A 57501-nucleotide genomic window follows, 5' to 3' on the forward strand; every position below is an offset into this window, starting at 1 on the left:
CGGACCTCCCGATGTATCCCCGCCTGACTTAACGCCAGTGTGACCGTGTTTATCCATCACGACCCCGTTAGAACTCATTGCGCCGCCGCCCTGGGTGACGCCGCCGTTGATCACCACCTCGCTGTTAATGCGTGTTGTGTCAGCCTCCACCACAAACTCACCGGTTTTTAGGGTGATATTGTCCGCAGCCTCGATCACCATGGATTTGATACCCCGGACATGCCACCGCCCGGTGGCGGGTTCGTACTCAAACCAGCCCCCGTCCGGGTACTCCGTCACGCAGCCATCCACAGAATCCGACGGCGGCGCAAACTGATTGGAGTAGATAGCGGGCAGCACAAAAGCGGTTTCCAGATTGCCGCCCATGCTCAGCACCACCACCTGCTCATCCGGCGACGGGCACCACCATGTACGGGCACCACCGGCACGCAGCGTCAGCCAGTTAATCCAGTTAGTTTCAAGCTCGCCCGTTTTCACCCGGCAAAGCCAGTTCTCCCGGTCCACTTCGGTGACTACCCCAGTGCGGATCAGATTGGTGATAAGGCGCATGATTTCGGTTAATTGTGCGTTCATAATTTAATCATGCTGATTTAAGATTGATAAAAAAACTCTTTAGTTTTGTGCCAGTTATGATACAAAGTTCATTTACTCATGGGCTAAATAAAGGATTCCTATGTTTAGATTATCTAGTGTCAAGATTGAAGGTTTTTGGGGAAGACTAAATGCATCATGTTCATTTAATGAAGATGTAAATATTATTATTGGTCGAAATGGGACCGGTAAAACAACCTTTATGAATATTCTTCACTCAGTTCTGGCATTAGAACTTGAATCGTTAAATGAGAATAGTTTTGATAATGTAACAATAAAAATAAAAGAAGGAAGCAAAACTAAAACAATAAAAGTTGTGAGTAAATTTGACATAACTAAGGCTTTGCCTACGTTTGAATATACAATTTCTAGAAAGAAATATATTATCAGATCCTTTGAAGATCGTAGACTTCCTATATATATGAGGAGAAAATATCAGGAAGACGTTGAAAAACTTAAGTTAGAGCTAGATAAATTAGTTGCTTTATCTTCTCTATCAGTTTACCGACTTAGAAGCGGTGAAGATTTTGAAATCAGAGACAAATATGGCTCAAAATTAATCAACCCTGTTGATTACCGATTAGAACAATTATTGCAGAATCTAACAAAATATCAGCTTTACTTATCACAAAGAGCTCGTGATGTTTCTGCAAAATTACAGAAAGAGGTTCTTGCTTCTATTCTTTATAGTAAAGAAGATGGTATCGATGACACATTTAACTTTTCTTTTGATAAAGAAAAAGAACGTAGAAATTTAATAACTGCATATTCTCAACTTGGAGCTTTTGATAGTGATGTCAGAAAGAAGATTAACTTTCACGTTGAATCTATTGCCAATACATTTGAAGAACTACGACTTGCAGAAAAAAACAACAGAAATATTTTAAATGTAGATTACAGATCATTTGAGGCATTACGAAAGACGCAAAGAATTATAAAGATGTCTTTAAAATCCGAGGATGAAATAAAAAACATATTTCTTCCTATAAATCTATTTTTAGAAACATTACATGAGTTTATAACCGATAAAACATTTAATTTTATCTCCGGTGAGCTAGTAATAGAAAACGAGCATGGGCCGATTAGCCATAGTAATTTATCGTCTGGTGAAAAACAGCTATTAATTCTTTTTATTGAAACTTTGCTACAGCAAAACAAACCTTTCATCTATCTTACTGATGAACCAGAATTATCACTACATATTGCATGGCAACGAAAAATAATACCTGCAATCAAACAACTTAACCCTAATGCACAAATTATCGCCGCTACGCATTCACCAGAAGTGGCCTCTAAATATCGAAATGCAATCTTTGATATGGAGAAATTGGTTCATGGATGATTTCCATTATTCTGCCGAAGCAGAAAATGTAATGAATTTATTTTACCAAGCTGAAGCCATGGTTTATGTTGAAGGCCCAGATGATATTTGCTTTTGGGAAATCATCTTTAATAAAGCTAGCTCATTAAAGGTTGAAATCAAAGATGTTGGTGGCTGTGAAGAATTAAAAAAATATATTGATAGAGTTACTGATGAAGATCTTCAAATTATAATTGCATGTGATGCAGACTTCACTACATTTGAAAATGAAGAAAATGCTGATAGTCGTATTGTAAAAACTTATGGTCACTCCATCGAAAACACATTTATTGAGAAAACAGGCATATATAAAGCAATAAAAACTCTCGGAAAATTACCGCAAAAGATAATGAACGATGTCAACGTCGATTCTTGGACAGAAGATTTTTATACCAAAATGGAGCCCCTAATAAAGCTTGATATATACAATCATATTTATAGAAAAGGCATTTCAGTTATTGGTGACAGTGCAGATCGCTTCATGAAATCTAGAAAGTCAAATGAAATTTGCGAGCAAAAAATCACGGATTACAAAAACACCATCATTGAAAAGTTAGGTGTAAAACCAGATAACATCGATTCATCTTTCAAATCAAAATCGATAGAATACAGAAAGTGGCTTAGAGGTCATTTTCTTTTTTCTGCAGTACATAGGTACATTAGCACAACTGCAGAAAAAAATGGAAAAAAAGTATCCTTATCATATGAATCACTATATTCTAATTTAATGAATACATTTGAATCTAATTTTACCAATACCCATATTGAGTTTAATCATTACCACGAAAAAATTAAAGCCATAAATATGCCACACGAAATGAAATAAGAAAAAAATACAGATGTATTTTTATATTATTCAGATAACCATTCAAGTAGGGTATCCTTGATTTGATAATATTCTTTATCATGGATACCCAATAGCTTACGCTCTGCGTAACGTACCTCCGGACCTTTGCGACTGACGCGATCACGCAGGCCGTAATGGTGAACGCGGGCAATGCGCTGCACCTTACCTTCAAACTGCACACAGGCAGAATCAGCGCTGGCGGCAGCTTTCAGGTATTTTGTGGTGCGCAGCTTTGTAAACATCTGACGTTTGATGCGGCCTTTTTTACTGCGTGCTGTTACCCGTCGAGGTTCATAGCTGCTGCCATCTGGATTGCGCTGCATCCTGATATTTTGCTGCTGTGTCCGGCGCAGCTCCTGCGCCAGTTGCCGCATCATACGGTTGCGCGCGGCAGGCTCCAGATTCGCCAGCAAGGCACTCAGCCAGTCGTCCACTTTCTGCAGTTCAGCCACGTTTCACCGTCCACATTTCTTCAGGTTCATCGGGTTCCGTTACAGCTTCAACGCTCGACACACTGCCGTCAGTGCTGACCAGCACACGCTCCGTCAGTTGCAGGTTAAGACTGATATCACAGACATCGTTGCGCAAAATATCCACCTCAAAGGTGAATAGCTTTTCCCGTAACGCCAGGTTATTGATGGCATCGGGCTGGTTATCCCGCAGCCACAGCAAAACCGGGGCCATCAGCAGATTCTGGTCGCCGCTGAAATCCTCAATCACCACGTTCAGGGTGTAGCGGTACTCCCATGACATGGATCTGGCCCCCGTGGCAACCAGTGAACCGTTATCCACAAACAGATGCAGTTTGTCCGGGTTATTACGGACATAAGGCACTGCTTTATTGAGGGCGTGGCGCAGGGATTGTGGTTTGTTCACTGTTTCGCTCCTGACATGCAATAATCATGTCCACTTTGTCTGCACAGACCGCCCAGGCGGCCTCCGTTTCATCCAGCAACGCGTTCAGATCACCGTTAGTGCGCGGCGCTGCCTGATCCAGCCGACACGGCGTCACCCGCGGACAACCACTGACGGTAAGCTGCACCTCCGGTGAATGCCGGACGTTTCCGCAGCCGGATAATGTCAGTAGGCAAAGGAGTATCAGACCAGCGGCGTAAATCCTCGTTCTCACGTTTCAGTTCCTCAATCCGGCGTTGTCGTTGTCTCAGCAGTGCACTGGTCTGTTCTGCTTCGGCATAGAGCCGCGCCTGCTCCCGGTTATTGGTTTCAGTCAGAATGGACAGGCTGATAAGCTGGCTGTTGCTCTTTGCCAGCGCCTGGCTTTTGCTCTGCAGTTCGTCTGCCTGCGTGCTGATGGTCTGGCTGGCATCAGCCAGCCGCCACGTCTGCCAGCCCAGCGTCGCCAGTAATAACGCCAGCACAACCAGCAGCAACCGGTTCATGCGGCTACCTGTTGCGCCATCTGGTTACGTGTGATCCAGAAGGCAATAATGGTCAGCAGATAAAAGACCAGGGTAATGGCCCACCCCGTCCAGGCGAGACTTACGACAATCAGCAATCGCATCACCCAGCTGATAAATACGTTTTCTTTTCGGGTAATGCTCTTCAGCAAAGATGCCGTCAACTCCTGCCAGAGCGGGCCGTTCTTAATTAACGCAGCCAGTGCTACCGGAATTACTGCCCATGTCAGCAGACAGGCTACCCAAACGCCGGATGCTGCCAGTGCCGGAAAAATTCCCTGCGGATACATCATTGTTGCTATTAACAGCGCCATCCATAACATCAGAAACAGCCCGCTGATTAATTTCTTTTTCATTTCAGTTTGCTCCCTGTAAGCACCAGGCCATCTCCCGCGCACGGCGGTTATCCAGCCCCTGATTAAAAACACCTTTCACATAAACCCAGCGCGGCAACTGTCGGCACGCATCCGCCCAGCGCCGCTGATTGAGCAATTTCACCAGCGTGGAACTGCAGGCATTACCCGTCCCCACGTTGAAGGCAAACGATACCACCGAGTCATACACCTTCTGCGGCGGCTGTTGCTTCACACACCTTTCCAGCGCCCGCTCCACACGTAGCACGTTGGAGATCAGCCCTTCCGCTGCCTGTCGTTCCGTAATGGTTTTGCCTGGAATGACGCCGGATGTATTACCAATGCCGTCGGTCCAGACAGCCGCGCTGCACTGATACGGCTGCAGACGACAGCCTTCGTAATCGGCAATCAGTTTCAGCCCCTCCACGGAGGTGTGAAGCTGCTGAAAACCCGGCAGCGTGGCAGCAATAGCCAGCACGGTCCCGACAAGGCAGCGTTTAACGATTGATGGATTCATAGTCCTCCCGCGAGATCTGCCCGTCGCGCAGAAGCTGGTAGGCTTTGTGTTTGTAGTACCAGTTGATAGCCAGCATCAGCACACCAATCATCAGACCGCCCAACGTTGAGGCATCTTTGATGGACAAATCGCCCAGCCAGGCCAGCACAACGGCGATGCAGTACGTGATAAAGGCGCTGATTCGCTCAAGCGTCATAATTCAGTCCCATAGCTGGACGGTCTGCACGGTGGTGGTGGTCGGAATGTCCGGCAGCTCCACCTGCAGCCCGTGAGGTAAAAAGGGGCCGTATTCGGCAAGCCCCGGATTTGCCTTCAGTACCTGCTCCGTGCCCCCCTGCGTGCGCCCGTAATGACGCCAGCAAAGTGCATCCACCGTGTCATACTGATGCGCTCGCACTTTCATCAGATAAGCTCCACTGTGCAGTGCGGCGCGTCCTGCACCCGGCTGATGGCCCAGCGGGCGTCACGCCACAAATCACCGCTGGCTTCCGCCAGTTCCTCGCCTCGCTTCACACCGGATGCCGTGGCGTCATAGTCCTGGTAACGTTCGTTGAGCATGGCGCGTGCCCAGCAGTAAACTGCGTTGAAATAGTGCTGAATGCGCTCACTTTTCCCGTCCAGCTGTTCTGCCGGAACCTCTGCCAGCGAGGCATACCCCAGCATCTGCTGGCGTCTGCGAAACTCATACAGCTCTGCGTTGACCTCCGAAATTGCCGACAGCGCAACCTGCTTTAAACGCGGCTGCGTCACCGTGCCGTCAGTGCGCATGACACTGCGAAACTCCGACAAGTCCACATCAGGCCAGAACGGCGTATTCCTGATGATTTCCGCCTGTTCCGGTGCCTGTTCTGGCGCAACAAACTTCATGCTGCTTTCTCCTGAAATAGAGGGCGGTGGACGGGGTTTTGATGTGGCAGTGCCTTTCGCCACCCCGTGCCGCCCGTGCGCGGGGGCACGTTCTGTCAGCGGCTGTCATTGCGCAGTCTGCGCTCCAGCTGCTGTTTGTCTTTTTTCACGCCACAGCGGGGATCGAGCTGTAACGCATGGTTGAGATGATTAAGGGCGGAAGCCGGATTACTTTCACTCAGGACAGCGCCAATCGCTTTATGCAAACGCGCCCGTGACTGGTCCGGCATATCCAGACCGTCTGTCAGCTCCAGCGTCTGCAGCAATAGATCGACGTCAAAGCCGGTAGTGGCAAGCATCGCGCTCTGTGCCGCGTCTGCCATTTCCTCTGCCAGCACGGTCTGCACATTGCGGTTACCCAGCGGCATCACCCAGCCATGACGCAATGCATGACGCCCAATCTCCAGCGCCCCGGCATAATCTCCGGCATCAATGCGCCACAGCATCACGTACATAAGCACGTCATCCTGTTGAGCGCCTCCGGCAGCCAGGACGCCCTCCGCCCAGGCGGCATATTTCGGCAGCAGCTCCACCTTGATTTCCGCTTTTTTCACCATGGACTGAACGCCCTTGAGACGGCGGCGGTCTTCCGCCAGTTGCAGCAGCATCAGGTCATAGCCCGACGCGTGACGAACGCTGCCGCCCTCGCGGGCGGCCTGTTCAGCCTGAACGCGCAGGCGATGCTGCCGTGCGGGACTCAGGCTCATGAATTACGCTCCGGTTTCTGCTGCGGCGGCGCTGAAATCGCCAATCTGGATGTTTTCCACCAGTGCGGCGCAGCGGTAGTCCTCAACCACATAGGCTTCGTTAACGGATTCAAAGTTTTCAATCCGGTCACGTTTCGGGTTGTCGATAACTGAACGGCGGCGGGTGTCTTCCTGCCAGTAGATGGACAGGTTATCCAGACGGGTGATCAGCAGTGCATTTGGCGGGAAGAACGGCGCACGCACGGCCTGCAGGCCACCCATGCGTTTCTGACTGATGATCATATCGGCAGCCAGTTTTTCACTGTTTTCCTGCTCTTTGTTGACCAGCGGGAAATACTTGTCAGACAGCAGTTCACGACCGCAAATCACCACCAGATCGTCATCGTCCTGATACTCCACATCGATCAGCTCGTTGACGGTATCCATCACCACCGCGTCAAGATTTACATACTTACCACCCGGACCTACTTTTACCGGTTCCGCAGTAGTGGTGCCGTCTTCTGTGGTTTTGCTGCCCATGACGTGATCCGGCGCGTCTTCGCGGATTTTCTGCAGCCAGCCTTTATTGACGTCCTGCAGCAGCGGGTTTTCAGCACGATTGGAGGTTTTGGCGCGCTTCACGCCGTTAAAGCCAATCATGATGCGGTCCAGCGCCTGACGTTTGACGATAGCGTTGCGGATACGCACCTGGAAGTCCTGGAATTTCGCCCACAGGTCCAGTTTTGCGTAGGTCAGCACCGTATCAAAGTTGGTCTGCTCGCATTTGTATTCCACGTCTTCCATCAGCGTCGGATCGGTAGGCTCGCGCTCTTTGGTGGTGGTATCGGTGGTTCCGGCAATGGTGCTGCCAACGCCCAGCCCCAGCAACTGCCCTGACTGCTCAGTGACCGGCGTGATGTTAATCAGCGTCAGGAAAGCGGCGGACTGCTGGATCTGGTCTTCCAGCGTCTGCTGCACGGACGGCTCCACGGTAAACTTGCTGGACAGTTCTTCAACCTCCACACTGTTCAGGCGCGCCAACTGCTGCAGGTAAGCGTTAAAGGCAAAGCGGGTTTTCTTTTTCATCGGGTTTTATGCTCCATCAGCAATTGGTCAGGGTGCCTGTCGGTGCGTCACCGCCCGGCGCGCGCTGGCGGTAGTCTTTACGGCTGTCTTCGCTGCTAAGCTTCTGCTCAAGCTCGGCAAAGGCGGCCAGCTGTTCTTGCAGGGAGGACTCCAGCTCAGAAAGGCGCTTGTCCTGTTCGGACAGGGATTTATCAGTGCGCTCGCTCAGGATCTGCTGCTCAGTAGCGACCAGCTCCACGGCTTTATGCACATCAGAAAATCTCGCATCGTCGGTCTGCTCTTTTTTGGTGAACAGCGCGGTGACGCGGGCAAAGAGGGACGGCTTTTCGTCCTGGACCTCTTCCAGTTCGATCAGCGTTTCGACAGCTTCCGAAAACAGGTTTTCGGGATTCTGCTTACGGTTCGCCAGCGGGTTATGCTCGGCGCTGGCGCTGAATGTCAGCATTTCAGTGCCCAGACTGGCGGGATCATCAGTGGCAGCCAGGCCGACCAGGTAGGCTTTGCCAGTGTCGGCAAACTTAGGGCTGACTTCCATAGATGTGAATAATTTCTGGCCTTTTTTCACCAGTTCCACCAAGGACTCCGTTGGCTCAACGTCGGCATACAGCGCCATCTTGCCTGCCAGTGGACCTTCCGTGATTTCTTCAGCAAACAGCGCCGTCACCTTGCCGTAGCGGTTAAAGGTGCTGTCCGGCAGATAAGACTTGATGTGCTCAAGGTTAATCAGCGCGGTATACACCGCCGGGTTGTAGCTAGCTGCCATCTGTTCCAGCCATTCACGCTGGATTTCGCGCCCGTCGGTGGTGGCACCCTCCACACCGATGCGGAAACGCTTTGCTTTCACTGTCATGAGCCGTGCTCCGTTAGAAAAAACTTACTGGAGCCTTATGTTTGCGGTGATGGGGGGCGTGAAACAACGCGCGTAGCTTGTACGGTAGACCACACAAACCCCAGCCGGGGAAAGCCGTCAGGCAAGGCCGTATGTTTGGGCCATGAACACGACACTGACCCCCGCAGACCTCGATCCCCGTCGGCAGGCCATGCTGCTGTACTTTCAGGGATACCGCGTCGCCCGCATTGCTGAAATGCTGGGCGAGAAAGTTGCAACCGTTCACAGCTGGAAGAAACGCGACAAGTGGGGTGACTATGGGCCGCTGGATCAGATGCAGCTCACCACCGCCGCGCGTTACTGCCAGCTCATTATGAAGGAGCACAAAGAAGGGAAAGATTTCAAAGAGATTGACCTGCTGGCGCGCCAGTCTGAACGCCACGCGCGGATCGGCAAGTTTAACAATGGCGGCAACGAAGCCGACTTAAACCCTAACGTCGCCAACCGCAACAAAGGCCCACGCCGTCAGCCGGAAAAGAATGTCTTCACCGATGAACAAATTGAGAAGCTGGAAGAAATCTTCCATTCCTCCATGTTCAACTACCAGCGCCACTGGTGGGAAGCCGGAAAAATCAACCGCATCCGCAACCTGCTGAAGTCACGCCAGATCGGCGCGACCTTTTACTTTGCCCGTGAAGCCCTGATTGACGCCCTGCTTACCGGACGTAACCAGATTTTCCTTTCCGCCAGTAAGGCACAGGCTCACGTCTTTAAGCAGTACATCATCGACTTCGCCAAAGAAGTCGAGGTGGAGCTGAAAGGCGATCCGATGGTGCTTCCTAACGGGGCCACGCTTTACTTCCTCGGCACCAATGCCCGCACAGCCCAGAGTTACCACGGCAACCTGTATCTGGATGAATATTTCTGGATACCGAAATTCCAGGAGCTGCGCAAAGTGGCTTCCGGTATGGCTATTCACAAAAAATGGCGACAAACCTATTTTTCCACGCCATCCAGCCTGACACACAGTGCTTATCCGTTCTGGTCCGGTGCGCTGTTCAACCGTGGGCGCAGCAAAGCCGACAAGGTGGACATCGACCTGTCCCACAGCAATCTGGCCCCCGGCCTGCTGTGCGCAGACGGGCAATACCGCCAGATAGTCACCGTGGAAGATGCGGTGCGCGGCGGCTGTAACCTGTTCGACCTTGACCAGTTGCGCATGGAGTACAGCCCGGACGAATACCAGAACCTGCTGATGTGCGAGTTTGTGGACGATCTCGCGTCCGTGTTTCCGCTCAGCGAGCTGCAGGCGTGCATGGTGGACAGCTGGGAAGTCTGGACCGACTTTCATGCTCTGGCCCTGCGCCCGTTTGGCTGGCGCGAAGTGTGGATCGGTTATGATCCAGCAAAAGGTACGCAGAACGGCGACAGCGCCGGATGCGTGGTGGTGGCACCGCCAGCCGTGCCAGGCGGTAAGTTTCGCATTCTTGAGCGTCACCAGTGGCGCGGGATGGACTTCCGCGCCCAGGCTGACGCCATCAAAAAACTGACTGAACAGTACAACGTGACATACATAGGTATCGACTCGACCGGCGTTGGTCACGGGGTTTACGAGAATGTGAAAGCGTTCTTTCCTGCCGTCCGGGAGTTTGTCTACAACCCCAACGTTAAAAACGCCCTGGTACTCAAGGCCTACGACATTATCAGCCACCGCCGTCTGGAGTTTGACGCCGGGCACACCGACATTGCGCAATCATTTATGGCAATCCGTCGCGCCACCACCGCCAGCGGCAACCGCCCGACCTATGAAGCCAGCCGCAGCGAAGAAGCCAGCCACGCCGATCTGGCCTGGGCAACAATGCACGCACTGTTTAACGAACCACTGCAGGGCGAGTCCGCCAATACCAGTAATATTGTGGAGATTTTTTGATGGGAAAGAGTAAGAAAAACCGCGCTGCGGCGACGAATCAGCTCAAGCATAAAAGCCAAACTTCAGCCGAAGCATTCAGCTTCGGTGATCCCGTTCCTGTTCTGGACCGCCGCGAATTACTGGACTATGTGGAATGCGTACAGATGGACCGCTGGTATGAGCCACCAGTGAGTTTCGACGGGCTGGCGCGCACCTTCCGCGCAGCCATACATCACAGCTCACCAATTGCGGTGAAATGCAACATTCTGACCAGCACTTACATCCCTCACCCGCTGCTCAGCCAGCAGGCTTTTTCACGTTTTGTGCAGGACTATCTGGTTTTTGGTAACGCCTACCTGGAGAAACGCACGAACCGGCTCGGCGGCGTTCTCTCACTTGAGCCAGCACTGGCGAAGTACACACGGCGAGGCGTTGACCTCAACACCTACTGGTTTGTGCAGTATGGCCTGACCACACAGCCCTATGAATTTACGCAGGGCAACATCTTTCATCTGCTGGAGCCGGATATTAACCAGGAGATTTACGGGCTGCCCGGCTATCTCTCCGCCATCCCGTCAACCCTGCTCAACGAGTCCGCAACGCTGTTTCGCCGGAAGTATTACATCAACGGCAGCCATGCAGGCTTCATCATGTACATGACCGACGCAGCACAGAACCAGGAGGACGTGAACAATATCCGCCAGGCAATGAAAAGCGCCAAAGGGCCGGGCAACTTCCGCAATCTGTTTATGTATTCGCCCAACGGCAAAAAGGACGGCATCCAGATCATCCCGTTATCAGAGGTTGCGGCGAAAGATGAGTTTCTGAATATCAAGAATGTGAGCCGCGACGACATGATGGCAGCACACCGCGTTCCGCCGCAGATGATGGGGATTATGCCTAGCAATGTTGGAGGGTTTGGGGATGTGGAGAAGGCCAGCCACGTATTTGTGCGTAATGAACTAATCCCCTTACAAGTGAGGATAAAAGAGATCAACGGCTGGATAGGAGAAGAAATTATAAGTTTTGAGGAATACTCATTATATTAATAACATAAGCCGCTTATGCGGCTTATGTTAAGCATCTATTTCATAAATACCTTTCTTGGCATCACAAAGAATTTCATTTTTTATTTTTCGGACATTACCAATCAACCATATATAATAGCCCGGCTTCCACGCTCGGCCTATTGTAACTGTTTCCGGCTGATTTAAATAATCCTCATAGGTCCATTCTCTAACACTCAAAATATCTACCATCGCACGGGCATGGGCATGAGTATCAATTTCACCGTCGTTTAGATAACGACGATTTTCAACCAATATGAGATCCTTCATAGGGAGGGATGAGGGCATCCAAGACCGAATCTCCACATCCTTCGTACCATTAAGGATATTTTCGACTGCAGGATAAACGATTGAAAGCGCCTTATATTTCATAACATTAAGAATCTGAGTGGTTGCCTTATGAACTAGAGATATGATACTACTACAGGCACAAGTTTGCCACCAAAAGGAATTTTTGATGATATTTTTTATTGCAGGTGCCCATGCAGTAGGTAAAAGTACATTATGTAACGCCTATGTTGCAGATAACGATTGTATACATCGAAGCGCAAGCCAATTAATTTCAGAAGGAAAGGCACAAAACTGGGGGGGAGATAAAAAAACTGCATCTCCCATTGATAACCAAATCATTTTGCTGCAGCAATTAGATAAAATTAGAAACTTAAACGTTGACTTATTGCTTGATGGTCATTTTGTTTTAATTGACAAACAAAACAAACTCATTGATCTATCCGAAGAAGTTTTCTCAGAGATGAAACTCAATGCCGTTATTCTAATTGAATGTGATGACTCGAAGATAGAGGATCGCTTCAAATCACGAGGTGCTGAACTTACTTATTCGCCTGAAAAACTACGGTCATTTGAGAATGCAAACGCACAAAAAATTTGCACATCATTAAATATACCTTTATGCATTTTGAAAGAACCTAGTGCTGATGAATTTAAGCTCTCCATTCAAAAATTCAAAGCAGGTGTTTAGCACCTGCCTTTCTTTTAGATATATCTAAAGGACTGCGGTGGCACCGCACCAGGAAGCAATTCTGAAAGATGCAGTGGTTTATCATAACGCTTCGGATCTTTAACCACTATCGCGAATGCCTTATTTTTTTCCGCGAAATACTCGTCAAAAAAACAGCGTGTTATGCCCGCATATTTCTTAGTAGCTTTCCACAAATCGGAAGGCTCAGATGATAAAATGTCAGCGATATCAAACTCACCGATTACTTTTCCAACTGGCATCGTCGCGTAAATGACAACCGTCTTAACATCTTTATTTCTAAAGATTGTTTTTCTGAACTCGAATCTTTTCTCACCTTCGAGAATAGACTCAGCAAACTCAGGTTTAATTGACAATAAGACTTTCATTTACTCCTCCAGCCTGAAGTATTGCTCTTAAGTGAGCATCACTCAACCGCATAAAACCCCAATAATCTTCATCCGTATAACCGGTGATAGTCATTAAATCTCTTCGAATGATACGCCTTTTTAGTGGGAAATTATAGGAGAATTTAATAATATGAGGATAATTTTTTCTAGCATACAAACCTGCCAACTCAGCATCAGTAAAAACACTAAGTGGGCCACAATAATTTTTAAAATCCTGGAGAGATGGAAACTCTTGTATATTTCTATACTCTTCGACAACACAAACTGATGTAGCAACGGAACGAAATGCCGCCGGGCCTTGATTATCTGTAGTCCGATATATCAAAATATTGTCGCCATTACGAAGTCCATTGATACCTCGCATTGATGTTAAATATACTTTATGAATACTGTTTGAATGAGAAACATCTTTTATTAGAGAGTCATCCTCATTATTTAGTATCGACTCAGGGAAAAGCCGGGTATGCCATTGCGGATAAATACTCAATAAAAAATTTCTATTATTCATCCTAATTAATGGATAGTTGATAAATGACATTACTAATCTCTCCATTGAAAATCTTTAAAGTAAACGCCTTCTTGCCCATTAATAGTTTGAGCATTTTTCCTTGCACATAATCTAAACCCGTAGCGAGTCAAGAGACTAATTAACCCCTGGTGCTTATCGAATATCGTTACATAGATCTCATTCACGTCATGCGTTAAAGCAAAATCAAATATTTTCCGAACGAAACGCTCACCAAGCTTGGTCCCATGGGCATCAATTTTAAAGGTGCCACACTTGACTCTAAGGCGAAGCGGATAGGCCGGAATCGTATCGTCTATCGCTTCATTTTCAAGTTTAAGGTATAAAAAACCGTCAATCATATTCTCATCATTATAGGAAACATAAGCCTCAGCAGTTCCTTTGCTCACAAACCAATTATCAAAACCGGGGTAATCTTGCTTCAAAGAATCGAAAAACGGATCTTGGAGATTAACATCCTGAAATTTCTCATACTTAAGTGTCATGCAGTTCATCCCTTCGCTGTGTGAAACCCTCAAATTACGACAAAGATATGGTCATGTAAACGATGATGCTATTGATATTTACATAAAAGTACTATCTCAGCGCGCGCTCGTATCCCCGCCACGCCTGCCCGCTTTATGTAGTGGTTTTCATGCACCTGCATGACATAATCAAAAGCCCGCCAGTTCTGGCAGGCTTCAGCAAAAACGATCCTCAAACGATCATGCGTTTTCATGCAGCATAGACATGCACAACATGACAATCAATCATGGGTGCTGCTATGACTTCATTTAGAAGCTAGTTGCTTCATCAAAACCTGAGATCACTGTATACGAAATAGACGAGTTATCAGCATTCCTTACCTTAAACTTAGCGCCTTTGTAAGTAATAACATCGCTGATTTTTGAATCTACAGAAAAATCAGTGGTAAATGCTGCACGAGCCATATCGTTTGCGAACTCGCGGTAAGTAAACTTCATCACCCCGCCAGCATTACCATTATACTCAATTGTTTTTACAAGAGAATTATCTACTCGGCACAGTCCATCAGGTACCCGTTTGATAGATATTTCAGCAGCCGTGTAAGATGTTCCATTTGGTGGTGAGATTTCATTTTTCGCAGAGTTATAGCTTACATAATCAACATAGCCAGCAACTTGACCATAAATATTTTTTAAAGCCACAGACTGTGGGTTCTGATGATTACGGTATACGCCATTGCCAACATTACAGTAAGTACCCGCAGCAATAGATGACATAGCTCCATTAGCAGCCCCTAGCTCCAAAACATCAGTTTTTATCCCCGTTGCTGACTTGATGATTGGATTTCCCATATATGCCGTAGCTGTCTGCCCTACAGCTGGTTTGATAACCTCCACAGGAGTTCCCACAGGACGAGGTATATTTGGAGCGCAACCAGTCAAAGCCCCAGCAAGAGACATCGATAAAATAATCTTATTGGCTTTCATACATTCCCTATATATTTTTTGATTTTACGGTACAACATCTTTGCTGATCATATGGTTATAGAAGGGCTTCATCAACATTTAGGTGAAATGTAAATCTTAAAACATTGGCTGGAATCACTAAACTAGTGCGCCAGCTGTCGCCCTCCCAGACCTGCTGCATAATTTCCATCACTCGCTTTTCATCTTCATCCAGTTTTAACCCGCTCAACTCAACGCCGTTGGCACTGCCCTTGCGGATACGAATTGCTGTTTTGGGATACAGAGGGCGCAAATTACGGTAAAGCTTGGATTCAAGGGCGTCCAGTGTAGACTGGCTAATCTTCTGCTCTTTATCGATCATTATTTCAATGCGCATACAGATTCCCTTTAACTGGTTACGTCCATTGACCGGCAGTATTCATGACTGCGGATTTTCGCCATCAACTCGTCGGTCAGTTCGGACACCCACTGGATAGCCAGCCGCTTTTCTTCGTCGCTGCACTCACTAGCCGCTACAAGCTTGATAAAAAAATCAATGCGCTGGAGCTTCAACGACTCCAAAAGATAGTCCTGCATCTTCCCTCCATTCACTGCCACGGAACATAATACTGTATATATAAATACTGTTTATATATACAGTATATTAGAAAGTTAGAAATGTAAAACTCTTTTTATCTGTCAATTAGATAGCCCTGACGCCGATCAATAACAGCATAAATTATTAACCCGCGTCAGCCGTACCACTGCCGCCATCTATCATCTTCCTGCAGCCGCTGGTTACGGTAAAAAAAACGTAACCCAGCCCCGGATGGAATGCTGCCGCCACGTAGAAGCAAATCAATCTCCGATGCACTACCTTCAAACCCTCTGGCAGTCAGTTCTGCCTCAAGCTGCAGGCGCTGCTGCTCCGAAATACTCTGTATGTATGCTTTTTTCCGCTTCGGTTTTACCAGTCTCAACCTGGCTGTCAGCTCCCGCCGCTCCTTCTGGCCCATGTTGTGGAGATATTCCTGCAACGCCTTCTCATCCATGCTTTTAATATCGGGTAAACCACCCCCTGATTTGTTCAGATTTTCAACAGGGGGACAGTTATTGCCACGAGTCCAAGGGGCGCAAGCGCCCTGGTCGGCTGCCGCCTCCTGAACGTCAACGGCCTTACGAACCTTTTTCCACTTCATCGCGTGCGTGCAAATTTTGCCCTCTACAATCGGGGACCAGATGCCATAGATACGGATACCGTGATCGCCGTAGGCGCTCGGTTCGTCGTTAAGCTCATAAGCTGTGCGGACAAGGTGATGTTTGCGGGGAACCAGTACACCGCCCTGTTTCATGATGTAGGTGGCAAAGCAACCCGCATCTGCAGCTGCCAGTACCGCATCCAGACGCGGATTATCCAGTACCGGCGCACCCGCTTTGCGTTCGCCCTGCACTCTCGCCGCCTGACCAGCCAGCAAGCGCAGCTCACGGTATGCCTGACGCCCCGGAATACCAAAGAAACGGAATTGCTGGACACGGTGCAGTGACGCCCAGGCGCTGACATGCTCGGCGCTGTCACGCAGTGATCTGCCGGTTTCTTTGCTGATTTCTTTAGCCAGCCCGCGCCCGTCGATGTTCTTACTGATGTATTTGGCGATGTAGCTGGTCGGCGTGCCCTTGCGCGGGTTGATTAGCTCGGACTTGAAGCGCGGCCCGGTATTGGTGCCCAGCTCCTCGCGGTCTTCACGGATGGCAAACTTACGCAGCAGCGCGGTGATGGAACGGCGGTCTTTTTTGCGCATGAAGCACAGAAGATGCCAGTGCACGGTGCCGTCATGGTGCGGCTCTGCAACGCGGACGCCGTACCAGCGCAACCCGGCCTTGTACATTGCCTTGCGGAAAGCGGCGAACGTATCAACCAGATAGTCACTGCTCTGCCGGACAGTGGCACTGGTCCACTTCGGATTAGGTCTGCCGTTGTTGAGGGTTGCGTGGAAGCGTGACGGGCAGGTGATGGTATAAAACACCGCGCAGTCTCCGCGCATTTCCGCGATCAGCTCCAGCCCCTTAACACAGGCCATCATTTCATTACGGCGGTGCGCCGGGTTGCTGTTGCTGGCGTTCACCACGTCTTCCATGTCCAGCGTGTCGCCGTCTTCGTTGATCAGCTCATGCGAGCGGAAGAACTCCAACGATTTGCGGCGCTGCTCGCGTTTGTGGATCACGGCTTCGTAGCTGACATACGGTGAGGCTTTCTTGTTGACCAGGCAGACGGCGCGCAACTGCTCCTCCCGCCACTCGCAGCGCATCTGCCACAATTTGCGATACCACCAGTCCGCGCACAGCATACGGGCCAGCGACGGTGGGATCAGTTCATAAGGCACCGGCTTACGGCGGCGCTTTTTGCGGCGCAACTGCTCAAAGGCAGGCGGGATGACCTCAAGGCGCATGGCTTCTGCAGCAACCCTTTCCCATGCCTGGCGGATTTCTTCTGGTTTAACATCGTCACTGACAAACAGATCACCGCAGGCCGCATCAAGACACATGCTCATATGTGCCGCAACCAGCGTGGATAGGCGTTTGACCTGATCCTGATTCATTTCAGGGAGTACCAGCAGCCCCTCCAGCCCGTCGTGGCTCGCCATGAACCGGAAAGACGCAGACACCTGGCTGTCACGCACGCGCTCCAGCCGCTCAAGACACGGCCTGATTGTTTCGCGCAGGTAGCGGGAATAAGCTTTTGCTCTGCCCAGGCTATGGAAATATTTAATCCGTTCAAGTAGCGGCTTTCTGATATGCGCCGGTTGGGCGCCCACATCGGCAATAATGACCAGATCGGGATTAAAACGCTGCTGCTCACGCGCCGTTTTGGCATGGCTAATCAGCCGATCCTGCTCCATTTCACGCTGGACAGGATCACGGGATTCATTGAAGAAATAGCGTTCCCAGACCTCATCGCTCAGCCTCTCACGGCGCAACTGCTCCTGCTCGTTATCCGCAGCGTAAAGAGCGATCAGGTTTGAAAGCGCAGACTCCGGCGCAACTTCCGCCGTGTCCAGATACGGGTTAACCGCTTTTTTTGGGGTATTCCATGGAAAGGCTGCGGCGGCCTCATTCGAGCCGCCGGTGGTTTGTACATAATGTAATGTGATTTTACTCACTGCCACGCCCGCACCTCAGTTTCCACCGAGATATCAGGACCAGACGCCAAATCAACACCAAACCAGCATGCTGATTTTGTGGCGATGATTTCTACTGCAGTTTTACTATCACCGGCAGCCACGCCCATGCTGCGCTTAGAGGTTATACGATGGCGAGTAAAATCACGATAAAGCGAACGGGTCAGAGACGTATCGCTGTTGGACACGATAACCGGATGACCTTCTGATGACCGGCGTTCAAGAATAGACGCCAGATGGAACTGATCATTCTCTGTAAAACCAGCTGTGTGATATCCGTTAAACGTGCCGTCATATGGTGGATCGCAATAGACAACATCACCCGTTTGCAGCAGTGCCAGTGTCTCGTCATAGCTGGCGCAGATAAACGTTGCGCGTTTTGCTTTTTCTGCAAATGCACGTATTTCGTTTTCAGGGAAGTACGGCTTTTTATAATTACCGTAAGGAACATTAAAATAACCGTCCAAGTTATAGCGACACAGTCCGCGATAACCATGGCGATTTAAATATAAGAAATACAATGCCCGTTCAATTGCGCCACCATGGCGCAAGTTAAACTCCTGTCTCGTCTTATAATATGCCTCTGGATCATTACGGGCTTCAAAAAGATATCTGCCCTCTTTGATGAAGTATTCAACATCATTCTTAATCACCTGATAGAGATTAATCAGGTCTGGATTAATATCCGCGACAAGATAATGAGGATAGTCTGTCTCTATCATCACAGCGCATGAACCCGCGAAAGGTTCAACCAGTCGCGGGCCTGCTGGGAGGTGTTTTTTCAGTTCTGCCATGATGGCGGTTTTATTACCCGCCCATTTCAGGATGGTGCTCATACAGCACCTCCGTTGTAGTGTTTGCCTTTCAGCTCTGCGATTTCCTGACAGGTGATGCAGCACTGCACGCCCGGAATGGCGCGGCGGCGTGCTGGCGGGATCGGTGCATCGCAATCAATGCAGAGAACACGGGAAACGCCCGGCGTTTTATTGCGGGCGGTATGGATGTGGCGCTGGCGTTCTTCTTCAACGCGCTGCTGTACGAGGTCCATTGAATCAGCCATCAGTGGATCTCCTGCGCTTCGTTCTGAATCTTCACCGCTTCTTGACGCAGCAGCTCAGCCGCTTCCGTGTGGTTAAGCTGACGTGACACGATATGGGCAGCCAAAGAGTCCAGACGTGCTGCCATCAAATCAGCGCGTCCACGGCGTTCTTCCATGCGCGCATCAGTCAGCAACTGATTAAGGCCAGCATCATCTGGTCCGGTTTTAGTGATACGGGTTTCAATATTTCGCATTGTTGTTTCTCCTGAATTTGGGCAATAAGAAGCCCGGCGGGTTTACGCCATTAATTTCTGTTGTGGGTTAATTCGGCATGGTTAGCCGTTTTGGAAATAAGCTCACCACTGCACGAAAATGATTCATTGCTTTAATCAGTTCCCGCTTTTCGTCAGTAGTCAGATCACTAATATTGACGCTATGACGTTCTGCTGGAATCTTTGCCATATAGAATATGGCTGCCAGTGCCCTCTCATTTTGTTTATTGTTAACATCCCTTTGGTCGCGCATATCTTCAATGAACCTTTCAAGCTCCGACTCAATATTCAGGCCGAACACTTTTGCGCGTAATTCAGCAATATGATTCAACCCATCCAGGCGTTTGCCGGGGCTTAATGGAACTGTCGCCACCGGGCCATCAATAGCCATTCCCCCTCCTATCTCGTCGTACATATACCTATTTGAAGTTGTGCCGGGAATTTTTTCACACGCCCGGCGCGTGCCTTAGTGGTAGACTATTTGCGCCAACAATCACCTACCCCTCGAAGGAGAAACCTGATGTCAGACTCTGACAACTTCCATGTATTGCCTCGTCCTGCCCCTGCACCTAAGCCAGAACCGGGGCAAGATAAAAAATAGGAATCCGGCATGACTAAACAAAGCTCCGAATATTTCCAGTTGCATTACTGCTATTACCTTGAGCTTATGACGGCGACACTTCACGGTAGGGCTGACAAATTGATGACTGCTATTCAGATTATTAGCGGTACTGCTGTCATAGCCGATACCGGGCTGGAATGGGTATTCGCTTTGCCCGTTGTTGTAATCGCAACAATTCAACTTGTGTGGCAACCCGCAATTATTTCCGAGCGTGCTAGCGTACAAAGCCGTCAGTACGGTGAATTGCTTTATGCTGGGGATGAATTGACCCCGGAACTGATTGCACAAAAATTGAAAACACTGCATCACTCTGATTCCGCACCTTTCGGTTCTTTGTTAAATCCAGCCTACAAAAGAGCAGCTATTGCATGTGGTCGGTCTGACGACACTAAGCTCAGCTTCCAGGAAAAGCTTTTCGCCTGGTTTGCAGGATGCCTGCCACGTTAAAACTTAGACGTTGTAGCAATCTCTTTTTACCTATTCCCCGGACAGCCTGCTGCCGGGGAGACAGTTCAATACATGGATGCCACTTTTTTCCGCAAGGTAAATAAATCCAGCCGTGACCGTAGTGCATTGCTGGGCTTTGCTTAACGAGAAGTGATGCAAAAGATGGTTCTCTAGTCAGCATAGCCACCTCAGATCAGACCGAATGAAGCGCCGAGGCCCGTCACGGTATCCACTGTGCTTGCCATCGCCGGGTTAGCCTGCAAACGTGCCTGTATGGAAACGGCAGCCAGTGCCATTAGGCGAGTAACAGAGTTGATGCTACTGATAACATCGCGGCGGCCTGCAGTAGTTTTCACATCACCCGATACAGCACCGGCAGCAATACGTCCGATTTCAGCAGTAGCGCTCATGACGTAGTGTGGCAGCTTCTCTTTTGCCACTTCGTTCATCGGCACACATGGCAGGCAGTGAATTTGTGCCAGGAAGCCATCAACCAAGGTAGAGTCCTCAGTCAGATCGGTAAGCAGCCAGATTTCAGGCGGCGTGAGCTGATGCGGCTGCTCCGGGTTCAGTTTGTTGCGCAGAGTCTGGACGTTCATTCCCGCGCGTTCTGCCAGCTTTGCCATGTTGTGATGCAACGCGAAAGCCCGGCAGGCTTCGTCAAAGTGCGGATGTTTGGAAATCTTGTAATCAAACATGATACCCCCTCAGAAAGTTCGCATAATGGAACTTACTGACCAACAACAACGTTGTAATTGAAGGCTGACTGTTCCATGTTCTTACGCGCCTGATCTCTTTTGTATTTGAGATAAAGAATGAAGACACGGCCTTTATTTTTTTCTTTTTTTTCAATGTAGTTAGCAAGTTTACCGTGATGAATCATCTGATAAACCGAGCCACGGGAGTACCCCTCCCATTCTGCGAACTCTGCTGGCGTAGCTATGACTTTTGGTACACGAATTGAAATCTCAGTACTCATAGTGCACTATCTCTTAGTTTTTTAAGTTTTAGCTGGTTTTAGGTTACTTTACGGGATTTCCCAATTCGGGAGTTAGCTGATACTACGATCACTTTATGTGGTCGTCAATGGAGTATTTGATGATTAACATACACGCAGGTCCCAATTCGGGAGGAAGAGAAGCAATTGAAAGATTGCTGAAAGCGTATGGATTTACCACTAAGCAAGCCTTGGCTGATCACTTAAAAATATCTAAAAGTACAATGGCAAACAGGAACTTACGCGATAGCTTCCCTGCAGAATGGGTAATTCAATGTGCTTTAGAAACAGGCGCGTCATTGCTATGGCTAGCAACAGGGCAAGGAGAAATGTTCGCCTCACAAGACCGTGAAAAAAATCCCGTAAACGAATCATCGATCACACTTCGTCCGCTTTCGAAGATTGTGGCTCCAAGTCTTAAGCAAGCAGAGCTGAAGAATGGCGAATTGAAAGCAGAAGGTGAGATTTTGCTGGATAGGAGCTTGGTGGATGGAGAACCAAATGATTCATTATTCATTAAAACGCAAGCCGATTGGTTTGTTGTAGATACATCTGTGAAACAAATTAGCAACGGCTACTGGCTTGTTGATATGGATGGGGTTAAAAGCATCGTCAAGATTGCTCGCGTTCCAGGCAATAAGATTGTGGTTCACCAAGATGAAACATCCTTTGAGTGCTCCGTGGATGATATTGAAGCCATCGGTCGCGCAGTTAAAGTGATCAAGAACCTTTAAACCATGACGATCAGAAAGCAGCCTAACGGAAAATGGTTGTGTGAGTGCTACCCAAACGGGCGTGACGGCAAGCGAGTGCGCAAACAATTTGCGACAAAAGGCGAGGCCATAGCATTTGAAAATTTCACTATGGACGAAGTGAACAAAAAACCATGGCTGGGGGAAAAGGAAGATCGGCGGCGTTTATCAGAATTGATTGAGCAGTGGCACTCCCTTTACGGCCAGACGCTCGCGGACCCCAAACGCCTGATGGCGAAACTGCACATTATCTGCAATGGGCTGGGCGATCCCATCGCCTCTGAATTAACCGCCGGTGACTTTACGAAATATCGTGAAGCACGATTAAAAGGCGAGGTGCGTAACGAAGATGGCGCGCTAATGTCGCCAGTAAAGCCCCGCACGGTAAACCTTGAACAACGCAACCTATCATCCGTTTTTGGCACACTGAAAAAACTGGGCCACTGGTCAGCCCCTAACCCGCTCGCCGGGCTGCCAACGTTCAAAATCGCAGAGGGGGAACTGGCGTTCCTGGCCCCGGACGAAATTAAACGCCTGCTTGATGCCTGCGCAGATTCTCAAAGCCCCAGCCTGCTGATGATCACAAAAGTTTGCCTGGCTACCGGTGCACGATGGAGTGAAGCCGAAAATCTGCAGGGCCATCAGTTATCAAAATACCGGATCACCTATACCAAAACCAAAGGCAAGAAAAACCGAACCGTACCGATATCTCAGGAACTGTACGATGAACTCCCCAAAAACAGAGGGAAGTTATTCACGCCATGCAGAAAAGCCTTTGAACGCGCAGTAAAACGAGCCGGTATTGACCTGCCGGAAGGCCAATGCACTCACGTACTGCGCCATACGTTTGCCAGTCATTTTATGATGAACGGCGGAAACATACTGGTATTGCGCGATATTCTGGGTCATGCAGACATAAAAATGACGATGATTTACGCCCACTTTGCGCCCGATCATCTGGAAGATGCCGTGACAAAAAACCCGCTTCATAACCTCAACTGGAACCGCTAATTGATGGCGGCACTTTGGCGGCAAAGACTTAAAATCGCATAAAATCTGACAAACACAAAAACCAATAAGATAATGATTTTAAAAGTAAATATCTGTTTTTGTTAGTGTGAAAATGGTATGTAGGAATTTCGGACGCGGGTTCAACTCCCGCCAGCTCCACCAAATATTGATGTACTGAAGTTCAGTAAAGTCTACTAAGCCCGTATAGCACAAGCTCTGCGGGCTTTTTTACGTCCATTGCCGCCTGGTGAGGATTGCAGAGAACCTTACGGACACTGGAGTCAAATGACGCGGTGGGTAAAGCGGCTGCGCGATGGGTGACAGGGCAAAACGCCAAAAGTCTCACCAATAACTCCCGAAAGAATTGGAATACGAGAGTCAAAGAAAATAGAACACTCACTGAGAGTCCTGCCTGGCTGGGGCAAAGCTCGCAGTCAGACTGTCGAGCATAAAGATAAGCTGTTGCCCGTGAGACGCCAGGATGCTGGGCTACAGTATCCATGGATTTGCGAAAATTCAGCGGACCTTCTTTGCGAAGCTTTAATGATCAATTCTTTTCTGTCAGCTGCTTTAAGCGTCCTGGCCGTAGTGGCACGAGCAGCGGCGAAACTATCTATGCGCTGTCGAATGGTCTCTGTTCCTCCAGGAGCAATATTTTCTCACGGAATTTTTTATTACCGTATGCGTTATTCAGCATAATCCGAAGACGTGATCCTGCTCACCCAGTCAAACATAACTTGCATATGATTGCCATTGGATGTCCTCACACCAACCTGACACGCATTTACGCCTGTCGTTTTGCCAGTCAAAACCTGTCCATACTTCATATAGATTTTGATACCGACTCCCTGTTTATAGCACTTATTGCAAATCGAGAAATAATCTCTTCTTGATGGAGTATATTGCTGAAGATTAAATCCGTCAGCCGGCACCAGCGAAAGATTAAAAGCGTCATTACCTGATAATTCTTCAAGAATTGCCAGAGACTCTAGTTTAACTTCAATGCGCTTATTTCCTTTAGGTTTATCCGAAGCCAGAATCAAATTTTCCTTCGGATTAAACTTCGCAATGTAGCCTGTGATTACCCGGGCATTATTACTCACCAATCGAACAGGGATATCATTAAAACGTAGAAATTGAACTCGACGAGCAAGCATAGAATAATCCCGCGGCCATATTTCAGCCTCTCGCCCGTAGGAAATATCATTTACAGCTATACATTCCATAAAGATATATTCATCTATGCTGAATGAAAAAGCCCCGGATTCACGGGGCTGAATAAAACGAAATAAATTAACGTAACAGAGACAGCACGTTCTGCGGGACCTGGTTAGCCTGCGCCAGAACGGAAGTACCGGCCTGCTGCAGAATCTGCGCGCGAGACATGTTGGAGACTTCGGTCGCGTAGTCGGAATCTTCGATACGGCTACGCGCTTCAGACAGGTTGTTTACGGTATTGCCCAGGTTGGTGATAGCGGAGTTGAAACGGTTTTGTACCGCACCCAGGTCAGAGCGCAGCGCATCCACCTGCGCCAGCGCGGCATCAATTTTCTGCAGCGGGTTTTCGGTGGTTTTAGCGGCTGCTTCCGCCAGCTCTGGCTGTGCTTTGAAGTTGTGCCCAGCGGCTTTGCTGGCATTGTAGGTTTTACCGTCGATAGTAACAACTTCGGTTTTACCGTCTGCGCCACCCAGTTGGTTCAGTGCAGTTTTAGTGTTGCCGCCTTTATCGGTATATTCAGTGGTGTTAATGCTGAACGATCCATCTTTATTTTTTGTTGCAGCATAAATATTAGCCCCAACTTTAACACCGAAACCGCCATCAATAGTCTTACCGTTTTTATCCGTATAAGACATCGTAACTAATTGACCTTTTGCAGCATCAGCAGCACTAATACCACTGTCGGTCAACTGATCTTTAACTGCTGTACTGAGAGCTACAGGTTTTGGCTGCGTTTCGGTTACTGCCGTCGCCGTGGCTGGCATGCCTCCTGCCACTTTCGTGGTTGCCGGCATTGTAACAGTGCCATCATCTGCAACACTAACTTCATAAACACCATTTTTAGTAGCGTCGCCAGCGGTTAAACCTTCTACTTCAATAAAATATTTATTATCAGTTGCATCGAAGAAGACTTTACCATCCTTAATTGCAGCAGTACCGTTTGTTGCACCACCAACACCCGCTTTAAGAGCTGTATCATTAAGACCAGCAGTATTGAGGGTTGCCCCACCGCCGCTTTTAACTGCTTCGCTCTTCACATCATATTTTTTCTGCACGTTCAGTGAGTCCAGACCCAGGGTCTGAGAGTTGATCTGCTTCAGATCGATATCGATAGTTTCACCGTCGTTGGCGCCAACCTGGATGGTCAGGGTGTTGTCCTGCGCCAGGACTTTCACGCCGTTGAACTGAGTCTGGCCGGATACACGGTCGATTTCGTTCAGGCGCTGGGTGATTTCAGCCTGGATGGAGTCGAGGTCAGACTGGGAGTTGGTGCTGTTAGCAGACTGAACCGCCAGTTCACGCACACGCTGCAGGTTGTTGTTGATTTCGTTCAGCGCGCCTTCAGTGGTCTGCGCAATGGAGATACCGTCGTTAGCGTTACGGGAAGCCTGAGTCAGACCTTTGATGTTCGCGGTAAAACGGTTAGCAATCGCCTGACCTGCCGCATCGTCTTTCGCGCTGTTGATACGCAGACCAGAAGACAGACGCTCGATAGCGGTGCCCAGTGCGGACTGGGATTTGTTCAGGTTATTCTGGGTCAGCAGCGACAGACTGTTAGTGTTGATTACTTGTGCCATAAAATTTTCCTTTTGGAAGGTTTTTGATAACCAATGTTATGCCAGGCTTACCTGTGTCATCCAGGTTATCGACACTTGAGGCATAAACTTTACTACTTTTTCCGTCTGTAATTGCTTACACCTAACGTTTTGATTAAAAAGCCTTTCTATGTGAACGCAGTATCTGCTAGTGTTTTGAGCGATATCGTCTATAGCTGGATGTAACATAGGCCTTATCGTGAGCGCGCTACACTATATATGTTAATGCGTTGAATTTTTTCTCTTTTTAATTAGATGCTGTCTTTTTTGTATACCCTTCCGGTTTATTTATGCCATACGCCTGTATTACAAAAACGTTATATCCATCCTGTTGTAATTTTTATTTTAATTCATTCGTTTTTTTATGCGGCTTGCCGGAAAATATCTGTATAAGGTAGATACGCCAATACCAAAAATAATAGCTAGTTGCTGCCGAGGATGGCCTTTCTCTAATAGCCGGCTAATCTGTTCCTGTTCATGTTTGTTGATCGCCCGAGGGCGCCCTCCCAGTCGTCCTTGCGCTCTGGCGGCAGCCAGTCCGGCAAGGGTTCGCTCGACAATTAATTCTCGCTCCATCTCGGCCAGTGCTGACATTACATGAAAAAAGAATCGCCCCATCGCGCTACTGGTATCAATACTATCGGTTAAAGAATGGAAGTGAGCTCCACGTTCATGTAATTCTGATATTAACGCCACCAGATTTTTCACGCTACGGCCCAGTCTGTCTAATTTCCAGACGACAAGAGTATCGCCTTTATTTACATACTTTAACGCCCGTTTCAGGCCGGGGCGGTTTGCAATCTTGCCACTGATACGGTCCTCAAAAATGCGGTCACAATTTGCACTAGTAAGCGCATTACGCTGTAAATCGATATTTTGGTCAATTGTTGACACCCGAATATACCCAATAGTAGCCATGATTTTCTCCTTTACATCAGATAAGGAAGAATTTTAGTCGCTTTTCTCATGGAGGATTGCTTTATCAAAAACCTCGGTTTGGGCGAAACGATAAATCTGGCAAAAAATGCCGTCCCAGCGACACGGCGGGTTAACAGTAAACCACTGACCGGTGATATCACTTTGTCAGCTGCTGATGTGAATGCATTCGCGCTGGGGATGACGGGAGACTACACACTGGAAAATGACAAATCAGTCGGCTGGAACTGGAAAAGCGGGGTTTACAACGTTCCTACTGGAGGTGCATCCAGTCTGATTTTGCATTTTAATATGAATATCGGCAGTTGTCCGGCAGTGCAGTTTTGTGTGAATTACAAGAACGGCGGTATTTCCTACCGTTCGGCACGCGACGGTTTTGGCTTTGAACTTGACTGGACTGAATTTTATACCACAACACGAAAACCATCCGCAGGTGATGTCGGTGCGTTACCTGTTAGTGGTGGCGTAATTAACGGTAATCTCGGTATCGGCACACCTAATATATTGGGAGGTAGTTCTATTGTATTAGGCGATAACGACACCGGCTTAAAACAAAACGGCGATGGTCTACTGGATATTTATGCTAATGGTGTTCAGGTATTCCGCTTTCAGAACGACACACTGGAGAGTAAAAAATCCATCAATGTTACCGGACGATTAACGCCAACAGACTACGGTAATTTTGACAGCCGATACGTACAGGATTTCCGTCTTGGTAGTTATGAATCTGGACAGGCATGGATGGGCCCGGGATTCAGTGATACACCTGGTTATGTACTGACAGCGGCAACTAACGGCAATAGTGATGAGATTATTGACGGTCTCGGAAGACGTCCAATGCAAAAATTGATTGGCAACCAGTGGTATAACGTGACGAGTGTTTAATTATGATGCATCTAAAAAATATCGTAGCCGGTAATCCAAAAACGCCTGACCAGTATCAACTCACTAAAAAATTTGGTGTGGTTTGGCTGTATGATGAAAAAGGTAAGAACTGGTATGAGGAACAGAAAAATTTTGCAGTAGACACGCTAAAAGTTGCCTACGACAAAAGTAATATAATTGTGGCAATCAATAAAGATGCGTCGAAAATAAATCCTGAAGGGCGCAGCGTTGTTGAATTACCGGATATCACAGCTAATCGCCGGGCAGATGTGTCAGGACGCTGGATGTATGATAGCGAACGTGAGCAGATAATTAGGCGGGTTTATACACCGGAAGAACTGCGCCAGCAAGTAGAAGCGAAAAAGGTAAAACTGCTCGAAGAGGCCGAGACCGTTATTACGCTGCTGGCGCGGGCAGTAAAGCTGGGTATCATCACCGATGAGGAGCAGCAGCGACTGGTAGCATGGGAACAATACAGCGTTCTGGTCAGTCGGGTGGATACATCTGCCCCTGACTGGCCGGAGAAACCGACCAGTCATTAATTATTATTGTGGTAATACAGGCCACTGTATTTTATTAAAGGTGGCCTCGTCTGAAATGCCTGTTAAAGCCAGTGATTTAAGCTCCCTGATATACGCCATCCATTTAGTCAGGCTGGCCTTATCGTCGTCACTGATTTCACCCAACGCCAGTTCGGTTCGCCAGTCGGCAATGGCGCTGTTAGCGGCATCCAGTAGTTTCTCTCGGGTGGTTTCGGCCTTAGCCTGATAATCCACCGGAACGGGTAAAACCTTACCATCTCTGTACAACCATGAGCCATCACCACGGCAATCATCAGGACAGTCAGCAGCGTCTATTTCCGCAACAGACATATTAACCGGCCACAGCATTGATACAGCATATGTGTTTCCACGTTGCGGGACTGGCTTATTAATAACACCCCAGATAACCCCCTCATGGTCGTACATGATTTTTGCGGTATCATCAGAAAATAATGACTGACATTCATACCAGTCCTGCCCGTCTTCTGACTCCAGAAAATATGCACCTATATTTATTTCGGACTGAGTTTTACCCCTGTTTACGGGCGCGTCAATAAGTCTGAAATTTTTAATGTCCTGATATTTTTTCATTATGCCGTCCCCCCTTGTACGGTATACCACTGAATACCTAATCTTTTTTGCAAAGGCGCATAAGCAATGCCATCAATATTTTCGCCTTGATTATCTTTCCAGACGGAGGTAACTACATATCCGGGGGTGTTAGGCCAGGAACCTGCATTGTTCCAGGTAGCCACTGATGTGCCAGCCCCTAATTGAATATCTGCGACGAGATTATTATTCAGATGTGTACTTAGCCAGCCGTTCCAGACATTACCAAAAATATCCCCGTTACCAGCCATGCGTGACGTGCCATTTCCTGCCTGTACTTCGCCTGTAGCTACAGCGTTTCCGTTTACTTTCAGGGAAACCATGCACTCCACAAGATTACCGATGAAACGTAATACATGTGTGTAGTTCGAGTAAACATCAAGCACGCCATCGCCGTTCTGTTTAAAACCAGTGTCATTATCACCAAGAACGATCGAATTGCCGCCCAGCGCATTATCAGTACCAATGCTTAGCGGACCGTTAAGACGCCCTCCGGCACTGGGCAGCGCCTGAACGTCATTTGCTGTGGGTTTATTAGCTGTGTTGTAGTCAACAATCCACGGGCGGCTGGTATTCGGTACAGTTCCCCAGTCCTGGCGCTTTGCGTTCGCGCCAATATGGGCATAATAATGCTGAAACCAGACGTCTCCGATTTTCTCAACAAACAGATATCCATAGCTGTACAACTTGCTGCCACCCGGATAGGTGGGAAAATCAACGACCGTATCAGAATTCGACACCGCCACCTTCCACCATCCGGGTGCATTAGCTGATGCCATTGTGCCGTTATCGGTAATTTCTCCAACAGCATCGGCGGAAATGGCCCCCACATCTGACGCCCACAAAGTGATATCACCGGTCAGTGGTTTACTGTTAACCCGCCGTGTCGCCGGGACGGCATTTTTTGCCAGATTTATCGTTTCGCCTAAACCGAGGTTTATGAAAATGAAGAAAACGGTCGTAAATGGCATGATCCCAGCCTTTTGCGAGGGGGCCTGTTGTGCAAATTGGCTATGTACGGGTGTCAACAAATGACCAGAACACCGATTTACAGCGAAACGCGCTGAATTGCGCAGGATGTGAACTGATTTTTGAAGACAAAATAAGCGGGACCAAAGCAGAAAGACCAGGGTTAAAAAAATTACTCAGGACGTTATCAGAAGGGGACACGCTGGTTGTATGGAAGCTCGATCGTCTGGGGCGCAGTATGCGTCATCTGGTCGTTCTGGTAGAGGAGCTGCGCGAACGGGGCATTAATTTTCGCAGCCTGACGGATGCTATTGATACCAGCACGCCGATGGGGCGTTTTTTCTTTCATGTGATGGGCGCACTCGCTGAAATGGAGAGAGAATTAATTGTGGAAAGAACCCGCGCCGGACTTGCCGCTGCGAGGGCGCAAGGGCGAGTCGGTGGCAGGCGTCCAAAGCTCACTCCGGAGCAATGGGAGCAGGCCGGACGGTTGCTTGCCGCCGGTGAAACTCGTCATCGTGTTGGATTGCTTTTTGATGTTAGCATTTCCACTCTTTACAAGAAATTCCCTGTAAATCAGTCGCGTTGAAAGTGGCGATATTGTACCAGCACTGACACATCGTGAAATACGTGCGCCGCACGCCTGGCAACCAGAACATAAGGTATCCCTGTCAACCGGAGAGACTGCCTTATGGCTCAGGATTACCACCACGGGGTGCGCGTTGTTGAAATCAACGAGGGCACCCGACCTATTACCACGGTGAGCACTGCCATCGTGGGCATGGTCTGCACCGGCGATGATGCTGATGCGTCCGTGTTCCCCCTCAATAAGCCGGTCCTGCTGACTGATGTGCTCACCGCCAGCGGTAAAGCGGGGGAGTCCGGCACGCTGGCCCGCTCGCTGGACGCAATTGCAGATCAGGCAAAACCCGTGACTGTCGTTGTGCGTGTGGCGCAGGGAGAAACCGAAGCGGAAACCACCTCCAATATTATCGGCGGCGTAACTTCCGACGGTAAGAAAACGGGCATGAAAGCGCTACTGTCGGCGCAGTCGCAGCTCGGTGTCAAGCCGCGCATTCTTGGGGTGCCGGGACATGACACTCAGGCCGTTGCTACTGAACTGCTGGGCGTGGCGCAAAGCTTGCGCGGGTTTGCCTACCTTGCTGCTAATGGCTGCAAAACGGTGGAGGAAGCCATTGCCTATCGCGAGAATTTCAGTCAGCGCGAGGGAATGCTGATCTGGCCTGATTTCATCAACTTTGACACCGTGCTGAAAGCAGACGCGACGGCTTACGCCTCCGCCCGTGCGCTCGGCCTGCGTGCCAAAATCGACGAGCAGATCGGCTGGCATAAAACCCTGTCCAATGTGGGTGTGAACGGTGTCACCGGCATTTCCGCTGATGTGTTCTGGGATCTGCAGGACCCGGCAACCGATGCGGGGCTGCTGAACAAAAATGACGTCACCACATTGATCCGCAAAGACGGCTTCCGCTTCTGGGGTTCCCGTTGTCTCAGTGACGATCCGCTGTTTGCCTTTGAGAACTACACCCGCACGGCGCAGGTGCTGGCTGACACTATGGCGGAGGCGCACATGTGGGCGGTGGATGGCGTGCTTAATCCGTCGCTGGCCCGCGACATTATTGAAGGACTACGCGCCAAGATGCGCAGTCTGGTCAACCAGGGATACCTGATTGGTGGTGACTGCTGGCTGGATGAGTCTGTTAACGATAAAGACACCCTTAAAGCCGGGAAACTGACCATCGATTATGACTACACGCCGGTGCCTCCGCTTGAAAACCTGATGCTGCGCCAGCGCATCACCGATCGTTACCTGGTCGATTTTGCCAGCCATGTCGCTGCATAAGGGGGAATCATGGCTTTACCACGCAAGTTAAAACACCTGAACCTGTTCAACGACGGGAACAACTGGCAGGGGATCGTTGAGTCTCTGACCCTGCCGAAATTTACCCGCAAGTTTGAGAAGTATCGCGGCGGCGGTATGCCGGGCGCAGTGGATGTGGACATGGGGTTGGATGACGGTGCACTGGACACGGAATTTTCAATCGGCGGTACCGAGCTGCTGTTATTCAAGCAGATGGGCAAGGCAACCGTTGACGGCATCCAGCTGCGTTTCACCGGTTCCATTCAGCGTGACGATACCGGCGAAGTGCAGGCCGTTGAGCTGGTTGTGCGCGGGCGCCATAAAGAAGTGGATTCCGGCGAGTGGAAAACCGGCGAGAGCAGCAGCACCAAAGTCAGCAGTACCAACAGCTACGCGAAGCTGACCATTAATGGTGAGGTGCTCTATGAGGTCGATCTGGTCAACATGGTAGAAATCGTTGGCGGCGTGGACCTGATGGAAGCACACCGTAATGCCCTCGGCCTCTGATTAACCTTAACGGCGCGGGCAGCCGCGCCAGTATTTCATTAACAGGATACGAACATGAGCGACAAGCTGACTGAAAAGACCGTAAAACTGGATACTCCCATCATGCGCGGTAAAGCTGAAATTACCGAAATTGTGCTGCGCAAGCCTCAGTCCGGCGCACTGCGTGGCACCCGTCTGCAGGCCATTATGGATATGGACGTGGGCGCAATGATGACTGTGATCCCACGAATCTCCACCCCGACGCTGACCGCGCAGGAAATGGCAGAGCTGGACCCCGCCGATCTCACCGCGCTGTCGGTAGAGGTGGTGACTTTTTTGTTGAAGAAGTCGGTGCTTGCCGGTTTACCGACAGCCTGACGATTGATGATCTTGTGGCGGATATCGCCACCATCTTTCACTGGTCGCCATCCATCACTGACGTTATGCCGCTGACTGAGGTGCTGGCGTGGCGGTATAAGGCAATTCAGCGAAGCGGGGCCAGCGATGAGTGACAATAACCTGCGTCTGCAGGTGATTCTTAATGCGGTTGACAAGCTCACCCGCCCATTTCGATCCGCGCAGGCCAGCTCAAAAGAGCTGGCTGCAGCCATTCAGCAAAGCCGCGCCCGTTTAAAAGAATTAGATGCTCAGGCGGGCCGCATTGACGGTTTCCGCAAGGCCAGCGCGCAGCTGGCAGTCACCGGTAACAGCCTGAAAGCCGCACGCGAAGAAGCTGCGAAACTTGCCACGCAATTCTCTGCCACCAACCGCCCGACGGCGGCGCAGGCACGGCTGCTTGAGCAGGCAAAGAACCGCGTTACGGAGTTACAGAGCAAATATAACGGTCTACGTCAGTCAGTGCAGCGCCAGCGTCTTGCGCTCAATGAAGCCGGACTGGACACGAAAAAGCTCAGTAGTGCGCAGCGGGAACTGCGGCAGAATGCCGACGAAACCCGGCAGGCCCTGGACCGGCAGCAGAAATCCCTTAAACGCCTGGGCGAACAGCAGGCGCGAATGAACGCCATCCGCGATCAGTATTCACGCCGTCTTGAGGTGCGGGATCGCATCGCCGGGGCAGGGGCTACCACTACGGCTGCGGGGGTGGCAATGGGCGCACCTGTTGTGGCGGCAGTTAAGAGCTACGCCAGCATGGAAGATGCCATGAAAGGCGTGGCAAAGCAGGTAAACGGGCTGCGGGACGATAATGGCAACCGCACAAAACAGTTTTATGACATGCAGGATGCCATCAAGGCCGCCAGCGAACAGCTGCCGATGGAGAACGGCGCTATAGACTATGCCGCGCTGGTTGAAGGTGGTGCTCGCATGGGGGTGACCAATCAGGACGATCCTTACGAAGAGCAGAAACGTGACCTGCTGGCTTTTGCATCCACGGCGGCAAAAGCGGCAACGGCCTTTGAGCTGCCCGCAGATGAACTGGCAGAAGGGCTGGGGAAAATCGCGCAGCTCTATAAAGTTCCGACGCGCAATATTGAACAACTGGGCGATGCGCTGAACTACCTGGACGATAACGCCATGTCAAAGGGTGGGGACATTATCAACGTCCTGCAGCGTATGGGGGGCGTGGCTGACCGCCTTGACTTCCGAAAGGCCGCGGCGCTGGGTTCAACATTCCTTTCTCTTGGGGCTGCCCCGGAAATCGCCGCCAGCGCCTCTAATGCCATGGTGCGTGAACTGTCCATTGCCACCATGCAAAGTAAACGATTTTTTGAAGGCATGAATCTGTTGCAACTCAATCCAGCGGAGATTGAAAAGCAGATGACCACCGATGCCATGGGCACAATTCAGCGGGTTCTGGAGAAGGTCAACAATCTGCCGCAGGATAAACGCCTGTCAGCCATGACAATGATTTTTGGCAAAGAGTTTGGCGATGATGCGGCAAAGCTGGCTAACAACCTGCCGGAGCTGCAGCGCCAGCTGAAACTCACATCAGGTAGTGGTGCTAATGGCTCCATGCAGAAAGAATCCGACATTAACAAGGATTCATTGTCTGCGCAGTGGTTGCTGGTTAAGACGGGCGCGCAGAACGCTTTCAGCAGCCTGGGGGAAACGCTGCGCCAGCCGCTGACGGATATTATGGGCATGGTTAAGCGCGTGACCGGGGCGTTGCATCGCTGGGTTGAGCAGAATCCCGTGCTGGCTGGCACGCTGATGAAAGTGGCGGCAGCTACGGCAGCCATTACTGTTGGGTTGGGGGCGCTGGCAGTGGCGGTGGCTGCTGTGCTGGGACCGCTGGCGGTTATCCGGTTTGGCCTGTCCATGCTGTCAGTTAAAGCGTTACCTTCTGCAGCCGCCGCTGCCACACGTACAGGTAGCGTGCTGCGTCTGTTGATCTCTGGTCCGCTGGCTTTGCTGCGCGTGGCATTATTTGCTGTTGGTAGCCTGCTGGGTGCGCTGCTCAGTCCTGTAGGGCTGGTTGTGGCTGCACTGGCAGGCGTGGCGCTGGTTATCTGGAAATACTGGCAGCCCATTAGTGCATTTCTGGGGGGCGTGGTGGAAGGGTTCAGATCCGCTGCTGCGCCCATCAGCGCCGCCTTTGAGCCGCTCAGACCCGTGTTTCAGTGGATTGGTGACAGGGTGCAGGCCTTGTGGGGCTGGTTCAATGATTTACTTACCCCGGTTAAATCCACTGCCGAAGAACTGAACAGCGCAGCTGCAATGGGGCGTCGGTTTGGTGAGGCGCTGGCGGAAGGTCTGAATATGGTGATGCACCCACTTGAGTCACTTAAATCCGGTGTGTCATGGCTGCTGGAAAAGCTCGGTATTGTTAGTAAGGAGGCGGCAAAGGCGAAACTACCTGCGCAGGTTACGCAGCAGCAGTCCGCCACAGTGAACAGTGACGGCAAAGTGGTGCTGCCGCCAGGCGGGTTCCCGGCTTACGCGGGGATGTACGACACGGGCGGGATCATTCCACGCGGGCAGTTTGGCATTGTCGGAGAAAATGGCCCTGAAATTGTGAACGGACCGGCAAATGTTACCAGCAGGCGGCGTACTGCTGCGCTGGCCTCTGTTGTTGCTGGCGTGATGGGGGTAGCTGCGACACCTGCAGAAGCGGCTCCGCTTCATCCGTTCAGTTTGCCTGCGAGGGCATACCAGCCCCCGCTTGCTAAGGCAGATAGCCCGCCGCCGGTTATTCGTTATGAGATAAATGCGCCCATTCATATTGTCGCTCAGCCTGGGCAGAACGCGCAGGATATTGCCCGTGAAGTGGCACGCCAGCTTGACGAACGGGAGCGCCGGGCCAGGGCAAAAGCACGCAGCAATTTCAGCGATCAGGGGGGGTATGAATCATGATGATGGTACTGGGTTTATATGTATTTATGCTGCGCACTGTCCCTTATCAGGAACTGCAGTATCAGCGCAGCTGGCGACACGCCGCCAACAGCCGGGTAAACCGCCGTCCGTCAACGCAGTTTCTTGGCCCGGATAACGATTCACTGACACTGTCCGGGGTTCTGCTGCCGGAAGTGACCGGCGGCAGACTGTCATTACTGGCGCTTGAACAAATGGCTGAACTGGGCAAGGCATGGCCTTTGATTGAAGGCAGTGGAACCATTTACGGCATGTTTGTTATTGAGAGTCTGAGCCAGACAAAGACGGAGTTTTTTGCCAGCGGAATGCCCAGGCGCATTGAGTTTACGATCACCCTCAAACGGGTTGATGAGTCGCTCTCTGACATGTTCGGGAGTCTGAGTGACCAGCTCAGCAACCTGCAGGATTCTGCAGCCTCTGCGATTGGAGGTATCAAAAACACGGTTGGAGGATTGCTGCAGTGAACGTTAATTCTGATCTCCTGAATCTGAACAGCAAAAGCCCGGCTTTCAGTATCACCATCGAAGGCAAAGACGTGACGACGGTGATGGATACCCGCCTGATGAGTCTGACACTGACGGATAACCGGGGCTTTGAAGCGGACCAGCTTGATCTGGAGCTGGACGACACCGACGGGCTGATCGCCCTGCCGCGACGTGGGGCTGTGATTCAGCTGGCGCTGGGCTGGAAAGGCCAGCCGCTTTTCCCTAAAGGGGCTTTTACCGTAGATGAAATTGAACACAGCGGTGCCCCTGACCGGCTGACCATCAGGGCGCGTAGCGCAGATTTCCGTGAAACCATCAATACACGGCGCGAAAAATCATGGCATCAGACAACGGTGGGGGAGGTGGTAAAGGAAATCGCCGCCCGGCATAACCTCAAAGTGGCGCTGGGTAAAGACCTGACGGATAAGGCGCTGGATCATATGGACCAGACCAATGAAAGCGATGCAAGTTTTCTGATGAAACTGGCGAGACAGTATGGGGCGATTGCTTCCGTTAAAGACGGGAACCTGCTGTTTATCCGGCAGGGACAGGGAAGAACGGCAAGCGGCAAGCAGCTACCGGTTATCAACATCACGCGCAAAGCCGGTGACGGTCATCGGTTCACCCTTGCTGATCGTGGTGCCTATACCGGTGTTATTGCCAGCTGGTTGCATACGCGTGAACCCAGGAAAAAAGAGACAACCCGTGTTAAGCGTCGCCGAAAGAAAACCACCACACCCAAAGAGCCGGAAGCAAAACAGGGAGATTATCTGGTGGGAACGGATGAAAACGTGTTGGTTCTTAATCGTACCTACGCCAACCGGAGCAATGCAGAGCGCGCAGCAAAAATGCAGTGGGAACGTCTGCAGCGCGGGGTTGCTTCATTTTCCCTGCAGCTCGCTGAGGGGCGGGCTGATCTCTATACGGAAATGCCGGTGAAGGTGACGGGATTTAAGCAGCCGATTGATGATGCAGAATGGACCATTACCACCCTGACGCATTCTGTCAGCCCGGATAATGGATTTACGACCAGCATGGAGCTTGAAGTAAAGATTGATGGTCTTGAAATCGAATAATTGGTTCTCAATATTGAATAATGATGTATCATTATTGCGATTACGGCAAAAGTGGTGGGATAACAGCAATGATGAACTGTCCAGAGTGCGGTCATGCAGCACATACCAGAAGCAGCTTTCAGGTATCAGCTACGACAAAAGAACGTTACAACCAGTGCCAAAATATAAATTGTGGCTGTACGTTCGTTACTCATGAAACGTTTGTACGGCACATTATAAAACCGAATCTAATTTCTTCTGCGCCACCACATCCGGGAAAAGGTGGTCAAGGCCACATGAGTTTCTGAACAGAACCCGCTTTAATGGCGGGTTTTTTGTTGCCGCCAGTCCGACACTCTGTCGCCATTTTGCCGCCACTACCAAAGAAAAAGGGCTACGTTTTCACGTAACCCCTTGTTTTATTTGGTGGAGCTGGCGGGAGTTGAACCCGCGTCCGAAATTCCTACATCCTCGGTACTACATGCTTAGTCAGTCTTTACATTCGCCTGGCACCTGCGGACGGACACGCCACTACCAGACTAGCCTGATTAGTTTTAACGCTTCAACCCCAGGCAGGGCATCCGCGCGATCTCTTTTGGGTTTGACCTCTCTTGATCCCCGTCCTAAGAGCGGAGGCTAGGGAGAGAGGGCTCTAAGCAGGTTATTAAGCTGCTAAAGCGTAGTTTTCGTCGTTTGCGACTATTTTTTTGCGGCTTTTTACGAGGCCAACCGCCCCTCGGCATGCACCTTGGGTTTCGCAAATCCCGTCGAATCCAGAATCAGCCCCAATGTGTAAGGTAAGTATAACAGACTTGTGACACGCGTGACCAGCCCCCGTATCTTCTTATCTTCAACGATTTACCGCTCGCGCAGCGCTTCTTTCGCGCGATTAAACGGTTTGATTAAATAGTCGACAATGGTTTTTTCACCGGTTTTGATATCTACCGTGGCGATCATGCCTGGAACAATCGAAAAACGGCGTCCTGATTTATTTTGTAGATAGTCCTGGTGGGTGCGGATAAACACGCGATAGTAGAAAATTTCCGGTTTCACTTTATCCTGAATGGTATCCGGTGAAATGGTCTCCACCACGCCGTCAAGCCCGCCGTAAATGGCGTAATCGTAAGCAGTAATTTTAACCAATGCGCGTTGGCCGGGATGAATAAAGGCGATATCACGCGGCGAAAGGCGGGTTTCAATCAGCAGACGATCGTCTACCGGTACTATCTCCATCATCTCGCCGTTAGGCGGGATCACGCCGCCAATCGTCGTGACCTGGATATTTTTAACAATGCCGCGTACCGGCGAACGTACGGTGAGGCGGGTGACGGAATCCTCGCGTCCTTTTAAAATGGCGGAGAGCATATCGACCTCAGCGTTCGCTTTCGATAACGCTTCGCGTGCCTGCACATAATATTGTGAGCGCAGATCGGTAATTTTTAAGCCTAAATCGCTTTTTTGTCGTTGCAGGCGTAGCACTTCAACATGACTGGCCGCGCCGCTTTTCTCCAGCCGCTGGGTAATGGTCAGCTCTTTATTAACCGACGCCAGCGCATCCCGTAGCTCGGCTTCGGTATCGGCCAGCTGCGCGCGGCGGCTTTTATAGAGACGCGTCTCTGCGGCAATCAGATCCGGCCAGCCGTTCAGCTCAGCGGGGAAGGCGAGAGGTAAGTCGCTGACTTCCGCGGTTAACCGTGCGCTGGAGGCGAGTGAAGCTCGATATTTTGCCGCACTTTCACCCACACTGGACGCCAGACGCGTCGGATCAAGCCGGGCGACAATCTGGTTGGCCTGAACTCTGTCGCCTTCCCGCACCGTCAACTGCGCCAGAATGCCGCCATCCAGCGACTGCAGAACCTGTTCGCGTGAACTTGGGATCACTTTCCCGTTGCCGGTGGAAACCTCATCCAGTCGGCCAAACCACGCCCAGATGCCAAGAATGAGAAATAACAGTGAGCAGATCAGAACAATACGACCCGCGCCGGAAAACGCCCGTTCACGCTGAATATTGAAATCGTCCATCGCGGCATCATGCTGATTGGTTTTCATTTTTCCACTCCCGACGGTGACTTTGCATCCGATCAGCGTTAAGCGCCTGCGCTTTTGGCGCATCCATCACCAGTTGCCCTTCTTTCAGGACAACGATACGCTCAACCAGCTCCAGTATTGGTACCCGGTGCGTCGCGACGACCAGGGTACGGTTGCCAAGCCACTGATGTAACCGCTGAATAAACTCTCGCTCCGTATGCTCGTCCAGCGAGGCGCTGGGTTCGTCAAGTAACACAATATTGGGGGAGCGCAGCAGCATTCTCGCCAGCAACAGGGACTGACGCTGTCCGCCGGACAAGCCGTTACCGCCCTCCATAATGGGATGATCCAACCCTTTTGCCAGCCGCCTGACGAAGACGGCGCCGCCGCTGACTTCGAGCGCGTCAAAAATCTGTTCATCGTTGGCGTGCGGCGCGCCGAGCGTCAGGTTCTCTCGTAGGGTGCCGAAGAAAAGCCGCGCGTTCTGGCTAAGAAAGCCGATGTTGCGGCGTAAATCCGCCATATCGATGTGCGACAAGCTGAGATTATCAAGCCGGACATCTCCCTGAATCATCTCCAGGCCGCCCGCCATCGCCTGTAAAAGTGTGGATTTACCCGCACCGTTACGCCCCAGTATCGCAATCCGCTCGCCTGGCATGATCTCCAGACGCACGAGGCGCAGCGGTATGCGTTGATCGTCGTTATGGTAACGAAACTGAGCGTTTTCAAAGAGGTAATGCCCGTGGAGGATGTCGCGGTGTATCAGGCTATCATCATGCTGTGTCTCGGTGGGCAGTTGCATAATGTTGTCGAGCCCCATCTTCGCCGCTTTCACCTGCTGCCAGCGCGCCAGCACGCCGCACAGGTTAGCCATTGGCGCGATCATCCGCGAGCCGAGCATCGACGCGGCGACCACGGCGCCGGTAGTCATACTGCCTTCAATGACCATCGGCGCGCCGAACATAATCACTGCGGCATACACCAGACTTTGTACCGACATCCCCCAACTGATAAGCCCTTGCGTGAGTTTGCGGGTGCGTAGACCCGACTCGCCGGTAATACGGATATAGCTATTCCACTGCTGAAGAAAGCGGTTCTCCGCCTGCATCAGTTTAATATCTTCCAGTCCCTGAACGCTTTCGACCAAGACTGCATTGCGTAGCGTCGCTTCGTGGGCGGCCTGGTTGGCGAGGACAGCCAGTTTTTTTTGCAGTGCGACGCCCGGCAGGATCATCAGCAGAGCCGCCACGGGCGCTATCCATGCCAGCGGTGGGGCAATAATCGCCAGGACTACCATAAACAGGAAAAAGAAAGGCAGATCGACAATGGTCGCCAGCGTTGAAGAGGTAATCATCTCGCGGATCTGCTCCAGTTCGCGTAACTGCGAGATAAAACTGCCAGTGGAACGGGGGATAGCGCTGTTGCGCAGCCTTAACGCATGACCGAATACCCGATCGGAAATGCGCATATCGGCGCGTTTACCGAGCACGTCCATAATGTGCGTACGCGCTTCACGCAGCAGAAAACCAAACAGCACCGCTACCAGCACGCCGAAGGAGAGAACGTACAGGGTAGGATATGACTGAGCGGGGATCACTCGATCGTAAACCTGCATAGAGAACACAATCCCGGCCAGCGACAGCACGTTAATCAGAAAGGCGGCGACCATTACCGGTAGATAAGGGCGAATATCCTGCAGAACCAGCTCGCGCATCCAGTCGGGTTTAAAGCGGGAGATATAGCGGTCGACGCGGCTATCCTTGAGCGCCGATAGCGGGCGTAGCGCGGCAACATAGAGGATCTCCGGCAATAACTCGCTGAGCGTCATGCGGTTATGCTGGCCCTCTTCTTCAATCACAAAAACGTCTACCGCATCTTCGCCATTAACATGTTCGATGACCAATAACTGTCCGTCCCGGAGCTCGACAACCAACGGCAATCGCCACTGACTAAATGCCGTTTTGTCTATGTCCGGCGCATGAAAGGATAAACCCGCCTGCCGCGCGAGCTGCGTTAAGGCGGTCGTTCTGCTTTTACCCCTAAACCACGGGGCGTTGGCCTGAATTGAACCGGGAGAACAGGCAATGCGATAATGGCTGGCGACATAGCTGATGGCCTGCGCCCATTGGCTTAGCGCGCGCTCACTGAGTATCTCTTCTACATCGGGGGCGGCGCGGGTCATGGCTGGATCTCCACGGATTGAATGCTGCGATGATTTAACGCGAACGCCTGACGAAGCGCGCCGGTGTTATACAGACAGTTCAGTTGCAACTGATGCAACTGGCTTTCCGTTTGCAGTTCGGCAAAACGCGCTTGGTAAACTTCCTGCTCCGCATTAAGCACGTCGAGCAGCGGGCGGGAACCGAGGTCAAGGTATTGCTGCTGATACAGTTCGCGCGTGCGTTCGCTAAGCTGCTGTTGCCGACGAAGGATTTGTAACGCGCTGGCAAGACTCATTGCCTGGCTGCGCGCCTCCATCAGTTTCTGGCGGACATCAAGCCGGGTGCGCTGAATGGTCGACTGAGCCGCGTCTACCGCATGGCTGGCGGCGTTGCGTCGGGCAGTCAGCCCTCCGCCCTGGTAAAGCGGCATCTCAACTTTCACCCAGGTGGAATACTGGGTTTTATCCAGCACTTCATGACTGGGATATTTATCATTAAGATAATGTTGTACAGAAGGTTCGAGCGAAATTGTCGGCGTCATTTGCGCGCTGGCATAGTCCAGATTCGCCCGCGCAACGTTGGCCTGCGCCCAGGCGGCCAGTACCGCGGGCACCAGTCGATCGTCGGGAGTCGCCGTCTCACAGCTGCGAGCGAGTTTCGCCGGGAAGTCATTATTGATGCCGTTAAGCGAATTCCAGCCCAGCCAGCTCATCAGTGAGGCTTTCGCACTGTCGAGATTGGCCTGATACTGCGCCAGTTGCGAGCGGGCGGATTCGATTCTGGCTTCCGTTTGCACCACGTCAGATAGCGACGTAGCGCCTTCATCGCTGCGCTGCCGGATAAGTTTACCGATGCCGTCCAGCGCGGTGAGCTGTTCTTCCGCCGCTTCTACCATTTGCTGCCAGCTCTGCGTTTGTACAATGGCGTTGGCGGTTTCGTGCGCGACGGTATCAATACTGAGCAACACATTAGCCTGTTGCTGTGCTGCGCCTGCGGTTTCGGTGCGAACCTGGCTTGCCACTTTGCCGAAGTCATAAAGCATTTGCGATACTGACAGCACCAGCGAGGGGCTATACCCGTGATCGGTGTAGGTATTGCTGTACCCATTGTTCACGCCAGCGCTGACTTTCGGATAATATTTCGATTTGGCGACCTCTATTTGTTCATTCTGTGCGAGCAGTTTGCCGACGGCTTCGCGAATAGAAGGATGCCAGTTAACGGCGCGATTGACCGCGTCATTGAGCGTCAGGTTGCCCGGCGCGGCGGCGCTGAGCGGCAACTCAGCGGCGGAGCCATCCAGCGAAGGAAGCATCTGGTCCGTTGCTAATCCTTCGGATGTAATCATTGGCGGCGCTTCTGCGCCCCGGGGCTGGTGATGAAACAAAGCAAATGCCAGTACGATGGCGACAGGCGCGACTCTTCCCATAGTTTATCCCTTTTAAATATCACCGCTTGTTGCCCCGAACGTCGTGGCGTTCGGGGCTTTTTTATCAACCGCCGGTTATCAGGTGGTTGTTCTGCAACAGATCATTTAGCGTGAGCTGCACATTCTCCAGAGTGACAAGGTCGGTTGATTTAAACGCGTTGCCGGCGCCGTCGCGATCGACGGATATCACCGTATTGGCGCCGCTGGTATGAACCTGAACAAAGTTACCCAGCGTCGCCGCCTGGTGATCCCAGCCGGTCAGCAGTTCGTGGATATCGATCTTGTCGCCCTGCGCGGTAGAGTAGTTTTGCCAGCGATCGGCGCCGTTGCCGCCGGTCGCGTCCGCGCCGTTTAACAGGTGGTAAATCAGCGTATCGCCATAGGCGGAGCCGATGAGAACATCGTTTTGGTTGGTACTGACGATTTGCGGCGCCATATCAATGGTCAATGTGGCGCTATCCGTATGACCCATTTTGTCATCCAGTTGATAGGTAAAGACCTCTTTACTGGTGATGGACGACATCGCGATGCCATTATTCAGCGTGTAGGTGTAAGCGCCATCGAGGTTAATTTGCAATGTGCCGTAATGTCCCTGAATCGTGGCGCTGGTGGTATTCGCCGCGGCGTCCAGCGTGGCGGCGCTGCCGTTATACCCGCTAATGCTCAGGCGGGTATTCACCGTATTAAGCTGATCCATCGCCCCCGCCGCGTCGCTGCCGTCAAAAATATTGCCGAGAACGGTATGCGTTCCGGACGTTTCAAAATTATCCAGATCGACGGTGGTGCCGATGACGCGTGGCGTGATCGTCGCCGCCCCGGCCAGGGTATTGGTGCCGGTAAAGTTAAGCGTGTACGTTCCGGCATCCAGCTCCAGGCCGCTCAGGTTGACGGTCACCGTCGCGCTGCCCAGCGTGATATTCGCCACCGGAACGGTTCCGTTGCGTATGACGGTCCCGTTCTCCTGAATGGCCCAGCTAATATTCAGATTGCCCAGCGTAATGAGCGTGGAGACATCAAAGACCAGTGACGCGCCTTTAAGTACGGTGCCCGTTGCAACGTCAAAGGTGCCGCTCCCGCTGCCCGATTTGCCGAGTAGCCCCCAACTGGCGCTGCCGACGCTGGAGTCCAGCCAGGCAGCGGTATCCTGAAGCGTGGCGACGCTAAGGGTATCGCTGACATCATTAATCGCATCCAGCGCCCTGGCGGTTGGCGTGATATTGAGTGAGGCCGTATCGGTATCGCCGTTTGGCGCTTTGACCGTATAGATAAAGCTGTCCGGCGTTTTAATGCTGTCGGCGCCGACGCCGTTCTTCAGCGTGTAGGTATAGTTGCCTCTTGCGTCAATGGTGAGCGTGCCATACAGCCCGTTTACCTCCGTCGTGCCGGTCGCCGCAATCGCCACGCCATTTACTTCAGTGAGGAGGGCGTCCGTAGGGGCGACATCATTGGTCAGTACGTTGCCGGTGGTGTTGGCGGTGATACTGTCAACGGCATAGGTGTGGTCCTGGGAAATCGCCAACGTATAGCCAGTGAGGACGCTAATGCCGCTGGCGGTATTCAGCACGAACAGGTATTCGCCGCCAGGCAACGTCAGGGTCAGCGGCTGAGACTGTCCGGCTAACAGCAGGGTGTTAATCCAGCCCTTTTGCACCCGGAACTGCTCATATTGCTGAATGGCATCGTTGAAGCGATAAACGTACAGGTCGAACGTGGAAACCAGTGAGACGCCGCCGACGGTTCCCTGTAACGTCATGGTTCGCGTAGCGCCTTCTTCAACGTTAAAGATGATCGGATTAGTCATATCATCAAGCAGATTCGCGTTCAGTACATTACCAAGTCCGACGCTTAATACCGTGACGCCGCTTTGTGTCGAGGGACCGTTGTTGACGTAGCTAACGTGAGTATCAAAGACCAGCGAGGCGTTATTGTCTGTCGCTATCACGCTGCCCGGTACCGGCGCGGGACCCAGATTGATAACCAGTTGCGCGGCGCTGCTACCAACGCCATTCTGGGTGATGGTGTAGGTGAAGCTCTCTTTATGTCCGTATCCCGCCGTGGGCTTAGTCAGCGTGTAGGTGTAACTGCCATCCTGATTAATGTGCAGCGTGCCGTATTGCCCCTGGATATCCACGCCGCCCGCGCCGACCGGCGTACTGACGCCGTTGGCGTTGGTGATGGCGGTGACCGTGGTGCCCGTCGGCGCGGTATCATCAGCCATGACGTTGCCGGTACTGATGGTTGGCCCGCTAATAATACCTGCGCTGGTCTGGTGTACATCGACATCCAGGCTGGTATATGACCCGGTAGCGAGCAGACTGGTGTTATAAGTGAGTACCCGGTACTGGCCTTCGCCCAGGCCGCTCAGGTTCAGGGTAACGCCGCTCCCGGTCAGGGTAAGCAAATTCGCGAAGTCGCCAACGGCGGTGTTGACGATCGTCGTCCAGGCGCCGAGGCTGGTGTCGTAGCGCTGTACCACAATCTCCTGAGTACTGAGCAGCGAAAGCACGATTCCCGTTGCGGCGGCATCGATGGTGACGTCGCCCGTACCACCTTCAGCAATGGTGAACTCAACCTGAGCGGTATCGTTACCCAAAACCGAGGCGACATTGCCAAGCGCGCCAACCAGCAGCAGGCCGTAATCCGAATAGTTTTGCGTGCTGGTGACGGCGGTCGAGGTCAGATCAAGACTGGTGATGTTATCCCTTGCCGCCAGCGGCAGAACCGGCGCAGTAATGCCTAACGCGCCGGAGGCGTTACCCGCAGCGTCAGTGGCCGTCACGTTAATGAGCTGACCTTCAATTTGTTTTGTCGGCAAGGTGAGAGACCATGCGCCGTTGCTGCTGGCGGTGGTGGTGAGCGTCACGCCGCCCGCCAGCGTGACGGTTACGGTGCTGTTTGCCTCTGCCTGTCCGGAAAGTGAACCGCCATCGGCGCTGAGCGTACCTGACGGCGTACCGGGCGCCAGCGTATCGACAATCACCGTCGCGGCGGTGGAGACGCTGCCTGTACCGTTGGCGTTAGTCGCGGTGGCGGTGAAGGCGTGGCTGCCTTCGGTCAAATTGCCTGTCGGGGTAAAGCTCCAGTTTCCGCTGGCGTTCGCCGTGGTGGTGCCGAGCAGCGCCCCGTTGTTATAAATGCTCACCGTGGCGCCCGCCTGAGCGGTACCATTCAATGTGGGTTGTGCGTCATTAGTGACCTGACCGTTGGCGATAGCGCCGGTATAAATACCCACATCATCCACTACGTTGGTGATGATCGGTGCTTCCGGCACGCGCGTATCGGGCGCGGTAAATCCGGCGGCAATGCCTGTGTTGCCTGCTTTATCCTGGGCAAATGCCAGTAGCGGCTGACCATTGGTCTGCGCGGGCGTGAGTGTGGCGGTGAAGCTGCCTGTACCGTCGGCGGTGGCGGTTCCCAGTACCACACCAGTCTCAGAGGTAATCGTCACTGTACTGCCTGCTTCCGCGGTGCCCGTCACCCGATTACCGGTAGCATTGATGACCAGGTTGCCGGGCGCGCCGGGCGCAATGGTATCCACGATAATCGTTGTCGATGGCGAAGCGGCGCTAACGTTGCCAGCCGCATCGGCGGCGCTAACGCTATAAGCGTGACTTCCCTGGCTGAGCGCGGCGGTTGGCGTCCAGCTCCAGTTGCCGCTGGCATTGGCGTTCACGGTCGCGACCAGCGCGCCATTATCGAAGATGCTTACCGCGCTGTTGGCTTCCGCGGTACCGTTGAGCGTCGGCTGTGTGTCGTTGGTCGATTGTCCATTGCCAATGGCGCCGGTATTGTTCGGGACATCATCAACGATGCTGGTTATAAGCGGAACCGTTGGCGCAAGGGTATCGACCACGATAGTAAAACCGCTGGTGGCCGGGCTAACGTTGCCTGCCGGGTCGGTGGCGGTCACTGTTAATATGCGCGTGCCGTCGTTTAACCCTGTCGTCGGCGTGAAGCTCCACGCGCCGCCCGCGTTAGCCGAGGTGACGCCAAGCAGAGTGTTGCCATCATAGATACTGATCACGCTGCCCGCTTCGGCAGTGCCGTTCAGCGTGGGGCGGTTATCATTGGTTATCTGACCATTAGCGAGATTTCCTGTGACCCCGCCCGCGACGTCATCCACTACGGACGTCAGGATCGGCGTTTGCGGCGCGGTGGTATCGACCGTCAGGGTGAAAGCCGTACTGTTCGGGCTGCTGTTTCCTGCGGCATCGGTGGCCACGGCGGTGATGACGTGCGTTCCGCTTGCCAGCGTTGAGGTGGAGACGCTCCACGCGCCGTCAGGTTGAGCCGTTGTCGTGCCAATGACCGTACCATTTTCATAGAGCGTGATCGTGGCGCCGGCTTCTGCGGTGCCGCTGAAGGTTGGCGTAGGATCGTTGGTATTTTGGCCGTTCGCGATCGTGCCGAGGCCTGGCGCCTGATCGTCACTGACTGATGTGATTACCGGCGTCAGCGGCGGCGTGGTATCGACGACGAAATTAACGCTGTCTGAAACGGGACTGGCGTTGCCTGCGGCATCAACGGCAATGACGGTAATTACATGGTTGCCCGTCGCCAGAGAGGCATCGGGCGTGTAGCGCCAGCTACTGCTATTGTCGGCGGGAATTTCAGCCAGCAGCGTGCCGTTATCGTAGAGACGAATAGCTGTGTTGGCTTCACGGGTGCCGCTAATGACAGGGCGCGCCTCGTCTGTGATCTGCCCTGAACTCAGATTGCCGGTAATGGGGCCCGTACCGTCGTAGACCGTATCAATAACAGGCGCGGCGGGAGCCGTGGTATCAATAGTAAACGAGCGTATTTCGGACGCGGCGCTGGTGTTGCCTGCCGCATCGGTTGCTGTCGCCGTCAGGTTCCAGACGCCCGCGCCCAGCGAGGTAGACGGCGTAAAGCTCCAGCTACCGTTGGCCTGAACTTGCGCCGTGCCGACCAGCGCGCTGCCATTATAAATCGAGATGGTTGTACCCGCCTCACCGGTACCCGAGAGTGTTGGTCGGGTTTCGTTCGTCGAGCCGCCGTTGGGGACGATGCCCGTCACCGGCGCCGTATTGTCTGCCACGCTGGCGATAACCGGCGCGGCGGGCGGTGTGGCGTCAATCGTCAGCACAAATCCGCTGGACACCGCGCTGCTATTACCCGCCGGATCGGTGGCGCTAAGGGTGAACGTGTGGCTACCGTTTGCAAGCGGCGTCTGCGGCGTGAAACTCCATGTGCCGTCGCTATTCACCGTCGTGGTACCGATGGACGCGGGATTACCGTCAAGATAGACATTAATCGTCGCGCCTGCCTCTCCGCGCCCGTTCAGGGTGGGCGTCGCATCGTTCGTTAGCTGCCCGCTAACCAGGTTGCCGGTAATACCAGGCTGGTCATCCACAACGGAGGTGAGAACCGGGATCGCCGGAGGCGTAATATCGATCACGATCGTCCACGGCGCGGAGACCGCGCTGGTATTGCCCGCCGGATCGGTAGCGCTAACCGTCAGATTATGGCTTCCCTCTGACAAATTGCGGGGCACCGGGAAGGTCCAGCTACCGTTTTCGCCTACCTGAGCCGTGCCAAGCGGCGTACCGTTATCAAAAATGGTGATTGTCGCGCCAGGTTCGCCAGTTCCGTTCAGTATTGGCTGCCGATCGTCGGTGGATTGCCCCGGTAACACCGGAACGGTCGGTTGATTGTTATCGTCAATCACGGACGTGATAACCGGCACATCTGGCGCCTGCGCGTCAATGTTCAGCGTAAAGCCGTCCGAAGGCTGGCCGCTATTGCCGGCGGGATCGGTCGCTACGGCGGTAAAGATGTGCGCGTTGCTCTCCAGCGGCGCGTTCGGGGTGAAGCGCCAGTTGCCGCTTTGATCTACCGTGGCGGAACCGATTTCTACGCCGTTATCCAGAATGCGGATGGTGGCGCCTGCTTCTCCCGTTCCGTTGAGCGTCGGGCGTGAATCATTGGTGAGCGCGCCGTTATCCAGCGTACCGGTCATGCCGGGGACATCATCCGTTGCGCTGGTAATAACCGGTTGCGCCGGCGCGCTAAGATCGACAGTGATCCCGACCGGTGCGGACAGGCCGCCCGGGCCATTCGCATTGGTTGCCTGGACGGTGAAGTAATGTGTGCTTTCGCTTAATGGCGTCGCGATCTCAAAGATCCAGTTCCCGCTGGCGTCAACGGTGGCAAAGCCTGCCGAATCGCCATCAATGAAAACTTCAACGGTAGAGCCGATATCCGTGGTGCCGCGCAGTGTCGGCGTGGTGTCGTCCGTGGCGCCGCCCGCCGCAATATTCCCCTGTACGCTCCCGACATCATCTTCAATTGCCGTGATGGCCGGGACGGCGGGCAGACCGCTGTCGGAAGCGGGAAAATTCGTAGCCGGGCCGTTATTCCCCGCGCGATCGATAGCAATTGCCGTCAGCGTACCGCCATCGGTTTGCGCCGGACTGAGCGTAACGACGAATTCACCGGTACCATTAGCGACAGCGCTGCCGACCAGGGTGCCATCGGCATGGTGAATTTCAACGGTAGCGTAAGGATCGGCAAGTCCGGCCACGCGCGTGCCATCGTCGTCCACCGTCTGGATCGTTGGCGCGGGCGGGGCGGTGATATCCACGGTAATGGTGATCGGCTGGGTTTGCGCCGTGGTATTTCCAGCATCGTTAGTCGCGCTGAAGGTTAGCGCATGGCTGACTTCTGACAATTCTGGCGTATTGAATGTCCAGACCCCGTCGGTAACGAGCGCCGTCCCTATTGCCACGCCATTGTCGTAAATCGTGACGGTGCTGCCGTTTTCGCCGCTGCCGTTAATAGTCAGCGTCCGATCGTTAGTAAAGGCGCCATCGGTTAATGGCCCGGTCACTGGCGCAACATCGTCAAGGATTTCATTGACGACGGGCGGCTGCAACGGAACGGTGTCGACGGTGAAGGTAAAGCTGTTCGATACGCCGCTGCTGTTTCCGGCGGCATCGGCGGCAATGGCAGTCAGGGTGTAGACGCCATCCGGCAGCGCGCTGGTCACCGCTAGCGTCCAGGTGCCGGTCTCATCGACGGTGACTACGCCCACGACACTACTGCCGTTATAGAGCGTGATCACGCTGCCGATGTCGCCAGTGCCGTGAATGACCGGTGTATTGTCGTCAGTGGTTGCGCCGCTGACAATAGTATCCTGGACTTCGCCGACGTTATCTTCGGCAAAAGTGATAACCGGATTGGCGGGCGCAGTGGTGTCTAGCGTAAAAGTGACTGAGGCGGAAGGTGGACTGATATTGCCCGCTATATCGGTTTCCGTGACGGTAATGGTATAGGTTTCTGGCGTCAGTGCCGCAGGCGTAAAGCTCCAGCTTCCGTTATCGCCTACCGTTGTGCGACCAATTTCACTGCCATTATTGTAGAGAATAATCGTGCTGCCGATCTCTCCCGTGCCGCTGAAGGTCGGCGTGGTATCGTTCGTTGCGCCATTATTGCCGATGTTGCCGATAACCGGCGCGACGTTATCGCTGATTAGCGGCGCGTCAGGCTGCGCTGGAGGCTGGGTATCAAGGGTAACGGAGAAAACGCTGGAGGTGGGGCTACTATTGCCTGCGGCATCCGTGGCGGTGGCCGTCAGGATGTTTAACCCTTCGCTCAGATTACGGGTTAGTGGATAGGTCCAGCTACCCTGTGGATTGACCTGGACGGTAGCCAGTTCTACGCCGTTATTGTACAGGGTGATGATGGTGCCGGGTTCGCCGGTGCCGCTGAGGGTCGGCATACGCTGATTGGTAATACTGCCGTTTGCCAGTAGCATCTCGCCTTCTCCGCCGGTGATGGCGGCTGACACGATCTGCGGCGCATCCGGCGCCTGGGTATCGACGCGCAGGGTAAAGCTGAGGGATTCGGGACTTTCGTTCCCCGCCGGATCGTTGGCGCGAGCGGTCAGATGGTGGTCGCCGTCGCCCAGCTCGGCAGGCGGCGTAAACTGCCAGCGCCCGTCCGTGCCGACCAGCGCCTGACCTATGGCATTGCCATTATCGTAAAGGATGATTGTGTCGCCTGCGGTGCCGCTACCGCTCAACCGGGGCTGGGATTCCTGGGTAATCTGATTGGTATCAATCGTATTTCCGTCGCCGTCAGCTACGCCGATAACGCCGGGGGCGGCAGGGGCCTGGGTATCAATGGTAATCGTAAAATCGGTCGAAAAAGGCGTGGTGTTGCCGTTACTGTCGCTGGCCGTCACGGTAAAGGTGTAGGTGTCGTCCGCCAGTGGCGAGGCCGTGGTGTAAGCGTAGCTCCAGACGCCGGAATTACCGACGATAATATCTGCTATCCGGGCGCCATTCTGATACAGGTGTACTGTGGAACCCGGTTCACCTGTACCATTAATCGTTGGCGTGCTGTCGTTAGTGAGCCCCAGATGCGCGACGCTACCGAGAATACCCGGCGCATCATCTGTAATGAAGGTGATTACCGGTTGCTGCGGCGATTGCGTATCGACCACCAGGTCGAATGACGCGGCCTGACTGGCATTGCCTTTAGCGTCGGTTGCGATTACGGTCAGTCGATGCGCGCCTTCACCTAAATTTTGCGACGGCGTAAACGTCCAGGCACCGTTGGGCTGTAGCGTGGCGAGTCCCAGTGAAACGCCGTTATCAAAGACTTCGACACGCGCGCCGGCCTCCGCCGTACCGCTAAGGGTGGGACGGTTGTCGTTGGTGGTTTGTCCGTTAACCAGCGGCCCGGTGAAGCTTTCAACATCGTCCAGCACCTGAGTGATAATGGGCTTATCCGGGGCGGTGATATCGGGCGCTTGCGCTGTGGTTGGCGGGCTGACGTTGTTGGCGCTGTCGGTGGCGGTGACGGTAACCTGTTCGCCGTTGGTCTGTGCGGGGACGAGGGGAAGGGTAAAATGACCTTCGCCATCTGCTTTGCCGCTGCCAAGCGGCTTGCCGTCCGGCGTGGCGATCGTGATGGCGCTACCCGGTTCGGCGGTGCCGCTGATACTGGTGCCATCCTCACTAATTACCACGTTTTTCGGCATTTCCGGCGCGGTACTGTCCGGCGCGATAACCGTCGCGGCGGCGCTTTCGTTTTTCGCGACATCGGTGGCGGTAGCGATAAGCGCCTGGCCGTTAGTCTGCGCCGTATTCAGCGGAACGATAAATTGTCCGTTGCCATTAGCGACGGCGCTGCCAAGTACGGTGTTGCTACTGTCGCGGATAGTGACCGTTGCCCCGGCTTCCGCCTGACCGCTTACGGACAGACCGTCGGTCGCCACGGTAAGACCGTCCGGTGCCGCAGGCGCAGTTTTATCCGGCGCGTTCAGCGTTTCTACCGGACCGCTATTCGCGGCTTTATCGGTAACGCTAATGCTTAATGTTTCGCCGTTAATTTTCGCCGGGCTAATACCTATTGAGAAGGTACCGTCGTCGCCTGCCGTTCCACTACCGAGCGTATTTCCCAGGCTATCTTTGATAACCACAGTGCTGCCAGCTTCCGTAGTGCCGGTGAGTCTGTCGCCGACGTCGCTAACCGCCAGGCCTTCCAGCACCGGCGGCTGCGTGTCGATATCAATGGTAAAGGAGACGGACTGCCCGCTGGTGCCGCGATCGTTGGTCGCGGTAGCGGTAAAGACATGGTCGCCATCGGCAAGCGCCAGCGAGGGGGTAAAGCTCCATTTGCCGTCAGCGTCAGCGACAATGGGCGGAAAGGTCGGTACAGGAAAGCCATTATCGTTAATCGATATCGTACTGCCTGGTTCAGCAGTACCGCTGAGGGTTGGGCGGTTATCATCTGTGGTATCGCCATTTTTCAACAGCCCGGTAACGGTGCCAGCGTCATCCGTCACGGTAAGGATAGTCGGCTGGGCAGGATACTGTGAGTCAGAAGCGGTAAACTCCGTGGCGGGGCCGATGTTACCGACGGCGTCCTGAATACGCGCTTCCAGACGCTCGCCGTGGGTCTGGGCTGGATTCAGCGTGATGCTGAAGTGGTTATTTTCTCCGGTAATCGTGGAGCCCAGGTAATTTCCCGCCGGGTCATAGATCGACACGGTACTGCCAGCTTCAGCGGTACCGCTAACGGTTGTGCCGTCTTTCGCGACATTATCAATGATAGCGGCGTCAGGCGGCGTGGTGTCCACAATGATAGTAGGCGTTGTCGTCACGCGGCTCGTGTTTCCGGCATTGTCGCTTTGTTCGACGGTAAAGGTATGTTCGCCATCGCTTAACGGCGTAGTTGGCGTAAAGGTCCAGCGTCCATTTTCGTCTACGGTAGCGCTGCCGATAACGGTTGAACCCTCTTTAATCGTGATGGTATTGCCTGCCTCTCCCTGCCCGGAAAATAGCGGTTTTGCCTCGTCAGTCCGGTCATTATTCTGTAGCGGCCCGGTGAGCAAACCGGTGTTATCGGCAATCAGTTCAACGCGTGGGGCATCGGGGCTGAGTGTGTCGATAGTCAGCGTAAAGCGGGCTGATTCGCTACTTTCGCCTTTAACGTTAGTCGCAATGGCGGTGAAATGATTTTCCCCATCCGCCAGCGCGCTGGTAATGGCAAAACGCCAGCTTCCGCTGGCATCAACCGTTGTGGAGCCTATTTCCTGACCATTGGCGTAAATATGGATGACTGTGCCTGCACTGCCGGTGCCCTCCAGAGTGGGGGTATTGTCGTTCGTAAACTGATTATTGCTCAGCGTGCCGGTGAGGGGAGCGGCATCATCGATAGCGGCGGTGATAGCTGGTGTATCGGGGAGAGGAATGTTGGGCGCATCAATGGTTGCGGATGGGCCGGTATTGCCGGCATCGTCAGTCGCGGTCACGGTAAGTCGTTCGCCGCTAAGCTGTGGCGCTGTCAAATCAATACTAAATTTACCGTCGCTATCCGCTTTGCCTTCGCCAACGACGTTACCTGAAGGATCTTTGATGGTAATGGTACTGCCCGCTTCGGCCTCGCCGCTCACCGTTTTTCCGTCCGCTGAAATCAACAACTTGCCGGGAGCGAGAGGCGGGGTAGTATCTACAGGATTACTGCTACCTGGAGTATTGCCGTTAGGGTTACTGCCGCCGGGATTGCTGTTATCAGGGGGATTACCGTCAGGATTGGTGTTATCGGGGGGCGGATTATCGCCATCCGAATGATGGTGGGAATCGCCGCCGCCGGAAGACGCGATAGCGGCAATGCCGCCAGCCGCCACCGCGCCAGCCAGTACCCACGGCCAAACGGCGCCGCCTGCTTCATGGGAAGCGCCAGAAGTGACCAGCAGCTCATTAATATCAGCGATTTGTTCAAAATGTAGCCCGGCTTGCGGATTTTCTACCCACCATAACGTGCCATCGTTTTCCGCCAGTACCAGCTGGCTTGCGCCCAGATCGTTGGTAACGTAAAAGTTTTTAATCGTGATCGTTTCGCCGGAATGGAGCGTCACCACCAGATCCTGATTAATGCGCGTAAGTTGACTAATTTCCTCCCGGGCCACGGATAATTTAACAATTGACGGGGCGTTAAGAGTGACCGCTGAGGATTCCACAGTGGTGGAGACGCCAGTCAATTTCGAAACCACGGCGAGTAGACGCATAAATTAGCTCCTGATGGATTTGCTCTGTGTATTAATTAACGGGCACGACGTTCAGGGCAAAATGCGTAGACGAGCCTTCCCGTTCATCATGAGAGATGAATTTCCGTAGCCATATTCTTTTTTATGAGCGTAGGTGAAGGTCTGGTTTTCTCGCCGAATAACCCTTTATTTTTTGTGCCTGACTAGTGCTTTCGTATTAGATGATATAGTCAGAAAAAAATCTTTCTGCAAATTAAGATCTATTGATAAAGGTGTTAGTGCGTCTGAAATATAACGGAGTTTGTGTTAAGGATAGGTGGGGTGGGCTAACAATGTATGATGATTTTTTATTTATCTTTATGTTTTATAATGAATTTTAATTTTTTCTTCTTTTTCTCTTTTAACATAAAAACAATACTTTTTGTGAAGGTATTCAGCAATATTAAATTTTATAAAAATCATTTGAAGTATTGTGTTATTAGGCTATAAAAATTTTTTAAACGAAGAATATATTCTTGTTGTGGTATTTATTGCTATTGATAAGCGTCAGACACAGAGAATATATTTTCAAGGCATGCATGAGATATGAATATTGACCAGCTTCATACTGAGAAGCTGGTCACAAAAAATGTCTATTATCGGCCTGCATTTTTCATAATGCGTGCTTTATCCAGTTGCCACTCACGTTCTTTAAGATCGGAACGTTTATCATGTTGTTTTTTACCTTTCGCCACGCCGATCTTTACTTTGCACCAGGCATTTTTCCAGTACAGAGAAAGCGCGACGACAGTATAACCTTCACGATTAATACGGCCATACAGTGAATCAAGCTCACGCTGATTTAACAACAGTTTGCGGGTTCGGGTTGGGTCGCATACAACATGTGTCGAGGCGACCGCCATCGGCGTAAAGTTTGCGCCAAACAGCCAGGCCTCGCCATCTTTGAGGATAACGTAACTGTCGCCGATATTGGCTTTTCCTGCGCGCAGAGATTTTACTTCCCAGCCTTGCAGGGCGAGACCAGCCTCGAACTCTTCTTCGATAAAGTATTCGTGCCGGGCGCGCTTATTCAGCGCGATGGTGGCTGAGCCCGGTTTATGTGCTTTTTTCTTCGTCATAAGTGTCGTGAATTCATAGGTAATCTGATATCGAAAACACCCCATTACGTCCTGATGAGGTGCAAAAATCTATCTTAGCATGAGTTGGGCTATGCACGCACAATTAAGGCATGACGGTTGGGGACAGCATTTTTTTTACTCGCTGATAAGTGGTATTATTTACACGATTTATGTTGATGGGAATTGCTATGCCTCAGATTAGTCGGACTGCTTTAGTCCCCTACAGTGCGGAACAAATGTATCAGTTAGTGAATGACGTGCAATCGTATCCCCAGTTTTTGCCTGGGTGTGTTGGCAGTCGTGTCCTGGAGTCATCGCCAGCACAGATGACGGCGGCTGTTGACGTGTCGAAGGCGGGTATCAGCAAGACGTTTACGACGCGTAATCAGCTAACGCGTAACCAGAGCATTCTGATGCATCTGGTGGATGGCCCCTTTAAAAAGCTGATCGGCGGCTGGAAATTTACCCCGCTCAGCCCCGAGGCGTGCCGCATTGAGTTTCAGCTTGATTTTGAGTTTACCAATAAACTCATTGAGCTGGCGTTTGGTCGTATATTCAAAGAGTTAGCGTCCAACATGGTGCAGGCGTTTACGGTTCGCGCCAAAGAGGTTTACCGTGCCGGATAAACTTGTGGTTGAAGTGGCTTATGCGCTGCCGGAAAAGCAGTATTTGCAGCGCGTAACGCTGGAGGAGGGCGCGACGGTCGAAGAGGCGATTCGCGCTTCCGGCTTGCTGGAATTGCGCACGGATATCGATCTGGCGAAAAATAAAGTGGGTATCTATAGTCGTCCGGTAAAACTCACCGATACGGTGCAGGATGGCGATCGGGTTGAAATTTACCGTCCCTTAATCGCCGATCCAAAAGCATTACGCCGCCAGCGCGCCGAAAAATCGGCTGGCAGATAATTAGCCTCTTTTGCCGGATAACGGTGTAGAAGCCGTACCACACCTGAAGCACAGGTGTGCCTGTAAGCCAGATAAACGTAGCGCCATCAGGCAAATTCGTACCAAATGGCGGGGGAGAGGTTTGCAGGCCTGATGAACGTAACCTCATCAGGCGGTATCACAAAATTACTTCGTCAACGCCGGTTTGTTATCAATATTGGTTAACACGCCGCTGCTGTTAAAGGTGAGCGTCAGAGTCTGCTGCGTCACGTTCTCGTGTCCTGGCTGCTGGCGGAAGACATAAAACCAGGTATTCGTACCAAAAGGATCGGTCATCATCGGCGTGCCTAAAGCATACGCAACCTGTTGTTGCGTCATACCAACACGCACTTTGGCGACATCCGTAGGTGTAAGATAGTTCCCCTGATTGATGTCAGGTCGGTAAACCACTCGCTCCAGAGTGGAACAGCCTGCGGTCAACATCAGGAGTACTGCTGCGGCAGCAGTCAGCGTTTTACAGCGCATAGTGATTGGGTTCCTTTTCGGGCCTGAGCAGTACGTGGCTCATATTAATATGCCGATGATAATAGACCTTTCATCACTTTAAAACCTTTTGCTGTCGGGTCTTACGGCGTTTTTGTTGTGAACTCAGACCTTCGGGAGGTAAAAAAGTTTACGCCGCCAGCAGTTCTTTTGCGTTTGCCAGCGTATTACGCGTAACTTCACTTCCTCCCAACAGGCGGGCCAGTTCCTGTAAACGCGCACGTTTATCCAAAGGTTGCATATGGGTTTCGGTCATTGCCCCGTCTGTTTCTTTACTGACAAAGAAGTGCTGGTGACCGCACCCGGCTACCTGTGGCAGGTGAGTGACGCACATCACCTGAGTGGATTCGCCAAGCTGACGCAGGAGTTTACCGACCACGGCGGCGGTTGGACCGCTGATGCCAACATCGACCTCGTCAAAAATCAGTGCCGGCGTTTCCATTTTGCGCGCGGTAATCACCTGAATAGCCAGCGCAATGCGCGACAGTTCACCGCCAGACGCGACTTTAGCGATAGGCTGCAGCGGCTGACCCGGGTTCGTCGTCACTTTAAACTCCACGCGATCGGCGCCGTCGTTGCTCAGATGATGCTCATCAAATTTCACGTCGATAGTAAACAGACC

General features: G+C 52.0%; 59 protein-coding genes, 1 other RNA gene and 3 pseudogenes (2 of these 63 only partly in view). 21 read left to right on the forward strand and 42 right to left on the reverse strand.

What is annotated here, in order from left to right; translation table 11 throughout:
* A protein-coding gene (locus NA986_RS09670; RefSeq protein ID WP_065348318.1) for a phage baseplate assembly protein V crosses the window boundary here: on the reverse strand, positions 1-573 show its 5' portion. The gene continues 6 nt to the left of window position 1, outside the view; only the first 573 of its 579 coding nucleotides appear in the window; it begins with the start codon at positions 571-573; its stop codon lies beyond the left edge, outside the window.
* Between the two features lie 100 nt (positions 574-673).
* Between NA986_RS09670 and NA986_RS09675 the strand changes: the two genes are divergently transcribed.
* Both NA986_RS09675 and NA986_RS09680 read left to right on the forward strand, forming a co-directional pair.
* On the forward strand, positions 674-1933 hold the full coding sequence (locus NA986_RS09675) for an AAA family ATPase (protein ID WP_065348317.1): 1260 nt from the start codon (positions 674-676) through the stop codon (positions 1931-1933).
* On the forward strand, positions 1926-2777 hold the full coding sequence (locus tag NA986_RS09680) for a DUF4435 domain-containing protein (protein WP_065348316.1): 852 nt from the start codon (positions 1926-1928) through the stop codon (positions 2775-2777). Before NA986_RS09675 ends, NA986_RS09680 begins: the two co-directional genes overlap by 8 nt.
* Positions 2778-2803: 26 nt before the next feature.
* Here the strand turns inward: NA986_RS09680 and NA986_RS09685 are convergent, their stop codons facing one another.
* The 12 genes from NA986_RS09685 to NA986_RS09740 form a co-directional block, all read right to left on the reverse strand.
* Positions 2804-3250, reverse strand: a complete 447-nt coding sequence (locus NA986_RS09685; RefSeq protein WP_065348315.1) for a phage virion morphogenesis protein — start codon at positions 3248-3250, stop codon at positions 2804-2806.
* Positions 3243-3674 carry a phage tail protein gene (locus tag NA986_RS09690; RefSeq protein WP_065348314.1) on the reverse strand — a complete coding sequence of 144 codons (432 nt, stop codon included), beginning with the start codon at positions 3672-3674 and terminating at the stop codon, positions 3243-3245. Before NA986_RS09690 ends, NA986_RS09685 begins: the two co-directional genes overlap by 8 nt.
* Entirely contained in the window at positions 3637-3882 is a 246-nt protein-coding gene (gene lysC / locus NA986_RS09695) for an Rz1-like lysis system protein LysC (protein WP_152896285.1), read from the reverse strand. Before lysC ends, NA986_RS09690 begins: the two co-directional genes overlap by 38 nt.
* A complete protein-coding gene (lysB, locus tag NA986_RS09700; protein WP_065348313.1) occupies positions 3770-4198 on the reverse strand; it encodes an Rz-like lysis system protein LysB in 429 nt (142 codons plus the stop codon). The genes lysC and lysB overlap by 113 nt, the downstream gene beginning before the upstream one ends.
* Positions 4195-4572, reverse strand: a complete 378-nt coding sequence (locus NA986_RS09705; protein ID WP_065348312.1) for a DNZ54_00345 family protein — start codon at positions 4570-4572, stop codon at positions 4195-4197. The genes lysB and NA986_RS09705 overlap by 4 nt, the downstream gene beginning before the upstream one ends.
* A 1-nt stretch (position 4573) precedes the next feature.
* Positions 4574-5086 (reverse strand): lysozyme, encoded by a 513-nt coding sequence (locus NA986_RS09710; RefSeq protein WP_065348311.1) that lies wholly within the window; start codon positions 5084-5086, stop codon positions 4574-4576.
* Positions 5067-5282, reverse strand: coding sequence for an HP1 family phage holin (locus NA986_RS09715; protein ID WP_000171568.1), 216 nt, complete (start codon positions 5280-5282; stop codon positions 5067-5069). The genes NA986_RS09710 and NA986_RS09715 overlap by 20 nt, the downstream gene beginning before the upstream one ends.
* A 3-nt stretch (positions 5283-5285) precedes the next feature.
* Positions 5286-5489: a tail protein X gene (locus tag NA986_RS09720; protein ID WP_065348310.1), complete on the reverse strand. Its 204-nt coding sequence runs from the start codon at positions 5487-5489 to the stop codon at positions 5286-5288.
* Positions 5489-5953, reverse strand: a complete 465-nt coding sequence (locus tag NA986_RS09725) for a head completion/stabilization protein (RefSeq protein ID WP_000673523.1) — start codon at positions 5951-5953, stop codon at positions 5489-5491. The genes NA986_RS09720 and NA986_RS09725 overlap by 1 nt, the downstream gene beginning before the upstream one ends.
* A 95-nt stretch (positions 5954-6048) precedes the next feature.
* The gene (locus NA986_RS09730) at positions 6049-6699 is read right to left on the reverse strand and encodes a terminase endonuclease subunit (RefSeq protein ID WP_065348309.1); all 651 of its coding nucleotides are present in this window, start codon (positions 6697-6699) and stop codon (positions 6049-6051) included.
* A gap of 3 nt (positions 6700-6702) precedes the next feature.
* Positions 6703-7764 carry a phage major capsid protein, P2 family gene (locus NA986_RS09735; RefSeq protein ID WP_065348308.1) on the reverse strand — a complete coding sequence of 354 codons (1062 nt, stop codon included), beginning with the start codon at positions 7762-7764 and terminating at the stop codon, positions 6703-6705.
* A gap of 16 nt (positions 7765-7780) precedes the next feature.
* A complete protein-coding gene (locus NA986_RS09740) occupies positions 7781-8614 on the reverse strand; it encodes a GPO family capsid scaffolding protein (RefSeq protein WP_023171079.1) in 834 nt (277 codons plus the stop codon).
* Between the two features lie 142 nt (positions 8615-8756).
* Here NA986_RS09740 and NA986_RS09745 point away from each other — a divergent pair, with 142 nt between their 5' ends.
* Positions 8757-10523 carry a terminase ATPase subunit family protein gene (locus NA986_RS09745; protein WP_023171080.1) on the forward strand — a complete coding sequence of 589 codons (1767 nt, stop codon included), beginning with the start codon at positions 8757-8759 and terminating at the stop codon, positions 10521-10523.
* Positions 10523-11551 carry a phage portal protein gene (locus NA986_RS09750; protein WP_065348307.1) on the forward strand — a complete coding sequence of 343 codons (1029 nt, stop codon included), beginning with the start codon at positions 10523-10525 and terminating at the stop codon, positions 11549-11551. The genes NA986_RS09745 and NA986_RS09750 overlap by 1 nt, the downstream gene beginning before the upstream one ends.
* A gap of 27 nt (positions 11552-11578) precedes the next feature.
* Here NA986_RS09750 and NA986_RS09755 read toward each other — a convergent pair whose 3' ends face one another.
* Positions 11579-11824 (reverse strand): hypothetical protein, encoded by a 246-nt coding sequence (locus tag NA986_RS09755; protein ID WP_232190550.1) that lies wholly within the window; start codon positions 11822-11824, stop codon positions 11579-11581.
* Positions 11825-12026: 202 nt separating this feature from the next.
* On the opposite strand from NA986_RS09755, the gene NA986_RS09760 reads away from it, so the two are divergent.
* A complete protein-coding gene (locus NA986_RS09760; protein WP_065348305.1) occupies positions 12027-12548 on the forward strand; it encodes an ATP-binding protein in 522 nt (173 codons plus the stop codon).
* 14 nt (positions 12549-12562) lie between these two features.
* Here the strand turns inward: NA986_RS09760 and NA986_RS09765 are convergent, their stop codons facing one another.
* The 11 genes and pseudogenes from NA986_RS09765 to NA986_RS09815 form a co-directional block, all read right to left on the reverse strand.
* The gene (locus NA986_RS09765) at positions 12563-12934 is read right to left on the reverse strand and encodes an ASCH domain-containing protein (RefSeq protein ID WP_065348304.1); all 372 of its coding nucleotides are present in this window, start codon (positions 12932-12934) and stop codon (positions 12563-12565) included.
* Positions 12912-13493, reverse strand: coding sequence for a hypothetical protein (locus NA986_RS09770; RefSeq protein ID WP_074416906.1), 582 nt, complete (start codon positions 13491-13493; stop codon positions 12912-12914). The genes NA986_RS09765 and NA986_RS09770 overlap by 23 nt, the downstream gene beginning before the upstream one ends.
* A gap of 2 nt (positions 13494-13495) precedes the next feature.
* Positions 13496-13966: a GNAT family acetyltransferase gene (locus tag NA986_RS09775; RefSeq protein WP_065348303.1), complete on the reverse strand. Its 471-nt coding sequence runs from the start codon at positions 13964-13966 to the stop codon at positions 13496-13498.
* 288 nt (positions 13967-14254) lie between these two features.
* Positions 14255-14932 (reverse strand): hypothetical protein, encoded by a 678-nt coding sequence (locus NA986_RS09780; protein ID WP_077951295.1) that lies wholly within the window; start codon positions 14930-14932, stop codon positions 14255-14257.
* Positions 14933-15062: 130 nt separating this feature from the next.
* Positions 15063-15287 (reverse strand): annotated as a pseudogene (locus tag NA986_RS09785) (DinI-like family protein); the annotation flags it as partial.
* Positions 15288-15298: 11 nt separating this feature from the next.
* Positions 15299-15487, reverse strand: coding sequence for a hypothetical protein (locus NA986_RS09790; protein ID WP_001154443.1), 189 nt, complete (start codon positions 15485-15487; stop codon positions 15299-15301).
* Positions 15488-15642: 155 nt separating this feature from the next.
* Complete coding sequence (locus NA986_RS09795) at positions 15643-18054, reverse strand: replication endonuclease (protein ID WP_198910077.1); 2412 nt, start codon at positions 18052-18054, stop codon at positions 15643-15645.
* On the reverse strand, positions 18045-18902 hold the full coding sequence (locus tag NA986_RS09800) for a DNA adenine methylase (RefSeq protein WP_001749757.1): 858 nt from the start codon (positions 18900-18902) through the stop codon (positions 18045-18047). Before NA986_RS09800 ends, NA986_RS09795 begins: the two co-directional genes overlap by 10 nt.
* Positions 18899-19126 carry a TraR/DksA family transcriptional regulator gene (locus NA986_RS09805; protein WP_000785509.1) on the reverse strand — a complete coding sequence of 76 codons (228 nt, stop codon included), beginning with the start codon at positions 19124-19126 and terminating at the stop codon, positions 18899-18901. Before NA986_RS09805 ends, NA986_RS09800 begins: the two co-directional genes overlap by 4 nt.
* Positions 19126-19359, reverse strand: coding sequence for a DUF2732 domain-containing protein (locus NA986_RS09810; RefSeq protein ID WP_001244234.1), 234 nt, complete (start codon positions 19357-19359; stop codon positions 19126-19128). Before NA986_RS09810 ends, NA986_RS09805 begins: the two co-directional genes overlap by 1 nt.
* 67 nt (positions 19360-19426) lie before the next feature.
* Positions 19427-19768, reverse strand: a complete 342-nt coding sequence (locus tag NA986_RS09815; protein WP_000963195.1) for a DUF5347 domain-containing protein — start codon at positions 19766-19768, stop codon at positions 19427-19429.
* Positions 19769-19987: 219 nt separating this feature from the next.
* Between NA986_RS09815 and NA986_RS09820 the strand changes: the two genes are divergently transcribed.
* On the forward strand, positions 19988-20446 hold the full coding sequence (locus NA986_RS09820) for a hypothetical protein (protein ID WP_000166366.1): 459 nt from the start codon (positions 19988-19990) through the stop codon (positions 20444-20446).
* Here NA986_RS09820 and NA986_RS09825 read toward each other — a convergent pair.
* From NA986_RS09825 to NA986_RS09835, 3 genes are read right to left on the reverse strand one after another with little or no spacing between them, the layout of a single operon-like run.
* The gene (locus NA986_RS09825) at positions 20394-20627 is read right to left on the reverse strand and encodes a phage filamentation protein Fil family protein (protein ID WP_000957775.1); all 234 of its coding nucleotides are present in this window, start codon (positions 20625-20627) and stop codon (positions 20394-20396) included. The genes NA986_RS09820 and NA986_RS09825 overlap by 53 nt on opposite strands.
* 7 nt (positions 20628-20634) lie before the next feature.
* Positions 20635-21144: a phage regulatory CII family protein gene (locus NA986_RS09830; RefSeq protein WP_001749756.1), complete on the reverse strand. Its 510-nt coding sequence runs from the start codon at positions 21142-21144 to the stop codon at positions 20635-20637.
* Between the two features lie 32 nt (positions 21145-21176).
* Entirely contained in the window at positions 21177-21425 is a 249-nt protein-coding gene (locus NA986_RS09835; protein WP_023225961.1) for a hypothetical protein, read from the reverse strand.
* Positions 21426-21544: 119 nt separating this feature from the next.
* Here NA986_RS09835 and NA986_RS09840 point away from each other — a divergent pair, with 119 nt between their 5' ends.
* Both NA986_RS09840 and NA986_RS09845 read left to right on the forward strand, forming a co-directional pair.
* Positions 21545-22177, forward strand: coding sequence for a phage repressor protein CI (locus NA986_RS09840; RefSeq protein WP_001749755.1), 633 nt, complete (start codon positions 21545-21547; stop codon positions 22175-22177).
* Between the two features lie 3 nt (positions 22178-22180).
* Positions 22181-23206: a site-specific integrase gene (locus tag NA986_RS09845; protein ID WP_001585446.1), complete on the forward strand. Its 1026-nt coding sequence runs from the start codon at positions 22181-22183 to the stop codon at positions 23204-23206.
* Positions 23207-23642: 436 nt separating this feature from the next.
* Here the strand turns inward: NA986_RS09845 and NA986_RS09850 are convergent.
* The 4 genes and pseudogenes from NA986_RS09850 to hin form a co-directional block, all read right to left on the reverse strand.
* A pseudogene (locus NA986_RS09850) lies at positions 23643-23865 on the reverse strand (helix-turn-helix domain-containing protein); the annotation flags it as partial.
* Positions 23866-23892: 27 nt separating this feature from the next.
* Positions 23893-24432: a phase 1 flagellin gene repressor FljA gene (gene fljA, locus NA986_RS09855; protein WP_024147187.1), complete on the reverse strand. Its 540-nt coding sequence runs from the start codon at positions 24430-24432 to the stop codon at positions 23893-23895.
* Positions 24433-24499: 67 nt separating this feature from the next.
* Entirely contained in the window at positions 24500-26002 is a 1503-nt protein-coding gene (locus NA986_RS09860) for a FliC/FljB family flagellin (RefSeq protein WP_023216372.1), read from the reverse strand.
* A gap of 363 nt (positions 26003-26365) precedes the next feature.
* The gene (gene hin / locus NA986_RS09865; protein ID WP_000190912.1) at positions 26366-26938 is read right to left on the reverse strand and encodes a flagellar phase variation DNA invertase Hin; all 573 of its coding nucleotides are present in this window, start codon (positions 26936-26938) and stop codon (positions 26366-26368) included.
* Between the two features lie 48 nt (positions 26939-26986).
* Here hin and NA986_RS09870 point away from each other — a divergent pair, with 48 nt between their 5' ends.
* Positions 26987-27841: a phage tail protein gene (locus NA986_RS09870; protein WP_198910078.1), complete on the forward strand. Its 855-nt coding sequence runs from the start codon at positions 26987-26989 to the stop codon at positions 27839-27841.
* Positions 27842-27843: 2 nt separating this feature from the next.
* Positions 27844-28383, forward strand: a complete 540-nt coding sequence (locus NA986_RS09875; protein WP_065348321.1) for a tail fiber assembly protein — start codon at positions 27844-27846, stop codon at positions 28381-28383.
* Positions 28384-28386: 3 nt separating this feature from the next.
* On the opposite strand, the gene NA986_RS09880 is transcribed toward NA986_RS09875, so the two are convergent.
* Together NA986_RS09880 and NA986_RS09885 are read right to left on the reverse strand one after the other, a co-directional pair.
* The gene (locus NA986_RS09880; protein WP_077908642.1) at positions 28387-29004 is read right to left on the reverse strand and encodes a tail fiber assembly protein; all 618 of its coding nucleotides are present in this window, start codon (positions 29002-29004) and stop codon (positions 28387-28389) included.
* A pseudogene (locus NA986_RS09885) lies at positions 28974-29927 on the reverse strand (phage tail protein); the annotation flags it as partial. The gene NA986_RS09880 and the pseudogene NA986_RS09885, both read right to left, overlap by 31 nt.
* A 65-nt stretch (positions 29928-29992) precedes the next feature.
* On the opposite strand from NA986_RS09885, the gene fin reads away from it, so the two are divergent.
* The 9 genes from fin to NA986_RS09930 all read left to right on the forward strand — a co-directional run bounded on the left by fin (position 29993) and on the right by NA986_RS09930 (position 37507).
* The gene (gene fin / locus NA986_RS09890) at positions 29993-30550 is read left to right on the forward strand and encodes a serine-type DNA invertase Fin (RefSeq protein WP_001165555.1); all 558 of its coding nucleotides are present in this window, start codon (positions 29993-29995) and stop codon (positions 30548-30550) included.
* A gap of 102 nt (positions 30551-30652) precedes the next feature.
* On the forward strand, positions 30653-31825 hold the full coding sequence (locus tag NA986_RS09895; RefSeq protein ID WP_065348323.1) for a phage tail sheath protein: 1173 nt from the start codon (positions 30653-30655) through the stop codon (positions 31823-31825).
* A 9-nt stretch (positions 31826-31834) separates the two neighbouring features.
* Positions 31835-32350, forward strand: a complete 516-nt coding sequence (locus NA986_RS09900; protein WP_001207652.1) for a phage major tail tube protein — start codon at positions 31835-31837, stop codon at positions 32348-32350.
* A 54-nt stretch (positions 32351-32404) separates the two neighbouring features.
* Complete coding sequence (locus tag NA986_RS09905; protein WP_001280962.1) at positions 32405-32707, forward strand: phage tail assembly protein; 303 nt, start codon at positions 32405-32407, stop codon at positions 32705-32707.
* 14 nt (positions 32708-32721) lie between these two features.
* Positions 32722-32841: a GpE family phage tail protein gene (locus NA986_RS09910; protein WP_000763317.1), complete on the forward strand. Its 120-nt coding sequence runs from the start codon at positions 32722-32724 to the stop codon at positions 32839-32841.
* Positions 32834-35641, forward strand: a complete 2808-nt coding sequence (locus NA986_RS09915) for a phage tail tape measure protein (protein ID WP_065348324.1) — start codon at positions 32834-32836, stop codon at positions 35639-35641. Before NA986_RS09910 ends, NA986_RS09915 begins: the two co-directional genes overlap by 8 nt.
* Complete coding sequence (locus NA986_RS09920) at positions 35638-36123, forward strand: phage tail protein (RefSeq protein WP_000980409.1); 486 nt, start codon at positions 35638-35640, stop codon at positions 36121-36123. Before NA986_RS09915 ends, NA986_RS09920 begins: the two co-directional genes overlap by 4 nt.
* Positions 36120-37220: a phage late control D family protein gene (locus NA986_RS09925; RefSeq protein WP_079950956.1), complete on the forward strand. Its 1101-nt coding sequence runs from the start codon at positions 36120-36122 to the stop codon at positions 37218-37220. Before NA986_RS09920 ends, NA986_RS09925 begins: the two co-directional genes overlap by 4 nt.
* A 68-nt stretch (positions 37221-37288) precedes the next feature.
* A complete protein-coding gene (locus tag NA986_RS09930; protein WP_000980498.1) occupies positions 37289-37507 on the forward strand; it encodes an ogr/Delta-like zinc finger family protein in 219 nt (72 codons plus the stop codon).
* A gap of 116 nt (positions 37508-37623) precedes the next feature.
* Here the strand turns inward: NA986_RS09930 and ssrA are convergent.
* The 6 genes from ssrA to smpB form a co-directional block, all read right to left on the reverse strand.
* Positions 37624-37986, reverse strand: a transfer-messenger RNA (tmRNA) gene (ssrA, locus tag NA986_RS09935).
* Between the two features lie 71 nt (positions 37987-38057).
* Positions 38058-39221 (reverse strand): HlyD family type I secretion periplasmic adaptor subunit, encoded by a 1164-nt coding sequence (locus NA986_RS09940; protein ID WP_076736217.1) that lies wholly within the window; start codon positions 39219-39221, stop codon positions 38058-38060.
* Positions 39222-39228: 7 nt separating this feature from the next.
* On the reverse strand, positions 39229-41409 hold the full coding sequence (locus NA986_RS09945) for a type I secretion system permease/ATPase (protein ID WP_023216375.1): 2181 nt from the start codon (positions 41407-41409) through the stop codon (positions 39229-39231).
* Positions 41406-42815 (reverse strand): TolC family outer membrane protein, encoded by a 1410-nt coding sequence (locus NA986_RS09950; RefSeq protein WP_023216376.1) that lies wholly within the window; start codon positions 42813-42815, stop codon positions 41406-41408. Before NA986_RS09950 ends, NA986_RS09945 begins: the two co-directional genes overlap by 4 nt.
* Before the next feature lie 64 nt (positions 42816-42879).
* Positions 42880-54354 (reverse strand): biofilm-associated protein BapA, encoded by an 11475-nt coding sequence (bapA, locus tag NA986_RS09955; RefSeq protein WP_023216377.1) that lies wholly within the window; start codon positions 54352-54354, stop codon positions 42880-42882.
* Between the two features lie 614 nt (positions 54355-54968).
* On the reverse strand, positions 54969-55451 hold the full coding sequence (smpB, locus tag NA986_RS09960) for an SsrA-binding protein SmpB (RefSeq protein ID WP_001518569.1): 483 nt from the start codon (positions 55449-55451) through the stop codon (positions 54969-54971).
* Positions 55452-55639: 188 nt separating this feature from the next.
* Here smpB and NA986_RS09965 point away from each other — a divergent pair, with 188 nt between their 5' ends.
* Positions 55640-56077, forward strand: coding sequence for a type II toxin-antitoxin system RatA family toxin (locus tag NA986_RS09965; protein WP_001537508.1), 438 nt, complete (start codon positions 55640-55642; stop codon positions 56075-56077).
* Positions 56067-56357, forward strand: a complete 291-nt coding sequence (locus NA986_RS09970) for an RnfH family protein (protein WP_001112990.1) — start codon at positions 56067-56069, stop codon at positions 56355-56357. Before NA986_RS09965 ends, NA986_RS09970 begins: the two co-directional genes overlap by 11 nt.
* A 165-nt stretch (positions 56358-56522) precedes the next feature.
* Here the strand turns inward: NA986_RS09970 and bamE are convergent, their stop codons facing one another.
* Together bamE and recN are read right to left on the reverse strand one after the other, a co-directional pair.
* Positions 56523-56861 carry an outer membrane protein assembly factor BamE gene (bamE, locus tag NA986_RS09975; RefSeq protein WP_001203445.1) on the reverse strand — a complete coding sequence of 113 codons (339 nt, stop codon included), beginning with the start codon at positions 56859-56861 and terminating at the stop codon, positions 56523-56525.
* A gap of 148 nt (positions 56862-57009) precedes the next feature.
* Positions 57010-57501, reverse strand: partial view of a DNA repair protein RecN gene (recN, locus tag NA986_RS09980; RefSeq protein WP_000880958.1) — the end only. It continues 1170 nt past the right edge of the window; the window shows 492 of its 1662 coding nt (coding positions 1171-1662); its start codon lies off the right edge, out of view; its stop codon occupies positions 57010-57012.

The sequence above is a fragment of the Salmonella sp. NW177 genome (assembly GCF_051811585.1).
GTDB lineage: Bacteria > Pseudomonadota > Gammaproteobacteria > Enterobacterales > Enterobacteriaceae > Salmonella > Salmonella enterica.

Bases quoted from the DNA above. Each gene is read 5' to 3' on its own strand.
- NA986_RS09770 (WP_074416906.1), bottom strand. From the start codon at position 13,493: ATGTCATTTATCAACTATCCATTAATTAGGATGAATAATAGAAATTTT.
- NA986_RS09810 (WP_001244234.1), bottom strand. From the start codon at position 19,359: ATGCGAAATATTGAAACCCGTATCACTAAAACCGGACCAGATGATGCT.
- NA986_RS09715 (WP_000171568.1), bottom strand. From the start codon at position 5,282: ATGACGCTTGAGCGAATCAGCGCCTTTATCACGTACTGCATCGCCGTT.
- bapA (WP_023216377.1), bottom strand. From the start codon at position 54,354: ATGCGTCTACTCGCCGTGGTTTCGAAATTGACTGGCGTCTCCACCACT.
- NA986_RS09965 (WP_001537508.1), top strand. From the start codon at position 55,640: ATGCCTCAGATTAGTCGGACTGCTTTAGTCCCCTACAGTGCGGAACAA.
- NA986_RS09915 (WP_065348324.1), top strand. From the start codon at position 32,834: ATGAGTGACAATAACCTGCGTCTGCAGGTGATTCTTAATGCGGTTGAC.
- NA986_RS09950 (WP_023216376.1), bottom strand. From the start codon at position 42,815: ATGGGAAGAGTCGCGCCTGTCGCCATCGTACTGGCATTTGCTTTGTTT.
- bamE (WP_001203445.1), bottom strand. From the start codon at position 56,861: ATGCGCTGTAAAACGCTGACTGCTGCCGCAGCAGTACTCCTGATGTTG.
- NA986_RS09775 (WP_065348303.1), bottom strand. From the start codon at position 13,966: ATGACACTTAAGTATGAGAAATTTCAGGATGTTAATCTCCAAGATCCG.
- NA986_RS09750 (WP_065348307.1), top strand. From the start codon at position 10,523: ATGGGAAAGAGTAAGAAAAACCGCGCTGCGGCGACGAATCAGCTCAAG.
- NA986_RS09710 (WP_065348311.1), bottom strand. From the start codon at position 5,086: ATGAATCCATCAATCGTTAAACGCTGCCTTGTCGGGACCGTGCTGGCT.
- fljA (WP_024147187.1), bottom strand. From the start codon at position 24,432: ATGGAATGTATAGCTGTAAATGATATTTCCTACGGGCGAGAGGCTGAA.
- NA986_RS09860 (WP_023216372.1), bottom strand. From the start codon at position 26,002: ATGGCACAAGTAATCAACACTAACAGTCTGTCGCTGCTGACCCAGAAT.
- hin (WP_000190912.1), bottom strand. From the start codon at position 26,938: ATGGCTACTATTGGGTATATTCGGGTGTCAACAATTGACCAAAATATC.
- NA986_RS09895 (WP_065348323.1), top strand. From the start codon at position 30,653: ATGGCTCAGGATTACCACCACGGGGTGCGCGTTGTTGAAATCAACGAG.
- NA986_RS09820 (WP_000166366.1), top strand. From the start codon at position 19,988: ATGACTAAACAAAGCTCCGAATATTTCCAGTTGCATTACTGCTATTAC.
- NA986_RS09745 (WP_023171080.1), top strand. From the start codon at position 8,757: ATGAACACGACACTGACCCCCGCAGACCTCGATCCCCGTCGGCAGGCC.
- NA986_RS09845 (WP_001585446.1), top strand. From the start codon at position 22,181: ATGACGATCAGAAAGCAGCCTAACGGAAAATGGTTGTGTGAGTGCTAC.
- NA986_RS09830 (WP_001749756.1), bottom strand. From the start codon at position 21,144: ATGTTTGATTACAAGATTTCCAAACATCCGCACTTTGACGAAGCCTGC.
- NA986_RS09945 (WP_023216375.1), bottom strand. From the start codon at position 41,409: ATGACCCGCGCCGCCCCCGATGTAGAAGAGATACTCAGTGAGCGCGCG.
- lysB (WP_065348313.1), bottom strand. From the start codon at position 4,198: ATGAACCGGTTGCTGCTGGTTGTGCTGGCGTTATTACTGGCGACGCTG.
- NA986_RS09930 (WP_000980498.1), top strand. From the start codon at position 37,289: ATGATGAACTGTCCAGAGTGCGGTCATGCAGCACATACCAGAAGCAGC.
- NA986_RS09905 (WP_001280962.1), top strand. From the start codon at position 32,405: ATGAGCGACAAGCTGACTGAAAAGACCGTAAAACTGGATACTCCCATC.
- NA986_RS09680 (WP_065348316.1), top strand. From the start codon at position 1,926: ATGGATGATTTCCATTATTCTGCCGAAGCAGAAAATGTAATGAATTTA.
- NA986_RS09765 (WP_065348304.1), bottom strand. From the start codon at position 12,934: ATGAAAGTCTTATTGTCAATTAAACCTGAGTTTGCTGAGTCTATTCTC.
- NA986_RS09675 (WP_065348317.1), top strand. From the start codon at position 674: ATGTTTAGATTATCTAGTGTCAAGATTGAAGGTTTTTGGGGAAGACTA.
- NA986_RS09875 (WP_065348321.1), top strand. From the start codon at position 27,844: ATGATGCATCTAAAAAATATCGTAGCCGGTAATCCAAAAACGCCTGAC.
- NA986_RS09760 (WP_065348305.1), top strand. From the start codon at position 12,027: ATGATATTTTTTATTGCAGGTGCCCATGCAGTAGGTAAAAGTACATTA.
- NA986_RS09835 (WP_023225961.1), bottom strand. From the start codon at position 21,425: ATGAGTACTGAGATTTCAATTCGTGTACCAAAAGTCATAGCTACGCCA.
- NA986_RS09735 (WP_065348308.1), bottom strand. From the start codon at position 7,764: ATGAAAAAGAAAACCCGCTTTGCCTTTAACGCTTACCTGCAGCAGTTG.
- smpB (WP_001518569.1), bottom strand. From the start codon at position 55,451: ATGACGAAGAAAAAAGCACATAAACCGGGCTCAGCCACCATCGCGCTG.
- NA986_RS09815 (WP_000963195.1), bottom strand. From the start codon at position 19,768: ATGGCTATTGATGGCCCGGTGGCGACAGTTCCATTAAGCCCCGGCAAA.
- NA986_RS09725 (WP_000673523.1), bottom strand. From the start codon at position 5,953: ATGAAGTTTGTTGCGCCAGAACAGGCACCGGAACAGGCGGAAATCATC.
- NA986_RS09940 (WP_076736217.1), bottom strand. From the start codon at position 39,221: ATGGACGATTTCAATATTCAGCGTGAACGGGCGTTTTCCGGCGCGGGT.
- NA986_RS09705 (WP_065348312.1), bottom strand. From the start codon at position 4,572: ATGAAAAAGAAATTAATCAGCGGGCTGTTTCTGATGTTATGGATGGCG.
- NA986_RS09870 (WP_198910078.1), top strand. From the start codon at position 26,987: ATGGAGGATTGCTTTATCAAAAACCTCGGTTTGGGCGAAACGATAAAT.
- NA986_RS09790 (WP_001154443.1), bottom strand. From the start codon at position 15,487: ATGCAGGACTATCTTTTGGAGTCGTTGAAGCTCCAGCGCATTGATTTT.
- NA986_RS09805 (WP_000785509.1), bottom strand. From the start codon at position 19,126: ATGGCTGATTCAATGGACCTCGTACAGCAGCGCGTTGAAGAAGAACGC.
- NA986_RS09720 (WP_065348310.1), bottom strand. From the start codon at position 5,489: ATGAAAGTGCGAGCGCATCAGTATGACACGGTGGATGCACTTTGCTGG.
- NA986_RS09825 (WP_000957775.1), bottom strand. From the start codon at position 20,627: ATGCTGACTAGAGAACCATCTTTTGCATCACTTCTCGTTAAGCAAAGC.
- NA986_RS09730 (WP_065348309.1), bottom strand. From the start codon at position 6,699: ATGAGCCTGAGTCCCGCACGGCAGCATCGCCTGCGCGTTCAGGCTGAA.
- NA986_RS09780 (WP_077951295.1), bottom strand. From the start codon at position 14,932: ATGAAAGCCAATAAGATTATTTTATCGATGTCTCTTGCTGGGGCTTTG.
- NA986_RS09900 (WP_001207652.1), top strand. From the start codon at position 31,835: ATGGCTTTACCACGCAAGTTAAAACACCTGAACCTGTTCAACGACGGG.
- NA986_RS09800 (WP_001749757.1), bottom strand. From the start codon at position 18,902: ATGAGCACCATCCTGAAATGGGCGGGTAATAAAACCGCCATCATGGCA.
- NA986_RS09920 (WP_000980409.1), top strand. From the start codon at position 35,638: ATGATGATGGTACTGGGTTTATATGTATTTATGCTGCGCACTGTCCCT.
- NA986_RS09740 (WP_023171079.1), bottom strand. From the start codon at position 8,614: ATGACAGTGAAAGCAAAGCGTTTCCGCATCGGTGTGGAGGGTGCCACC.
- NA986_RS09840 (WP_001749755.1), top strand. From the start codon at position 21,545: ATGATTAACATACACGCAGGTCCCAATTCGGGAGGAAGAGAAGCAATT.